Origin of the sequence: Desulfotomaculum sp. (assembly GCA_003513005.1) — a bacterium.
In the GTDB taxonomy this organism is placed as follows: domain Bacteria; phylum Bacillota; class Desulfotomaculia; order Desulfotomaculales; family Nap2-2B; genus 46-80.
The window spans coordinates 1-57,671 of the sequence record DOTD01000073.1 but is presented as its reverse complement, the minus strand read 5'-3'; the positions used below and the strand labels follow the sequence as shown (position 1 = coordinate 57,671).

General features: G+C 46.8%; 40 protein-coding genes (1 of these 40 running past the window's edge). 36 read left to right on the top strand and 4 right to left on the bottom strand.

Annotated features, from left to right (window positions below):
* The 13 genes from DEH07_09380 to DEH07_09320 form a co-directional block, all read left to right on the top strand.
* On the top strand, window positions 1-295 hold the 3' portion of the coding sequence (locus tag DEH07_09380; GenBank protein ID HBY04710.1) for a cell division protein FtsH. It extends 1,529 nt beyond the left edge of the window; only the last 295 of its 1,824 coding nucleotides appear in the window; the start codon falls outside the window, past its left edge; it ends in the stop codon at window positions 293-295.
* Between the two features lie 198 nt (window positions 296-493).
* Entirely contained in the window at window positions 494-955 is a 462-nt protein-coding gene (locus DEH07_09375; protein ID HBY04709.1) for a hypothetical protein, read from the top strand.
* Window positions 956-1,008: 53 nt separating this feature from the next.
* Complete coding sequence (locus DEH07_09370) at window positions 1,009-1,434, top strand: hypothetical protein (protein HBY04708.1); 426 nt, start codon at window positions 1,009-1,011, stop codon at window positions 1,432-1,434.
* Between the two features lie 708 nt (window positions 1,435-2,142).
* The gene (locus tag DEH07_09365; protein ID HBY04707.1) at window positions 2,143-5,190 is read left to right on the top strand and encodes a hypothetical protein; all 3,048 of its coding nucleotides are present in this window, start codon (window positions 2,143-2,145) and stop codon (window positions 5,188-5,190) included.
* Window positions 5,191-5,299: 109 nt separating this feature from the next.
* On the top strand, window positions 5,300-6,322 hold the full coding sequence (locus DEH07_09360; GenBank protein ID HBY04706.1) for a hypothetical protein: 1,023 nt from the start codon (window positions 5,300-5,302) through the stop codon (window positions 6,320-6,322).
* A gap of 116 nt (window positions 6,323-6,438) precedes the next feature.
* On the top strand, window positions 6,439-7,695 hold the full coding sequence (locus tag DEH07_09355; protein HBY04705.1) for a hypothetical protein: 1,257 nt from the start codon (window positions 6,439-6,441) through the stop codon (window positions 7,693-7,695).
* 13 nt (window positions 7,696-7,708) lie between these two features.
* Window positions 7,709-8,554: a hypothetical protein gene (locus tag DEH07_09350; GenBank protein ID HBY04704.1), complete on the top strand. Its 846-nt coding sequence runs from the start codon at window positions 7,709-7,711 to the stop codon at window positions 8,552-8,554.
* Window positions 8,555-8,605: 51 nt separating this feature from the next.
* A complete protein-coding gene (locus tag DEH07_09345; protein HBY04703.1) occupies window positions 8,606-9,802 on the top strand; it encodes a hypothetical protein in 1,197 nt (398 codons plus the stop codon).
* Window positions 9,803-9,950: 148 nt separating this feature from the next.
* The gene (locus DEH07_09340; GenBank protein ID HBY04702.1) at window positions 9,951-11,726 is read left to right on the top strand and encodes a hypothetical protein; all 1,776 of its coding nucleotides are present in this window, start codon (window positions 9,951-9,953) and stop codon (window positions 11,724-11,726) included.
* A 10-nt stretch (window positions 11,727-11,736) separates the two neighbouring features.
* Window positions 11,737-14,940 (top strand): hypothetical protein, encoded by a 3,204-nt coding sequence (locus DEH07_09335; protein ID HBY04701.1) that lies wholly within the window; start codon window positions 11,737-11,739, stop codon window positions 14,938-14,940.
* Window positions 14,941-15,094: 154 nt separating this feature from the next.
* Window positions 15,095-17,296, top strand: coding sequence for a hypothetical protein (locus DEH07_09330; protein ID HBY04700.1), 2,202 nt, complete (start codon window positions 15,095-15,097; stop codon window positions 17,294-17,296).
* Window positions 17,297-17,486: 190 nt separating this feature from the next.
* Window positions 17,487-18,065, top strand: coding sequence for a hypothetical protein (locus DEH07_09325; protein ID HBY04699.1), 579 nt, complete (start codon window positions 17,487-17,489; stop codon window positions 18,063-18,065).
* Between the two features lie 721 nt (window positions 18,066-18,786).
* The gene (locus DEH07_09320) at window positions 18,787-19,362 is read left to right on the top strand and encodes a restriction endonuclease (GenBank protein HBY04698.1); all 576 of its coding nucleotides are present in this window, start codon (window positions 18,787-18,789) and stop codon (window positions 19,360-19,362) included.
* A gap of 424 nt (window positions 19,363-19,786) precedes the next feature.
* Here the strand turns inward: DEH07_09320 and DEH07_09315 are convergent, their stop codons facing one another.
* A complete protein-coding gene (locus DEH07_09315) occupies window positions 19,787-20,374 on the bottom strand; it encodes a restriction endonuclease (GenBank protein ID HBY04697.1) in 588 nt (195 codons plus the stop codon).
* 470 nt (window positions 20,375-20,844) lie between these two features.
* On the opposite strand from DEH07_09315, the gene cdhC reads away from it, so the two are divergent.
* The 21 genes from cdhC to DEH07_09210 all read left to right on the top strand — a co-directional run bounded on the left by cdhC (window position 20,845) and on the right by DEH07_09210 (window position 51,890).
* Window positions 20,845-23,046 (top strand): CO dehydrogenase/CO-methylating acetyl-CoA synthase complex subunit beta, encoded by a 2,202-nt coding sequence (cdhC, locus tag DEH07_09310; protein HBY04696.1) that lies wholly within the window; start codon window positions 20,845-20,847, stop codon window positions 23,044-23,046.
* Between the two features lie 21 nt (window positions 23,047-23,067).
* Window positions 23,068-24,402 carry an acetyl-CoA decarbonylase/synthase complex subunit gamma gene (locus DEH07_09305; protein HBY04695.1) on the top strand — a complete coding sequence of 445 codons (1,335 nt, stop codon included), beginning with the start codon at window positions 23,068-23,070 and terminating at the stop codon, window positions 24,400-24,402.
* 43 nt (window positions 24,403-24,445) lie between these two features.
* Window positions 24,446-26,320, top strand: a complete 1,875-nt coding sequence (locus DEH07_09300; GenBank protein ID HBY04694.1) for a ferredoxin — start codon at window positions 24,446-24,448, stop codon at window positions 26,318-26,320.
* Window positions 26,321-26,377: 57 nt separating this feature from the next.
* Window positions 26,378-27,148 (top strand): carbon monoxide dehydrogenase, encoded by a 771-nt coding sequence (locus DEH07_09295; protein HBY04693.1) that lies wholly within the window; start codon window positions 26,378-26,380, stop codon window positions 27,146-27,148.
* A gap of 25 nt (window positions 27,149-27,173) precedes the next feature.
* Window positions 27,174-28,115, top strand: a complete 942-nt coding sequence (locus DEH07_09290; GenBank protein HBY04692.1) for an acetyl-CoA decarbonylase/synthase complex subunit delta — start codon at window positions 27,174-27,176, stop codon at window positions 28,113-28,115.
* A 47-nt stretch (window positions 28,116-28,162) separates the two neighbouring features.
* Window positions 28,163-28,960 (top strand): methyltetrahydrofolate--corrinoid methyltransferase, encoded by a 798-nt coding sequence (locus tag DEH07_09285; GenBank protein ID HBY04691.1) that lies wholly within the window; start codon window positions 28,163-28,165, stop codon window positions 28,958-28,960.
* 27 nt (window positions 28,961-28,987) lie between these two features.
* On the top strand, window positions 28,988-30,373 hold the full coding sequence (locus tag DEH07_09280) for a UDP-N-acetyl-D-glucosamine dehydrogenase (protein ID HBY04690.1): 1,386 nt from the start codon (window positions 28,988-28,990) through the stop codon (window positions 30,371-30,373).
* A gap of 23 nt (window positions 30,374-30,396) precedes the next feature.
* Window positions 30,397-31,932 (top strand): oxidoreductase, encoded by a 1,536-nt coding sequence (locus DEH07_09275; GenBank protein ID HBY04689.1) that lies wholly within the window; start codon window positions 30,397-30,399, stop codon window positions 31,930-31,932.
* Window positions 31,933-31,968: 36 nt separating this feature from the next.
* Entirely contained in the window at window positions 31,969-33,093 is a 1,125-nt protein-coding gene (locus DEH07_09270) for a transcriptional regulator (protein HBY04688.1), read from the top strand.
* A 12-nt stretch (window positions 33,094-33,105) separates the two neighbouring features.
* Window positions 33,106-34,212, top strand: coding sequence for a UDP-N-acetylglucosamine 2-epimerase (non-hydrolyzing) (locus tag DEH07_09265; GenBank protein ID HBY04687.1), 1,107 nt, complete (start codon window positions 33,106-33,108; stop codon window positions 34,210-34,212).
* Window positions 34,209-35,003 carry an ABC transporter gene (locus tag DEH07_09260; protein ID HBY04686.1) on the top strand — a complete coding sequence of 265 codons (795 nt, stop codon included), beginning with the start codon at window positions 34,209-34,211 and terminating at the stop codon, window positions 35,001-35,003. Before DEH07_09265 ends, DEH07_09260 begins: the two co-directional genes overlap by 4 nt.
* Window positions 34,996-36,849: an ABC transporter ATP-binding protein gene (locus DEH07_09255; protein ID HBY04685.1), complete on the top strand. Its 1,854-nt coding sequence runs from the start codon at window positions 34,996-34,998 to the stop codon at window positions 36,847-36,849. The genes DEH07_09260 and DEH07_09255 overlap by 8 nt, the downstream gene beginning before the upstream one ends.
* Window positions 36,839-39,874, top strand: coding sequence for a hypothetical protein (locus DEH07_09250; GenBank protein ID HBY04684.1), 3,036 nt, complete (start codon window positions 36,839-36,841; stop codon window positions 39,872-39,874). The genes DEH07_09255 and DEH07_09250 overlap by 11 nt, the downstream gene beginning before the upstream one ends.
* Complete coding sequence (locus tag DEH07_09245) at window positions 39,762-42,188, top strand: hypothetical protein (protein ID HBY04683.1); 2,427 nt, start codon at window positions 39,762-39,764, stop codon at window positions 42,186-42,188. The genes DEH07_09250 and DEH07_09245 overlap by 113 nt, the downstream gene beginning before the upstream one ends.
* A 34-nt stretch (window positions 42,189-42,222) precedes the next feature.
* A complete protein-coding gene (locus DEH07_09240; protein ID HBY04682.1) occupies window positions 42,223-43,443 on the top strand; it encodes a hypothetical protein in 1,221 nt (406 codons plus the stop codon).
* 32 nt (window positions 43,444-43,475) lie between these two features.
* Window positions 43,476-45,362, top strand: coding sequence for an asparagine synthase (glutamine-hydrolyzing) (gene asnB / locus DEH07_09235; protein ID HBY04681.1), 1,887 nt, complete (start codon window positions 43,476-43,478; stop codon window positions 45,360-45,362).
* A 3-nt stretch (window positions 45,363-45,365) separates the two neighbouring features.
* Window positions 45,366-47,348 (top strand): asparagine synthase (glutamine-hydrolyzing), encoded by a 1,983-nt coding sequence (asnB, locus tag DEH07_09230; GenBank protein ID HBY04680.1) that lies wholly within the window; start codon window positions 45,366-45,368, stop codon window positions 47,346-47,348.
* 12 nt (window positions 47,349-47,360) lie between these two features.
* Window positions 47,361-48,530 (top strand): hypothetical protein, encoded by a 1,170-nt coding sequence (locus DEH07_09225; GenBank protein ID HBY04679.1) that lies wholly within the window; start codon window positions 47,361-47,363, stop codon window positions 48,528-48,530.
* A 138-nt stretch (window positions 48,531-48,668) separates the two neighbouring features.
* On the top strand, window positions 48,669-50,324 hold the full coding sequence (locus DEH07_09220) for a hypothetical protein (protein HBY04678.1): 1,656 nt from the start codon (window positions 48,669-48,671) through the stop codon (window positions 50,322-50,324).
* A gap of 96 nt (window positions 50,325-50,420) precedes the next feature.
* The gene (locus tag DEH07_09215; protein HBY04677.1) at window positions 50,421-51,590 is read left to right on the top strand and encodes a hypothetical protein; all 1,170 of its coding nucleotides are present in this window, start codon (window positions 50,421-50,423) and stop codon (window positions 51,588-51,590) included.
* A 15-nt stretch (window positions 51,591-51,605) separates the two neighbouring features.
* Window positions 51,606-51,890: a hypothetical protein gene (locus DEH07_09210; protein ID HBY04676.1), complete on the top strand. Its 285-nt coding sequence runs from the start codon at window positions 51,606-51,608 to the stop codon at window positions 51,888-51,890.
* Between the two features lie 39 nt (window positions 51,891-51,929).
* On the opposite strand, the gene DEH07_09205 is transcribed toward DEH07_09210, so the two are convergent.
* Both DEH07_09205 and DEH07_09200 read right to left on the bottom strand, forming a co-directional pair.
* Window positions 51,930-52,619 (bottom strand): anaerobic ribonucleoside-triphosphate reductase activating protein, encoded by a 690-nt coding sequence (locus DEH07_09205; GenBank protein ID HBY04675.1) that lies wholly within the window; start codon window positions 52,617-52,619, stop codon window positions 51,930-51,932.
* Between the two features lie 3 nt (window positions 52,620-52,622).
* On the bottom strand, window positions 52,623-55,676 hold the full coding sequence (locus tag DEH07_09200; protein ID HBY04674.1) for a ribonucleoside triphosphate reductase: 3,054 nt from the start codon (window positions 55,674-55,676) through the stop codon (window positions 52,623-52,625).
* Between the two features lie 292 nt (window positions 55,677-55,968).
* Here DEH07_09200 and tsaA point away from each other — a divergent pair, with 292 nt between their 5' ends.
* Window positions 55,969-56,364 carry a tRNA (N6-threonylcarbamoyladenosine(37)-N6)-methyltransferase TrmO gene (gene tsaA / locus DEH07_09195; GenBank protein ID HBY04673.1) on the top strand — a complete coding sequence of 132 codons (396 nt, stop codon included), beginning with the start codon at window positions 55,969-55,971 and terminating at the stop codon, window positions 56,362-56,364.
* Window positions 56,365-56,493: 129 nt separating this feature from the next.
* Here the strand turns inward: tsaA and DEH07_09190 are convergent, their stop codons facing one another.
* Entirely contained in the window at window positions 56,494-57,039 is a 546-nt protein-coding gene (locus DEH07_09190) for a gamma carbonic anhydrase family protein (protein ID HBY04672.1), read from the bottom strand.
* A 157-nt stretch (window positions 57,040-57,196) separates the two neighbouring features.
* On the opposite strand from DEH07_09190, the gene DEH07_09185 reads away from it, so the two are divergent.
* On the top strand, window positions 57,197-57,397 hold the full coding sequence (locus DEH07_09185) for a hypothetical protein (protein HBY04671.1): 201 nt from the start codon (window positions 57,197-57,199) through the stop codon (window positions 57,395-57,397).
* The last annotated feature ends 274 nt before the right edge of the window (window positions 57,398-57,671 follow it).

The following is a 57,671-nucleotide window of genomic DNA, read 5'->3' as shown; positions in this document are numbered from 1 at the left end:
ATACGGAATGAGTGAAAACCTTGGCCCTCTGACTCTGGGCCGCAAGCAGGAAACAATATTCCTGGGCCGTGACCTGGCGCGGGACCGCAACTACGGAGAAGAAGTTGCGGCCGCAATCGACAAGGAAGTGCACAGGGTTGTGGAAATTAACTATAACCTGGCTAAGGAAATTTTGAAGAAGCATATCAATGCCCTGCATTTGACAGCCAATACTTTAATGGAAAAAGAGACGCTGGAAGCCGAAGAGTTTGACGCCCTGATGAAACAGGCCGGGGAGGAAGAAAACAAGGCTTAAATTAAAAGACCGCTGCCTGATTATTAAAGAAGCGGTTTTTTAGGCAGGGACCAGAGAGCGATCCCTGCAGATCAGGCCTTTCGCTAAAAGATAAAAACCAGTTCCGGGGGAGATGACAGTGATGTAAAGCAATTGCCGCACAAATAATAAAAAACCGATGAAGGGGACAATCAAAAGAAAAAAAGGAGTTATATAACTATGTATCGTTTAAAGATATTCCTGGTTTTTGCAGCAGTCATGGTTTTTTTCCAAAGCGTTTTCTTTCCGGCGCCTGGAATGGCCCGCCAGATTCATGTGAATGTCAATGGTCAGATTCTTAACAGCTCCGATATTCTCATCGAGAATGGACATACATTGGTTTCCTGCAGGGTGTTTTCAGAACAACTGGGGGCTGAAGTAAAATGGAACGCCGTTACCAGAACCGTAACTATAACAAGAAAGCAGGATATTATCCGCTTAACCCCCGGCAGCGCGACGGCATTTAAGAACGGCGCGAAAATCAATTTGGATGTCAGCGCAATAATCATCGGAGGACGGCTTTACGTGCCCCTGAAAGCGCTCGCGGAGTCTTTGGGCGCCAAAGTAGTCTGGGATGAAGCAAGGTCAACAGTCCTGGTCGACAACGGTTATTGTCCGGTCTGCGTTTCTTTAAAAAAATAAACACGCTAATTCAAAAATTATAGGGGGTACTTGAGATTTCAGAAAAAAAATTATTGCTTCCCTTGACCATGTGGGCTGCGCTGCTTTCTCTTTTGAATGCCGCTCTTTTGCTTTATCTGTATTTCAATGGTTTTTTCACTCCTTTGTCACAGTTGTTTTGCTACACAAGAAGCTGCAGCGAGCCGGTTCTGCTTGTTGCAAGAAAAGTTTCTTTCGCCCTTGCGGGCGCATCTGCCGCCGCCTTGCTGGTTATTTTCAGCTTCTTTGCCCGGCAAAGCAGGTGGTGTCAGGTTTTCGCCCTTCTTTTAGCCCTTTTTAGCGCATTCATCTGCTCCGCCCTGATCATTTATCAGTCACAGATATTAAAGAGTTTCTGTGTTTTTTGCCTGATTTCTTCCGGTCTTTTCTTCCTTACCCTGGTTATTCTGTACGTAGATTTAATAAACCATAGACCAGGCCGCCAGCTTGGCGGAGGTTAATTTTTTATAAATAAATTAAATGTGAGCGGCGGCGCTATATAAAAAAATGAGCTGAATAAACTGAAAGCAGGATTGTTTAATTGTTTAATTAATTAGCAATTCTTTTTAAAGTAAAAACAGCAATAAATTTTTTAAAAGAACTGGAACTTTTTTCTGACTGTCGGTGTCTAAATAAGTATGGATTAGTAGATCAATGGTAAAGGAGGAAAGTATCTCATAACTTTTCAGGTGATATTTCCTCCGGTCCAAACAATATAAAAAGTGTGGGAGATTGATTGAAAAAGATATCGATTATCAGCGAGCGGCGCCATTGATTTCCTCCGGGTGGGGGCTGGTTGAAATTACCTGCAAAATAATCATTTTTCCAGAAGGATTTCCAATTTATTTCTCGAAGTTATGATAGATATGTAAATTAAGGGATCTTGCCCAGCAGGCAGCCATAAGAAGAATTATTTGGGGTAATGTTTTCCAGATATAGGTGTTCTTGACCTATAAGAAAGAGCATAAGTATTTTAGGATCCGGAGATCTTGCTGATTGCCTTTGCTTAAGTGTAATTAAGCAAAGGTTTATCATAGTTTTTGAAGGAGGTGGTTACTCAGAGGCAGGGAATGGAGTTTGAAGAAAGAGCGGCAGTAGTTTAGCAGTAGTTTTTTAAAGAAAAGTTACCACGCGTGATGTTACTATTTCTTATAAGGAGGGATATCTTAGTGACAAAAAGGGTAACCAAGTGGGGCAGAATAGCCGTTATCCTGGCAATAATTGCCTTATCCTGTTTTATTTTTGCCGGCATAGCCCTTGCCGAGAGCATCAATATGGTAGCTGGCGACAACCCGATAACCGGCGGCCCGAGCTATGTGGTTAAGGCTGACCATACCTATGCTTACACCGTCACGGGCACAAATATGGATATTGATGTGAATCTCTTTGCCGAGGGCAATCTCCTTGGTAAACTGGCAACTGCACCGGACGGCTCGACTCTCAACAGCATAGTTCTTGATTTTCCATTTGGCCCGATGCGTTACAGCACTGCAGCAGATCCGGCGGTAAATGACGCTAATGAGGCTATTGACCCGGCTTACACTCCCACGACAATCGACCCGGAGGATCACAACCTGGACGGCCTTCAGGGCAAGTCCGTAGATGTCTGGGTTACAGTGAACGGCGTTGAATATCTGACAAAGGTAATACCGGACCTTCGTGAGAACATAACCCTGAGTGACGGTTCGGTAATCGACCGTGTATACCTGACTGTTGAGAGACAGTTAATCCCGGCAATCGGCAAGGTAACCGACTTTAGGATTGAAAGGCTGGTTGTTCACAACACGAAAGCCCCGAAAGAGGATTATTGCGTTAATATCAAACACAGCAAGAGCTGCTTTACGCCTAAATGCCTGAACCTGGATGTGGTTCTGACAGTTGGCAGGATATCTATTGATACCATTGATGATTGTAAAGTAGCGGGCGCCAGAGTAAACGTCACAGGTCATGTATTCAGGACGGAGGGTGGTTACCTCCTGGATGAATTTGGGCAGCAAACGGAAACATGGCTTGATTACCCGTGGCCGCTTACCACATGGCCGGTTATTATTGAATATGTCGTGCAAACTACCAATCCTGTATACCCGCCGTGCGCTCTTTGCCCGGCTGGCACACCGTACTTTGTACCGGCATGTGTAAGCGATCCCAACCTGGGCGATATTGTAGACAATGGCTGCCTTGGTGAACCGTATACGCATCAAGATCCCAGTTCAGGCGATTGCATTGCGCCTGTGATCACACACACGGTCAATGTAACCGATCCCATTACGCATCTAATTATTGACAGGGGTTTCTTCGAAGCTTCGATCGTGGTCCCGGGTGTCGCTGGCGTAAGTCATAGCATCGTGGCCAGGACCATCGAAGTTAAAGATACCCCACAGGATGCAAGCGTCCAATACTACTTTGACACCGCCGACTATCTGGTGCCGGTGGAGTCTCTGGAGGATATGGCCTATGTAAGAGAAACAGACGACAACCATTTCCTCCGCGGCTTTTTCAACGAGGATTTAGAAGCTCTTGAACATGCCTGGGTCTATTCCGATCCGGAAACTATTTTACCTGTGGCCGGCGATCCCAAGTACATCACCGTCACCCAGGTAGGTACTCAGGTGGACTGCAGCGCATATGTACCCGTGCGTATTATCCTGCGTGATAAATTTGGCAACGCAACGCCGAATAAAGTACCCTGCGGGGATAATTTAGCCGCTCTGAAGATTGATTTAAAGAGCATAGTATGTGACCCCGATGACCCAACCGGCACAATTAACCCCGAGGCGCCATTCGGCACAATTCTTGACGGCAATGACTCGGGAGCGCATGAAATTGACTACACGCAGATCGCGCCCGGCGCATCTGAAGTTACAGTCTATTTCAAGGCCGACGAGGGCGGTAATGTAAGAATTATAGCCGGCGCCATTATCAACGGTGTGAACCAGCTTGATGCAATCTGCTGCCTGGAAGTAAACTGCCTGATATGCATTCTTGAGGTTACACCGCTGGTTCCCTGCGATCAGATTCCAAGTCAGTACCTCAATGACCCCAATTACGAAGAACCCGCCAAGGCCGGTTGGCCGGTAAAGATATCTGTACATTACGATCCGAGGTTACTCGGAACGATTCTGGCAGATCCTAACCGCACTTCCGCCACCCTGCGTGTTGAGCTGTTAGATTCGTCTCTGCAAACTGTTATTAGCGAAGCTTCCTGGGATCTTGAGGCCTTTACGGATGGCAACAGGCTGGCCTTTAACATGGCCGGCAGCAAAGGAAATAATGACACCTACCTCCATCCCAATATAAATGAGACCAAGTCCGACTTCTTTGTCTACGTGCCGTGGAGTTACTGCGGTCCGTTAGCAGTGAAGGTTGTCGACCCCGAAAAGCACGTTTGGGGCACCAAACTAATTACTTACAACAGCCCCGTTGAACTGGTGCGTGTATTAAGGCCGAATACCTGGCAGCTTATTTCCACACCGAAGGAACTGGCCGGCGCCGGCACTATGAGCGCCCTGCTGGGCGGATCATACTTCTCCGACATGCTGATTTACGACAAGAACTTACCTGGCGGGCCGTGGGCGCAGATTACTGACCCGGCTTACCAGTTGAGGCCGCAGTACGGCTACGTGCTTAATATGACTCAGGACTGGACCAATGGCGGTTACTGCACATCCAATGATTGCGGTTCCGAAAGTTGTGTTCAGGCAAGATATGTCTTCGCCCGCTCCACAGGTGTGGAAATGCCCGGTTCGCGTCCGCTGAACCTTGGCTGGAACTTGGTGGGACCGTCCTTTAGTGAGGACATTCATTATCGGGCTGGCGAGCAGCTTACAACCGCATATGGCACGGTAACATACCCCTGCCCGCCGAATACTGAATGCGTCTGTGGTGACGCGCTGACCCAGGGAGATACACTTTCCCGGATGCTGGGATCAGCCTGCGCCGACTGCAAGACTCTGGTCAACTGGGGCGGCAAAGGTCTGAACAGCTTTACCTCGCCCGGTCCGTACGGTCCTGTGGCTATTACATTACAAGGCGCCCCGAATTCAATGGGCAACCTGGGGGCCTTCGAAGCAGCAAGCGTCAACGGCAACACATATGGCGGCTATTATGTAGACTCCTCGCTATACGGGTTCAACGGTGACGCATACTGGCTGTATATAACTTCGCCGCAGACCCTGACTTCAAACACAATTCTGAAATCGGCGGATGTCCAGCCTTAAAAAAACAGCACATCTGTTTTTAAAAAGATCGTTTCCAGTACCTTACTTGCGGGAGCTTGTCTCCCGCGAGTAAGGTACCGATTCTAAAAGGCAGGGAGTAAAAAAAGCAATGACTCTCAAGTTAAAGCAGCAGTGGTTTTTAACATCTTTGGCTCTTGTTGCGGTGGTTTTTTTTATCGGCACGGCAGCCCTGGCGGAAGAAGGTCAGAACCAGCAGCAGATGCAGTATCCTGCTATGTATTACGGTATGGTGAAGACGGAGACGGGGCAGCCGGTGGCTTCAGGAACGGTGAAGGCTTATGTCGACGGTGAGATATGCGGGCAGTTGCCTTTTCAGGAAGGAAAATTTGGTTTGCCCGCCGAAGATCCCTACATAGCCAGATTACTGGTTTACAAAGCAAACGAGGATCTAACTGGCAGGGAAGTTACTTTCAAAGTGGAATCTGCCGGCCGGGAATGCCCGGCCAAAACAGATCCGCCAAAAATTGTCTGGGAATCAAAAGCAAAGCAGGCAATCACCCTGATCGTTGACGAAAGTTGTCCGGGTGGACAAGATCCGTCGGTCAGCAAGCTAACCCCCTTTTCAGATCTTACCGGTCACTGGTCGGAAGGCTCAATTAGCCGGATGGTTAACCGGGGGCTGATTAGCGGTTATCCGGACGGGACTTTTTGTCCGGACAAGCCGGTTAGCCGGGCGGAATGCGCACTAATCCTGTCCCGCGCCCTGGACTTGCCTGCAGCCGGTCCGGAGGCGCTTTCTGTGTTCGGGGACAAAGGCGCAATTCCCGAGTGGGCGCAGGGAGCTGTCGCCCAGGCGGTAGCTGCCGGGCTGTTCTCCGGTTATCCGGTGTCCGACGGAAGCAAGGACTTTGGGCCGGACAAGAAAGTTACAAGGACGGAACTGGCGGTTATTTTAAGCCGGGCTGCTTCGCAAAAGGGATTGCAGAAAAACAGCGATCTGGCAAACTTTTCGGACCAGGACAAGATTCCGGAATGGGCCCGGGAGGAAGTTCGCTCCGCCGCTGAGTACGGGTTGGTAAAAGGATATTCAGACGGTACCTTCAGTCCGCAAAAAGAAGTGACCCGGTCGGAGGCCGCAGCAATGATTGACCGCTTGCTGGACAGCCTGTAAAGCGACACGTCATGGTTACCAGTTGTAGATCCGTGACCAGATTAAAAAAGCATCCGCAAACAACTTAAAAGGAGGAGTTAAAACTGAAAAAAGCAACAAACAAACTGACTGCTGTATTGCTGTGCTTCCTGCTCTTGTTCGGTATTGCTTATACGGCGCTGGCGGCGGAAATGCCCTTGATGCCAATGGTGATCTTGGGCAAAGTGGTTGACCAGAAAGGAAGCGCCGTAAACACGGGAAGCCTGGAAGTATTTATTGGAGACAAATATGTAACCGATGCGGCTGTTGCCGGCGGGCAGGTTGATATTTCGCTGGATCAGGCAAATAAGGCGAACATAACCCCTATTGACAGCAGCGACATTGGTAAAGCAATCAGTTTTAAAGCTGTAATTGACGGCAAAGAATATAATGCCGGCGCAGAAAAGGAAATCACTTTTAAGGATGGCGGCTTCGAAGGGTTGGATTCGCGGCTGCTGATCACTGTAAATTATACCTCAAGCGGTTCAGGTCAGCAGGGCGGAGGTTCCGGAGGACAGGGCTCAACGCAGGCGCCCGCCTCTCCGGCTGCCAGTCCGGCAGCGGGAACATACGCAGAAAACGTCAAAATTGAGCTGTCCTGTTCCACTGCCCAGACAGTAATCTACTTCACTTCCGACAGTACCGATCCTAAGACCAGCAGCGCCAGAAAAGAATACAAAGAGCCCATCAGCATTAGTCAAGACACTGTAATTAAGGCAGTTTCGTTAAAAGACAATCTCTTCAGCGCAGTTTCTGTATTTGATTATAAGATTAGTCATCCGGAACAACAAACAGTTGTCTTATCCGATATCCAGGGGCACTGGGCAGCGGCGGTAATTCAAAAAATGGCCGGACAGGGTGTAATCTCCGGTTATGAAGATAAGACCTTCCGGCCGAATAACCCAATCAGCCGGGCGGAATGCGCCGCCATTATCGACAGGGCTCTGGACCTGGAAAACGGAAGCAACCAGGATATATCCGGATTCAGTGACGCCGCCGGCATCCCGGAATGGGCAGGTTATCCTGTGGCTGCCGTGGTTCACGCCGGTTTGCTTAAAGGGTATCCTGGAAAAGAAGGAAAAACCGTTTTTATGCCGCAGAAGCAAATCACCCGTGTTGAGCTGGCCACAATCATGGCGCGTGTTTTAAACGAAAAATCAGCCCAGCAAACAGTGCAGAAAGCGCAGTTTAACGACAGCGGCGATATTCCCGGATGGGCTGCCGAAGCAGTTGATCAAACGGTGCAGAAAGGGGTTATCACAGGTTATCCGGATGGTTCCTTCAAGCCTGGGAAAAATGTGACCCGCGCCGAAGCTGCGGCAATGATCGACAGGCTCCTTGGCTCAATTAAGTAGGGTGGTGGAAATGATGGGATCGGTTTGGGTGAAAAAAGTTCTTTTTGTTTATTTGTTATTAGTTTTCATACTGGGTTTTGCCGGCGCCGTCTATGCGGATGAGCTAGTCGGTACTTTTGATCGCTTCTATGGGCAAGTTAAAGACGATCTGAATAATCCAGTTCCAAGCGGGACTATAGAGGCCTATATAGACGGCGAAAAAAGAGGGGAGTTAGCCTTCCAAAACGGGCAGTACGGCATTCCGGTAGGCGATCCTTTTGTAGAAAAGCTGATAGTCAATGGTACAGCCAATGACATCGGTAAGCAGATCCAGTTCAAAGTGAAAATCGGCGCCGTTATCTATACAGCGCAGACCAGCCCAGTAACAACAGTACTTTACCAGGGCTCAATGTTCACTATAAGGCAGGCAAACCTGACTATCCCCAACATCTCAATAAACGGCTTTGCCGTTTTACAAAGAATCAGTACGTCAGTGCCGGCGGACGACTCGGGTACGCAAGTGAAGGCTACACAGGGAGGATCGGTTGTCGGCACATTTGTCACGGCCGCCGACGGGTCATATACGGTTACAGGTGTGTCAGCCGGTAGTTGCACGCTGGAATTCAGCCACACAGGCGGGAGCTGGAAAACGACCACCAAGACTGTAACAGTGGAAGAAAGCGGGTCTACCGGCGCCGGGACAGTAACCTTGTATCTGGGTGATATGAACGGCGACAGCGGTATAAATATCCTGGACCTGCTCTGGATGGCCTCGGTAATGGGACCTGCGTCTGGAGATGCGGCAAAAGCGGATGTAAACGGTGACGGTCAGGTAAATATTCTCGACTTGCTCAAGGTAGCAGCGAACATAGGAAAATGATAATTGCAAGTTAAGTCGTTATAAAAGGTTTGAGAGGAAGGAGGTACATTTATGGTAAAAAAAGCAGGGACAGTCATTTTAAGCGCTGTTTTATTAATCGTGCTTCTGATGGCTTCAAGTCAGCAGAAGGCCATGGCCGGCGGTGCCGGAGGTATAAATGAATTAGACAGCACTGACTGTGTGGAAGCAATGAGCGATGTCTGGGACGGGCTGGCTCTTTTAAACGCCAGTGAAATGGAAGAGCTGGTGAATATCGGCAAGAAGCTCAACGAGGCGGTTTTTTACGGTATCAACGGGAACCAGCCCGTCCTGACGGCGCAGCGGCAGCAAGCCCTGATGAACAAGTTTCACCTGGATTTTGGCGGTACGAGATGGCCCTGGACTATTGAAGAATACGTCAATAGCCACCAGAGCGGCGGCCAAGCCGGGTACGATGGTTTTGTCAACAGTGTTCAGCCGGTAAACCGTGACCTGGATTATTTGGCCGGTTTATACGAGCAACTGAGGTTGACTCTTCCCAACGACTACCGGGTTGAGATGAATGACACCTGGCGGTGGGGAGAAATAGAACAGTTGGAATTTTTTATACAGATGTTTAAGCAGCTAAAAATAGATGCCGCCGGCAACATAATATGCGCTAATTTTGATGCGCTGGTTGATCAGTATATTATAGCGGTCAGCAAGATAACAAGGCAGGATCTGGAAGAAGTGGGTTTTAGCTGCGCCATGTTTCAGGCGGCCATCGGCCAGTTAACTGATCAACAGCGGAATGACCTGATTGAAATTCTCAAAAAGCTGGGCACGGTAGAAGGCGCAGGCATTTATGGCTATGTTTATCTGGAGAAGGTTTCTCAGGCCGATCCGGAACCAAACCACGCCGGTTCGGAGATAAAAGCGGAAATCAATAACCAGGTGGTTGCTTCCGCCATATCAGCAAGCAACGGCTACTACACCCTGAGCGGGCTGCCTGCAGGCGCATGCCAGATATCCTTTGACAAAGCCGACTGGAGTTGGAAAGAAGTAGATACGCCGGTCAGCCTTGGCCAGGATGAGGTCAAACAAATGGCGCCGGTCACTCTGAGACTGGGAGACATGAACTCAGACAAGGCAATTAATATCCTGGATCTGCTCTGGATGGCTTCAAAAATGGGTCCTGTCAGCGGCGAATCACTATGGGCCGACGTGAATAAAGACAGCCAGGTAAATATTCTCGACCTGTTGAGGGTAGCCCAGAATATTGGAATGTGACAATAAGTTTTAAAAAATAGATTACTAAAAATTTTATGACTGGGGGAGTGCAGAAAAAAACTTAACTGGCGGTTTACTAATAAAAGGTTTTGGAAGGAAATTATCTTAGTTTTTTTAGAAGGAAATAAACTTTGTAAAGGAGGATAACATGCTTAACAGGAAGATCTCCATTTTGTTTATCGCCCTGTTGCTGGGAATGCTTTGTGTTGCAATTCCTGCCTGGGCTGCTGTCCCTTCCATCGGCCCTCAGGCGCCTGCTGCGGTGAATGTGGGTGACCAGTTCACCGTAGACATAGTCTTGAATAATGCGACCGCTGTAATGGGCACGCAGTTCAACCTGCAGTTTAACCCATCATTGCTGCGGGCTGATCAGGTGACCGATGGAAATATTTTTACAAGTCCTTTTCCTGTTCAAAATGAAATTAATAATACAACCGGCAATATTAACTATGCTTCGATAGCGCTGGTACCTGCAAATGCATATACGGGAAGTGGCGGCACGGCGGCAGTAATTACATTTACAGCATTAGCCGCCGGCACGGCAAACCTTTCTTTTGTGCCTGGTTCAACTCTCCTGGGAGGAGAAGGCGGAGCCAGCATTAGTCATACGACGACAGAGGACACAATCACTATAAACGGCGCGGTAGTGCCAAAGCCTGTTATCACGCCGGTTCAGCCCTTAAATGGAGCGACGAACGTAGCTCTTAACGCTCCAGTGCAGGCAATTTCTAATATGGATGTAACAGTAGTCAACCTTGCCGGAGTCACAATCAAGGACGCGGGTAACAACCCGGTGGCAGGCGTGAGCGCCACCCTGGGTGTGGACAACAAGACTCTGACCATTGCTCATAACGCGTTTAATTACAGCACGACATATACTGTAACCATTCCTGCCGGAGCGGTCATTAATGGCGGCCAGACAAATGATCAGACCACCTGGTCTTTTACCACCTTAGCGGCGCCTCCGCCGGAAAAGCCTGTTCTCACGCCGGTTCAGCCCCTTAATGGAGCGACGAACGTAGCTCTTAACGCTCCAGTGCAGGCAACTTCTAATATGGATGTAACAGTCGGCAATCTTGACGGAGTCACAATCAAGGATGCGGGTAGCAACCCGGTGGCAGGCGTGAACGCCACCCTTGGGGGAGACAGCAGGACACTGACCATTGCGCATAACGCGTTTGCCTATAGCACGACATATACTGTCACCATTCCTGCCGGAGCGGTCATTAATGGCGGCCAGACAAATGATCAGACCACCTGGTCTTTTACCACCTTAGCGGCGCCTCCGCCGCAGCAGCTGAATGTAACAGTCAACCTGACCGGCGCCTATATCAGCCCGGACCGGCCCCTGATGATTGACGGATCAGCCGACAGGGGAGGAACACCAGAAGCCGTCAACTGGTCGGTAGTCATCAAAAATTCAGGAGGCAATACTGTAGCCACATATACTCCTGAAAGCGACTCCAGCTTTATTCAGTTATACACACCTGCGATTGACCTGCCGGTAGTGGCTGATTACACTGTGCAGGTAACAGCTACGCCCGGTGTAGGAGATCCGGTAATAGTGGAAGGAACTTTCCATATCTATAATTTCCCGTTAAAATTTTCCGCCCCTCAGATTACCGGCAGCGGTAGCACTAGGACGGTGACGGCAATACTAACCAACCTCACAAACATCAATTACGACTCGATGGTGGTAGGCTGTCAGGTCACAAAAACAAGACCAGATGGGGTTATCGAAGTAAAGAGCTTTACTAGCAAAACAGAGAATATTGCTGCAGGCGGGGTTGCGAATATCAGTTTTGATATTAATGCTCCCACGGAGACAGGAACCTATAAGGTTGAGCTATTTGTCTTAAAACAAGATCCTAATGCCACGTATTCAACATTTGCTGAGCAGGTTGTAGCGGACCTGGTAATTTAAAAAAAGTGAGGTGAGCATAAAAACGATGAGAGGATCCTTCAAAAAAATAATCTTGGCACTATGCCTTGCGGCAATTTTGCTGATTACCGGCGCTGGTATGTCTCTGGCGAGTGATGATTATGGGCAATTAATAAGTGATCTCGGCCCCTTCTTCGGGCAATTGCATAATCTAACCCCGGAACAGTTGGAACAGGCGGTAGAAATCAGCGATGCAATGGCGCAGAATTTCTTTAATTGCTTGAGTGATGAAGAAGAAGCAGCGTTAAAAGACACCTTGGATATAGATGAAAATACTTATTTAAATATTAAAATCGGTTTGGTTGACGATGTATCGGGCTATCTACCCAATAATCCCAGCGGCGGCGCTACTGGGTATCAAGGTTTCCTAAACGCCATTGATCCAGTCAGCCCCGACGAGGTATCCGACGAGGAATATTTGAACGGGCTTATCAATTGGCTTCACGATAATTCAATAAACCCGGAAACCTTAGCCCAGCTCAATTCAAAGGGGATCTCCTTTGATGAGTTTGTGATGTTTATGGTTAAGCTGTCTCAGATCCAGTTCGGACCCGGACTGGTAGTTACAGACGGTGTAAGAGATCAGTTTGATACCATTTTGGATTGGCTCGTTAGTGTAAGTGACGGCAACTTAACACGGGATGACCTGACAGCCTGCGGGCTGACGGTGGATTGCCTTTCCGCAATGTACGACCAGTTAACTCAGGATCAAAAGGATCAGCTGGAAGCTATTCTGAACACCATGGGGCTGATTGTCCAGCAACAAACAGAACCCGAAGTAGGAACTGATAATGGAGCTACCGATATCACCTGCAACAGCGCTACCTTAAACGGAAATATCATCAACGGGGCAGATTGCAACGAGCGCAAGTTCCAGTACCGCCAGCAAGGCGACCCGGATTGGATTGACGCGGGTGATGAGACAGGTACATTCGGGACGGGAGCTTTCAGCTTCGGACTGACCGGGCTTGATCCAGATACTACTTATGAATACAAGGCTATGGCGCACAACTCCGCCGGCTGGGGAGAAAGTCAAGTAGTAGACTTCACTACTCCACTCTGTATAGAACCGGAACCCCCCCTGGTGGAAAGTAACCAGCCTGCTGACGGCGCAACGGGTGTTGATGTAGACGCAGACACTGAGATAAGCGCTACTTTTGACAGGGATGTTACACTAAACGGCGGCGGCGTAGTGATTCGTGACGGGAGCGACATCCTGCAGGGTGTGACAGCGGCTCTGAACGGCCGGACCCTGAATATCAGCCATCCTGCCCTCCAGTTCGAGACTACTTACACGGTGACAATTCCTGATAATTGTGTACAGTCCGGCGGTGTGGGCAACGATGAGCATGAGTGGAGTTTCACAACCAAGCAGTCATCTGATGTCTATTGTTTGACCCTGGATCTTCAATATAATGATGGCAACGACACAGTAACTGCATCCGGAACCCTGACAAGAAGATACGGCGATGTTCCGGAAAGAGATGTGTCTGTTGCAATAGTGATAGAAAAAGGCGGAGATATCTTTGCCCTGGGGCAGATGTTAACAAACCAGAATGGAGAATATGAATTCGTTTTCTCCACAGCCGGCTTCGGGGCGGGAACATATACTGTGATGGTCACTGCAAATGCGGTCCAAGCACAGGGAAGCTTTACCATACCCGGCGGAGAAATAACCGCTCCTACCGTGACAACTGAGAACGCTGCCGATATCACCTGCAGCGGCGCAACCTTAAAAGGGAACATCACCAGCAACGGCGGCGCCGATTGCGACCAGCGCAAGTTTGTTTACCGCAGGCAAGGCGTAACAGAGTGGACGGACGCAGGCGTTGAGACAGGTACATTCGGGATAGGCGCATTCAGCTTTAACCTGACGGGGCTTGATTTAAACACTTCTTATGAATATAGTGCAATGGCTCACAACTCTGCAGGCTGGAGTGTAGTAACAAAAACATACTTTACCACTCTGGCAACCTGTCAGGTGATACCGCCGACTGTAACAACCAGCAGCGCCACCAATATCACCACTGGCGGCGCGACATTAAACGGTAATATCACCAATGTCGGCGGCGCCGATTGCGACCAGCGCAAGTTCGTTTACCGCAAGCAAGGCGTAACAGAGTGGACGGACGCGGGTGTTGAGACACCAGGTCCATACGGATCTGGCGCTTTCAGTTTCGCTCTCACCGGTCTTACGTCAAACACTCCTTATGAATACAAGGCAATGGCACATAACTCCGCCGGCTGGGGCGAAGGACAGGTCGTAGCCTTTACCACTACCAAATCAGGCGGTGGTGGTGGTGGTGGCGGCGGCGGAAGCTCGTGCGAACTGAATGTCGATACATACGTGCCTGCGGCAAACGCTGAAAACGTTGCCATCGACGCTGTTGTGAAGGTTACCTTCAAACAAAATATCGCGGCCGTAGATCTGACCAAGTTAAGCGTTAAAGATGCTCAGAACAATGTTGTGAGCGGAGTAAAGGCAACTGTTGATGGAAAGGTCTTAACCATTGCTCACGACAACTTTAACTTTAATACCAAATATACCATTAGCATTCCGTATGGAACTGTAAAACGGGCAGACTGCTCAGCTCAAAACGCCAGCCTCAACTGGAGCTTTACAACTGCGGCAGAAGAAAAGAAAGGCTGTGCATATACCGATGTTCCGGAAAGCTACTGGGCATCAGGAGTAATCAAGGAACTGTGCGAAAAAGGCATTCTTAACGGATATCCGGACGGCACGTTCAGGCCTAGAAATGATATCACGAGAGCTGAGTTCACCAAGATAATCGCTGTTGCGCTCGGACTTGCCGAAGAGAATCCTGCCACGCCAACATTCAAAGACGTATCTCCGAACGATTGGTACTATGGCGTGATTGAAGCGGCAGCCAAGGCAAATCTGGTGAAAGGCTATGGAAAGGGACTATTCAAACCAAACGCGAAAATCACCAGAGAAGAAATTGCGGCCATTTTAATAAGGGCTTTGGGCAAGGCAGACGAAGCCGCTGCAAACGCCAGTGCAGTAACAGCCTTTAAAGACGATCATAACATTTCTGCCTGGGCGAGAGGTTCGGTTGCTGTGGCCGTTAAAGAAGGGATTATCAAAGGTTATCCCAACGGTACTTTCGGCCCCGGGAAAAACGCTATCAGGGCTGAAGTATGCGCCATGGTCTCCCGTATGCTGGCAAAGCTCTAGTCTAACGAAAGTTAGCAGGTAAAATGTCTGATAACCAGGCAATTTGAAAGTTGGAAAGGTGTCCCGTCTTAAAAGGCGGGGCGCCTCTTTTATAATAGGCCAACTTTTAATTGTTAAGGCAGGTGTCCTATTTTAAAAAAGCGGGGTGTAAAAAATGACACGCAAAATAAAACTAAACAACTACAATATTTTCGTTTTGCTGGTGTTTTTCTTTATGTCTTTTTTTGTTTTATTCAGCTCGGAAAAGGCGCAGGCCACGATCATAAAAAAAGACCTGGGGACTTTGGCCGCGGAAGCACAGATTATTATGACCGGTGAAGTTACAGCTATTCAATCCGGATGGGAAGACAAGAAAATTTATACTTATGTCACTGTTTCAAAAGAGGAACTATTTAAAGGGGCAGGGGATGAGAAAGTTATTATAAAAGTTCCAGGGGGAACAGTAGGGGAAATAACCTGCCGGGTATCTGATACGCCTGTATTTCAAAAAGGAGAAGAAATATTAGCCTTTTTAAAAGCCAGTGGTAAATATTACGAGCTTGCCGGCGCCAGACAAGGGAAATACACAGTACAAAAAGATAAAATAGTGGGTTTAAATGTGACAGTCAAAGACATTTCTGCTTTGATCTCAGACAAAATAGAGGAAAAACAGAAGGTTAAAAAAGAAGAAACAGTAACGGAACAGGTATATACTACGCGGCAATCTTTTCCTCTATCTCAAAACGGGAGGTCTTTTATTTCAAACAATGTTCAGCCTGAAAAGCAGGATTCTGCCTTGTCCGGAAGCAGCAGCGCCAGCCAGCCCTACTGGACAACAATACTGGATGAAGGCTTTGAATCAGACTGGCCTGCGGATCCGAAATGGGATCTTTATGGGGCGCCTGATTGCTCTTATACCTGGGGTAAAGAAAGCTATCAACCATATACCGGCAGCTACAGCGCCTGGTGCGCAGGAACATGCCAGGACGTTTGCGGTGACCTTAACCCGGCCGTTGACAATTACCAGAATAATATGGATGCCTGGATGGTTTACGGGCCGTTTGATTTAAGCGACGCCACCAGCGCCAGGATGACCTTTGATAACTGGACAAAATCTGCAGAAGAAGGCTACGATCAAGACGGAAATCCTTACGAAAGTTTTTATTATGGCTACTCAGTAGACAATGTAGATTTTTACGGTTATTACCGTCCTGGAGACTGGACTCCCTGGCGCCAGGAATATTTACCCCTGGACGAAGTATGCGGGCAGTCCCAGGTATGGGTTGGTTTCTGTTTTTACAGTGACGAAACTAATAATGACAAAGGTACTTTCGTTGATAATGTATTAGTTGAAAAATATAGTGGGCCGCTTCCGGAAATAACCGGTGTTTCACCTGATTCCGGGCGGGCCGTGGCTAAAGACTTAACTACTTATGAAGCTGCCGAAGACAGCACAGAGGTAACCATCAGCGGCAGCAGCTTCGGTTCCTCCCAGGGAGATGTGGCGTTCTGGGCCGGCCAGGGAAACATTATATTTACTTATGCCACTATAAAATCGTGGAGCGATGACCAGATTAGCTGCCTTGTGCCCGGAGGGGCAAGCAGCTATAATGCAGATGATGGAGCAGGAAATCTCTATGTTATTACAAGTGACAATCTCGTAAGTAACCCGTCTTTGTTCAGGGTTACATTCTCCTGCATGGGAGGAACAGTGCCCGGGAATAAACTGACCTATAAAGTTAACGCAAACACGGCGGACTGCGCGGGAGAAGAAAATTCGATTAAGGCAGCCGCAAACACCTGGAATAGCGCAGGGTCGAAATTTCTATTCAAGTACGGCGGAGCTACGAATAAAACAACTACAGGCATAGATTCGGAAAATTCTGTTATATGGGTAAATATAGGATATACAGATTGGCTGGCCCAAACCTGGACTCACTTTAATACCGCCCATCCGAATAATATTCTGGAGAGTGATACGGAATTAAGCGATTATTACAACTGGAGCACAGCTGTTAACCCACCCGGGCAGTATGACACACAGGAAATCACCACACATGAGTTTGGTCATGCTTTTGGATTGCTTGACCTTTACGGAACTGAAGACAGAGAAAAAACAATGTACGGATATTGCGCCACCGGCGAGTCAAGAGCAAGAACATTGGAACCTGACGATATTGCCGGGATAAGATATCTTTATGGACTGGTCGGGGATATGAACCAGGACGGTTCTATAAATATTTTGGACCTTTTATGGATGGCAAGTGTGATGGGTCCGGTGACTCCTCAATCCCAAATTGCAGATGTAAATTATGACGGGGTTGTTAACATTCTGGATCTGCTCCGGGTGGCCTCCAACATTGGTGTACAGCAATAGGGGAAGCAAGGGGGAAGCAAGGGGACGTACTTTTTGCTTCCTCGTTAGCGAAGCTGACTATGGGATAGGAAAAAAATACACAAGATTCGTTCCCCTGTATTTATAGAAGGCGATTATTAAGCACGTAGGCAGTTGACCTCCCTAAAGCAAGATTAATTTCAGGATAGTTAATCATTAAGTTAATTATTGTATTGTACTAAACATTTTTATAACAAACAGAGGAAAAAACTTGTTTTACAGAAAGATAAGCAGCAGTTTGCCGATCAGGGTATTTTTGTGCCTGACATTAGTTTTACTAACCTGTTTTCCAATAAGAGCTGAGTACGGTACGTTTGCTGACGCGTACCCGGGCTTGAAAAATTCATATGTGTTGTTTTTTAACCAGCTTAAAGATGAAATAGTTACACAAGGTACTCCCGAGGAGGAATTGCCGGCAGATTTTAAGCCGCTGTACGAATCGATAAAACAATTATACTTCGGCACGGATAATAATTCCGGCACAGTGACTGACGAAAACGGCAACCCCCTAGCCAACGCCTACGTCCGGGCAGAATACGGGGCCGGCGGCGGTGGTGTCGGGACGAGGACGGATGAGAACGGCAGCTATATCATTAGAGGTTTGCCAACCCAGAGATACAGGGTAGGCATAGGTTGCACAGAGGGCTGGTACACCCATCATTACACAGCAGAAACCCCTAAACCGGCCAAATTCGGGATGATAAAGAGGGCTCTTGTTTTTAAGCCGGTAGTGATAACAGCCTTGCGATGAATTTACGGATCATCTTGTTCTGAAAACCCCGGATGTTAAACTCTCCCCTGGCCAGGACATAGAGACTGTAAATGTTCTTTTTCATCGGTGCGACCTTGTTATCCCTGCTCACGTCAAGATGTTGAACTTTACGCATACGCCTGAACACCGGAGACATCATTGGTGGTTGTTTCGATCCGGAGCACGATTCCGAATTTGTCGTACATCTTGATGGAGACCTTGCCCATCATATTTGAGGGATGTCTTGCCGGTGGTCTTATCGTGCCAGGGTTTGTAGCTCGTGCATTTCTCCATTGCCGAGAAGATGTGAACCAGGCCGGGCTCAGTCCCCCGTTTTGACAGGCGGGCGGACTTTAATGCGGACGGCGTAATTGACATAGACGACCTGGCCTTTTTAAGGTGGAACTACGATCAGGAAGGCTGCGGGGGAAGAATAGTAAGACAGGCGCTGGCTGGGGAGAGCCCGGATGTCTCTTTGAGGTTGCCCCCGCCGCTGCCTTTGAAGCGCCCGCCTGTGCCGTTGTTTCGCTCAACCCCGGCAAACCAGGGCAGATTAACAAAAACAGATGTTCCCCCTGGATTTGAGGACTACAGCTTATGAGGGGACGCCGGAAGAGGCAGTGCTGACGCATGAATCGAAGACATGGAGGCAAAAACCTTGCCTTAAAGCAAACAACCTGTTAAAATATGAGCACCAACACAAAAACAGGAGGCGGTACTGATGAGCCTGCCGGTAAGAGAAATTGAAATTCCTCCCAAAGAAGTTTATACCTATGCGGATTATGCCCTGCTGCCTGAAGGCGCTCCTTATCAACTGATCGGAGGTAAACTGGTAATGACCCCTGCTCCAACCACTTACCATCAAATCATTTCGATGCGCTTAGAATTAAAGTTTGCTAACTTTGTGAACGAGAAGAATTTAGGCTTGGTCCTTGATGCTCCTGTAGATGTATACTTTGGAGAAAAAGAAACCTACCAGCCGGATATTATTTTTATTGCTCGAGACAGGTTCCATATCATAGAGCCGGCCAGGATAAATGGCGCTCCTGATCTGGTAGTTGAGATTTTATCTCCCTCCACCGGCTATTACGATTTGAAGAAAAAGGCCAGGACCTACGCCAGGCACGGGGTGAAAGAATACTGGGTTGCAGATCCGGAAGACAAGAGCATCGAAGTATACAAGGGTCAGGAGGAAAAATTCGTACTCGACCAGCGGGTTGAGGAAAAGGGCAAGGTTAAATCGCTTGTTCTGGACGGGCTGGAGGTAGAAATAAGGGATATTTTTGCTCCGGTATAAAACTCATTTTAGATTTTGGTTTTAATGAGCGAATTAAGGGAAGCCATCATATTTTTACAAAATTAATTTGTTTTTATGGTGATGTGTAGTTTTCAGTAAAGTCATGGCGACAAGGGAAACGATTGGAGGTAGATGTTTCAAATATAAATCGGGAGATCGTGAAAGCTATCCGCCGCTGTGATTTCGTAGGCGGTATACCCGAAAACCCATCTCTCCCGGTAGCTGTCTTAAGCCCCAATTGGCTTTTAGGATCGGAAAAACGGCGCTGGCAGCCGCAAGTTCCCTCGCACCGGCAGAGCTTTTTCCCGTAAGGCCGGCCTCCGGTGGCGTAAAGGGAACCGTCTCCTTTTTTTCGTAAATTTATTTTTCGCAGGCCAACGCCTTCCTATAAGGGCGCGGCCGCTGGTTATGCCGGATTTTACCTTTACAGCGATAGCCCCTGCGGCCGGCGGAAAATTTCTGTTCCCGGAGCGTTGAATCCGGGCAGCAGGGGCGAGGCGAGGGAATCCTCCGGCCCGTATACCCCGGCCAGCAGCCAGCCTTTTTCGCCGGCGCTGAACACCTCCACCGTTTCGGCTACGGGATCCGCCACCCAGTACTCCCTGACCCCGTAGCGCAGGTACAGCCTGCTTTTCCGCAGCCGGTCGCGTCGCCCCGAGGTGGGCGAGAGCACTTCCGCCACCAGGTCCGGCATCCCTTTTAAGCAGTTTTCCGTAAGCAGGGGAAAACGCTCCCGCGAAAGGTAGAGCACGTCCGGCTGCAAAACTACGTCGTCGGCCGGCACAACGTCAAAAGGCGCAAATAATACGAGACCCAGGTCGTTCTTTTCCACGTAAGCGCGCAAAAGCGCTTCGATATTGGCCGCCATGTACTGATGCGAAAATCCCGGCGAAGGCGTCAAGGCCAGTTCTCCCTCCAGCAGTTCGTAACGCTGCCCGTCGTCGATTTTTAAATAATCAGCGTAAGTTAAATTCTTCCGGGCGGACGGTTCGCGGGTAACTGCCGTTTCCAGCACCGCAAATCACCCTTTCTTTAAAATTTACCATTTGTCTTGACTATGTTTATTATAAATGCCCCAAGAAAAAATTGCAATTCGGCCGTTAGTTATTTACGCCCATACTTCTCCTAAATCCAGGGTTAAGCCCGGGAAAAGGGCTGGCTGCGCCATTACCCGTCCCTGGCAGCGTTCTGCGAGCTGAAAGATCTGCCCCTCACGGCGGTATTCCTCCATGACTTCTGCTTCCGAAGAGAAGCAAGGGGACGTTCTTTTTGCTTCCTGCTTTAAGAACGGGTTGTACTTCAAGAAACATTGACAACTTAAGGGGGGTATAATAAAATTTCATTAATGCAAAAATAGCGGAAGCTATAATCCACACAGGCTTTTGGTTGTGGAGAAAGGGCGACGGTGAAGAAATCAAAGGCCGGTGTCAAGTGACCGGCTTTTTCATATAAAAGAATTTTTTAATGGCAAGGGGTGAAAAAATGCCTGATATTTCTGGCTTTGATCAGATTTATAACGGAGCTGTCAGCGCGGGCAGGTTTCCTGAAAAGTTATTTCTGGAGGCCCGTCAAGGGGCAGTTGCCGCCCTGGATCTGGCTGAAGAAGTTCTTGGGCAGGCCATTGGCGAATATGGCATTGATCATCCGGTAGGTTTTCCCGATACCGCCTATTTCCTGCCTGTTATCCACAGCTTAAGCGGCGAGAATATCGGCACACTTGGCGGCTGTCTGCCCCTGCTCGGCCGTGAGCGGCTTGTCCTGCGCGGTGATCTGACTTTTGTCAACGCAAGGCGGTGGGGAGAGACAACCTGGTATGCCGCGGAGATTATTGAGGCGGTAAGGTATCTGAGACAAATACCGGAAACCCCGCTGCATACCCCTCCATGGACGGGCTTTATAGGCGACCCAGTGGTTCGCGCCTGCGGAGTTAAAATGGTTGACTGGACCATTCCCGGTGAGGCCATAATCTTCGGCCGGGCCAGGGACAGCCGGGCGGTCGCCGGGGTTGTCCGGAAGCTGAGGGAAGCCGGTTTAATGATTTTTTTGTGCGACGAAGTGTGCGATCAGCTTCTTTCTGAGGGAGTCAAGCTGGGCGCGGAATTCATGGCTTACCCGCTGGGCAGTTTTACGCAGCTTGTACACGCGGCTAACTTTGCTCTTCGGGCGGGGATGATGTTCGGCAGGGTCCCGGCCGGGCAAAAAGACGCCCAGCGTGATTATCAGCGCAGGAGGATCAGGGCTTTCGCACTATACCTGGGCGCGCATGACCCGGTAAAAACCGCCGCAGCCATGGGCGCAATCAACATAGGCATTCCGGTTGTTACAGATCAGGCTTTGCCGGAGGACGGGCAGATACCGGAATGGTTTATTTCGGCGCCCGATTATGATAAAATGTTACAAACCTGCCTGGAACTGCGCGGCATTAAAATCGCTACGGTTGGTGTGGATGCCCCGATTTTGGTCGGGCACACCTTCGAGGGTGAAAGTATCCGCCGTAAAGACGCTCAGGTAGAGTTCGGCGGAGGCAGGACACCTGGTTTTGAGCTGGTCAGGATGGTTGGGGAAGCAGGAGGTTTTATTGACGGCCGGGTTGAGCTTACCGGGCCGGATATTGACGGTATAAAACCGGGAAGCGCGCTGCCTCTTGGCATTGTGGTTGATGTATTCGGCAGAAAAATGCAGGAGGACTTCGAGCCTGTCCTGGAACGGCGTATTCACTACTACATTAATTACGGCGAAGGTTTATGGCATGTAGCTCAGCGCGACCTGAACTGGGTCCGCATCAGCTCTGATGCTTATAAAAAAGGATTTCGCTTAAAACACCTGGGCAATATCCTGATCGCCAGGCTGAAGGCCGAATTTCCCGCCATAGTTGACCGCGTTAAAGTGTCTATCTATACCGAAGAGAAAAAAGTCCTTGAACTGCGTGAAACCGCACGGGATTATTATAAAAAGAGGGACGAGCGCCTGAGGATACTCAGTGACGATACAGTCGACACATTTTTTTCGTGCCTGCTCTGCCAGTCATTCGCCCCGACCCATGTTTGCATTATCTCGCCCGAACGGGCGGGGCTGTGCGGGGCTGTTAGCTGGCTGGACGCCAGGGCGGCTTGTGAGATCAATCCTTTCGGAGTCAACCAGCCTGTCCGGAAAGATGGTTTAATTGACGAAAAGAAGGGGCAATGGGAATCATTTAATGATTTTGTCTATAAAAACTCCCAGCACACCATTAAAAATGTAAACCTCTATACAGTTATGGAGTACCCGCACACTTCCTGCGGCTGTTTTGAATGCATTTTAGGTATTGTTCCGGAATGCAACGGTCTGATGGTTGTCAACCGGGAGCATACCGGCCCGACACCGACAGGAATGAGCTTTTCCACTTTAGCCGGCTTGATCGGCGGCGGAGTTCAGGCGCCGGGTTTTATGGGGATCAGCAAGTCGTACCTGTTCTCAAGAAAGTTCGTATCCGGCGACGGCGGGTTGGCCAGGCTGGTCTGGATGCCCCTGGCTCTAAAAGAACAGCTGCTGCCGGCTCTAACGGAGGCTGCCCTGAACGCCGGACTTTCAGAAGGGTTTCTTGATCAAATAGCGGACGAGACGATCAGCACAGAGAGCATGGAAATTCTAAAATTCATGGAAGAAAAAAAACACCCCGCCCTGAACATGGAATCTTTAATCTGATTTAACATCTTTAAAGGAGACATACCCTTGACTGGTTTGGATATTTTTAAACTGCTGCCCAAGACAAACTGTAAAAAATGCGGCCAGGCGACGTGCCTTGCCTTTGCCATGGCGCTGGCCAACGCCAAGGCTGATCTCGGGCAGTGCCCGGACTTAAGCGATAGGGCAAGGGAGACACTGGAAGCGGCCTCGGCGCCGCAAATAGCCCTTGTCAAAATCGGAGTTGGGAATGGTGAGGTCCAGGCCGGTAATGAAACCGTCCTTTTCCGTCATGATAAGTGTTTTGTCAATCCCGCGCCTCTTGCTGTTGTGGTTTCAGACAAGAGCGAAGATCCGGCTATCGAAACTTTGAAGGCAAATAAACTGGTTTTCGATCGTCTTGGACAGATGCACGGAATAAACATGGTGGCGGTCCAAAATGATTCCGGGGATCCTGAGGTCTTTTCCTGGGCAGTAAAGATTATATCGCAAGGAACCAATTTTCCTTTAATTCTGATCAGCGAGGATCCTTTGGCGATAGAAAAAGCGCTTGAGATAACCGGCGCAAAAAAACCGCTTGTCTATGCGGCGACAGAGGAAAACTATCCGGCTATGACAGAACTGGCCGGGAAATATAACGTCCCCCTGGCCGTGAAAGGAAGAAGTTTGGATCATTTGGCCGGTTTGGCCGAAAAGGTGGCTGCGCTTGGGCACAGGCAGCTGGTTCTTGATTCGGGGGCTCGAAGCGTCAGGCAGGTTCTCGCCGATCAGACACAAATCAGGCGCCAGGCTTTGAGGAGGTTCCGGCCTTTCGGATACCCCACCATTGCCTTTGCCGTCAACAGCCGGGACCCTTTGCAGGCAGTTGTTGAAGCGGGTGTTTACATAGCGAAATACGCGGGAATAGTTGTTCTTCCCAGCGCTGATCCGGAGGTTGTTCTTCCCCTGGTTACCCTTCGCTTGAACATATTTGCCGACCCGCAAAAACCTGCCGCTGTTGACTCCAGGATTTATGAAATCGGTTCCCCGGGAAATTCGGCGCCGGTTCTGGTAACATCAAATTTTTCACTTACCTATTTCTGCGTCGCCTCGGATGTGGAGGCGTCCCGCGTGCCTGCGTATATCCTGCCTGTTGATACCGACGGCGTTTCCGTTCTTACGGGCTGGGCCGCAGGCAAGTTTACACCCGAGAAAATTACTGCAATGCTTAAGGAATCAGGAATTGAGGATAAAGTTACCCACCGCAGGGTGATTATACCCGGCGGTGTCGCCGTTTTAAGCGGTAAATTACAGGATCTTTCCGGCTGGGAAGTGATAGTTGGTCCTGTAGAGTCGTCCGGCATACCGGCTTTTCTAAAACGGCGCTGGATAGCTTAAAAAGGCGTAGGCGAAAAAGGTGACCTGTGAATTGGGAGATCCTTTGGTTAGAAATGTAAAAATCATCCCCTGGGGAAAGACAGTGGCCATACCTAACGGCGAGAACCTTCTTCAGGCGATAGCGGAAGCGGAAATACCTGTACGCGCCGCCTGCGGGGGAGAAGGCGCCTGCGGAAGGTGCAAGGTTTTACTTAGGGAAGGAAGGGTCAGGCCGGGATTGCCGGGCGGACTTACCGGGGAAGAGTTAGCCTGTGGGTTTGTTCTGGCCTGTCAGAGCGTTCCGGTAGAAGACGTGGTCATCGAAATACCGGAAAGTTCTCTGGTGGACCTGCGCCGGATCGTTTTGTCGGAGCCCGGCCGGGGCATCGATCCCTCCGGGCCGCTCTACAGGAAAATAAAATTAAAACTTCGGCAGCCGTCGCTGGATGATCCCAAAGACGACCTGGGGAGGCTGCTTGATGAATTGCGTTTTCATCTGGGAGATAGCCGGATAAACGCAGGCCTGGGCGTTGTTCGTACTTTGCCGGGCATATTGCGGGAATCAGGTTGGATTGTAAACGTTTCCCTGGCCGAGGCCGGCGGGGAAATATATATAGAACAGGTTGAACCAGTGTCTGATTCAAAATATTACGGCCTGGCCGTTGATATAGGCACGACTACTATCGCAGCCTGCCTGGCAGATCTCGAAAACGGCCGGCAGGTGGCCGCAAGAGGCGCTTATAATAAGCAATCTGTTTATGGCGAAGATGTTATTTCAAGGATAATTTATGCCGGAGAGCATAAAGACGGCCTGGGAGAACTTCAGGGCGCCGTGACGGGGACTATCAACGGGTTGGTTTCCGGCATGCTAAATGATTATAAGATCGACCCCGGTGACGTCAGGGCAGCGGTTTGCGCCGGCAATACCACCATGACCCACCTGTTTCTGGGCCTTGATCCAGCATATATCCGCCTGGAGCCGTATGTGCCGGCTGCCAATAATCCGCCTCCGGGCCGGGCCGGGGAAATCGGCCTTAAAATAAACCCCAACGCGCGGGTGCATTGTCTTCCCGGGGTTTCCAGCTACATCGGGGGCGACATCACGGCGGGTGTGCTTGTTACGGGCATGGCCGAGGCGGAGGAGACCGCTCTTTTTATAGATGTGGGAACTAATGGGGAGATGGTTTTGGGAAACAGGGAGTGGCTGGTTGCCTGCTCCTGTTCCGCAGGGCCGGCTTTTGAGGGCAACGGAATAAGATACGGCATGCCGGCTGCCGAAGGCGCTATTGAGCGTGTTTTTATATCAGAAAAAGGTTCCCGGGCGGAGTGCCGGACAGTCGGCAATGCGCCGCCCGCGGGGATTTGCGGTTCCGGCCTGATTGACTGCCTGGCCTGTTTTTACAGGGAAGGCGTTATTGACCGGGCAGGCAAATTTATTTTAAAAACTGAAAACCACCGGTTCAGGGAAGGGGACGAAGGCCTGGAGTTTATTTTAGCCAGCGGGTTGAATAACCGGGAAATAACTATTTCAGAAACAGAAGTCAAAAACCTGATCAGGTCAAAAGCGGCAATATTTGCCGGAATACGGTCAATGCTGAAAACAGTCGGCCTGCCGGTTGAAGCAATCGAAAGGATCTACCTTGCCGGAGGCTTCGGGCGATTCTTAAATATCAGGCAGGCGGTTGCAATAGGAATGCTGCCCGACCTGCCGGAAGACAGATATGCCTACCTTGGCAACAGTTCCCTTAAAGGGGCTGTCCAGGTATTGCTTTCAAAATCAGCCCGGAGGAAGCTTGAGGAACTCTCGGGAAAAATAACATATTTGGAACTGGCCGCGGAAAAAACTTTTTATGATGAGTTTATTTCAGCCCTTTTTCTTCCGCACACGGATTTAAACTTGTTTCCGTCTGTAAATTTCAAGGATAAGAGGCGAACATGAGCACGCTCAGCAGCTGACCTTCTAATGTAAGTTAATTTTCGGGATAGGAGCAAGGATATGTCATTTACGATAGCTGTCGCAGGAAAGGGAGGAACGGGCAAAACAACGCTTGCCGCGCTCTTGATCAGGCAATTAATCAAATCCGGCAGGAAACCTGTCCTGGCGGCGGATGCTGACGCCAATGCAAATCTGAATGAGGCTCTAGGCATCAAGGTTAGCGATCAGACAATTTCTTCGAAAATACCCAGGATCAACAGCAGTCTCGAACCGCTGCCGGCAGGCATGACCAGGGAGCGTTATCTTGCCTACTGTGTCCACCAATCCCTGGCCGAGGGGGATGACTTTGACCTGCTGGTTATGGGCGGGCCACAGGGACAGGGATGCTACTGCTATGTCAATAACCTCCTGCGGAACTTTATACAGCAGCTAAGCTCAAATTATCCTTATATAGTTATGGATAACGAGGCCGGTATGGAGCATTTAAGCAGGCAGACCACGGACAATGTGGATATTCTGTTCATTACAAGCGATGCGACAGTCAGGGGCATCCGGTCGGCGAAAAGGATCAAAGAGCTTGTGGTGAACTTGAACCTCGCCGTCAGGAATATGTACCTTATAATCAACAGAGTCGCCGGGGATTTTGGGGAACTGCTGAAAGAAGAGATTGCCAAAACCGGCCTGAAGCTGATCGGAACGATTCCCGAAGATGAACAGGTTATTGATTTTGATCTTGTAGGCAGACCGATCTTTGAGCTGCCTGACGAATCGCCTGTCGTCAGGGCTGTATCAGAGATTATGTCCAAAACTAAAATTATTGAAGAACCCTGATAATTTGTAAAACAGGAGAATGAATGTGGCTGTAAATATTATAAAAGAAAAATACAGTAACAGGATCAACGAAGTGGTTATCGGCACAGGCCTGAACGCGGTAAAAGCTGGCGGTGACTATACGCTGCCTTTCCTTCTTTTTGAAGGTGAGATGCCGAACAGGCCGCTGGCTGCCCTGGAGGTTTGGGACATTGAGCCAAAACAATGGCCTGAAATACTGACTTCTGAATTTGAGGGTGTTATGAACGATCCGGCGGCCTGGGCAGGGAAGTGCGAGGAACACGGCGCGGATTTAATCTGCCTTACTCTGGCTGGCTCTCACCCCGATAACCTGGACAGCAGTCCTGCCCAATGCGCTGAAACGGCCAGGGCCGTTGCCGATGCTGTGAAAGTTCCGCTGATTATCATGGGCTGCGGAGTGGAAGAAAAGGATGTTCAGGTTATTGGCGAAGTCTGCAAGGTTTTGGAGGGAAGAAACTGCCTGGTCGGGTGCGCCAAGCAGGATAATTACAAAACAATAACCGCCTCCTGTATAGTTCACGGACATAGCCTGATTGCTTCAAACCCCCTGGATATAAACATCGCTAAACAGCTTAATATCCTGGTTACCGAGATGGGCCTGCCTTCAAACCGTATTGTCATAGACCCTCTTGTGGGATCATTGGGCTACGGGCTGGAGTACGCCTACTCAATCATGGAAAGAATCAGGATCAGCGGGTTGTCCGGGGATAAAATGCTGGCCATGCCCATGTTCTGCCAGATCGGGCAGGAAGTCTGGAAGACCAAAGAGGCCAACAGTCCGTTTGAAGAAACGCCTGAATGGGGTGATCAAGCCAGGCGTGCGGTCATGTGGGAAGTTGTCACGGCGGCAACGATGGCTCAGGCAGGGGGTTCTATTATGGTCATGAGGCACCCCGGGTCTTTAAAACAGTTTCTTGTTCACATGAAAAACCTGATGGAAGAATAGATTATGGCTGTGATAATCTGATAAGCATAGGGAAGGGGGCTGCGTTCTTGATTTTAATTGGCGAGCGCATTAACGGTATGTTTGGAGATATTCGGGAGGCTGTTCTAAGCAGAGACCCGGAGCCGGTTAGACATTGGGCCTTGCGCCAGTACCGGCGGCGGGCTGATTACCTTGATATCAGCACGGGCCCTTTACTGGAAGCCAAGGATCAGCCTGAGGCAATGGCATGGCTGGTCAGGACTGCTCAGGATACTGCCGATCTTCCCTGCTGCCTCGATTCCACCAACCCGGAAGCGATTGAGGCAGGGCTAGAGGCTCACAGGGGGAAAGCGCTGATCAACTCTACGACAGCCGACCAGTGGAAGATAGATATCTTTTTACCCATGGCTTTAAAGTATAAAGCGGCGCTAATCGGTCTGGCCATGAACGAGAAAGGCGTTCCAAAAAGCGCCGGAGACAGGGCTGCCCTGGCCATGGAAATAATCGTCAACGCCGATGCCAGCGGTTTCCCCATGGAAGACCTGTATCTCGATCCGCTTGTCCTGCCCTGCAATGTCGGGCAGGAACACTGTCCCGAGGTAATCGAGGCAATCCGCTGGATCAAAACGCTTGCTGATCCGCCGCCGCGTACGGCATTGGGTTTGAGCAATGTATCCCAGAGATGCGCCGAACGAGGCCTGCTCAACCGCACATTTATGGTTATGTGTATGGCGGCGGGGCTGGATGCGGCTATCGTTAATCTTGACGATGATGAACTGCTCAAGGCAGTTGCCGCCTCCAAGGTCATTTTAAATAAGGAAATCTACTGTGACTCTTTTCTCGCAGCGTTTGGGAACCGGGACTAAATTAACATGAAAGTAGTGAGGGATGAAATGGAAACTCCAGGTGCAGCTAAGCTTAATAAAAAGATAGAAGACAGATCGGCCAGGGTGGGTATAATTGGACTTGGCTATGTGGGTTTACCGCTGGCGGCGACAATAGCCGAAGCCGGTTTTCATGTGCAGGGGTTTGATGTTCAAAGAAACCGCGTCGAGCTTGTCAACCAAGGGATTAACTACATAGGAGATGTTGTCGGCAGTAAAATGAAAAAACTGGTTGCCGGAGGATTCTTACAAGCCACGAGCGATCTCGGCGAACTCCGGAATGTAGAAATAATTGTCATTTGTGTGCCGACCCCGTTAGATAAGCACCTGCAGCCGGATTTACGCTACATAATCAATTCTACAAAGCAGGCCGCCAATAATATAGCCGAAGGTACACTTGTTATATTGGAAAGCACAACCTATCCGGGTACCACTGAGGAAGTTCTGCTGCCTATCCTGGAGGGGCGCTGGCAGGATGTGCCGGAGCTGCTGCGGGAGTTTCAGGAAACAGGGCCCTTGCCCAGAGAAATGAGTTGCGGCAGGGATTTTTTTCTTGCTTATTCACCGGAAAGAGTTGATCCCGGCAACCGGGAGTTTAAAACTGAAAATACTCCCAAGGTGGTGGGCGGCATAACTGAAGATTGCGCCAGGCTTGCTGCGCAATTTTATCTGGCTGTCTTAAAAGCTGCCGTATGGAGAGTTACTTCACCCAGGGTGGCGGAGATGGAAAAGCTCATGGAAAACATCTTCCGCCTGGTAAATATAGGACTGGTTAACGAGATGGCTATCCTTTGCAAAAAGATGAATATAGATATTTGGGAAGTAATCGAGGCTGCGAAAACAAAACCATATGGCTTCATGCCTTTTTATCCCGGACCCGGTTTGGGGGGGCACTGTATTCCTATCGATCCTTTTTATTTAACTTATAAAGCAAAAGAATTTGGCCTGGAGACCAGGCTTATTGAGGTTGCCGGGGAGATAAACCGGCAGATGCCGAAATATGTTGTCGACCAGTGCATGCATATTTTAAACTTTTCACAAATAGCCGTCAAAGGCGCCAGGGTGCTTTTAACAGGGATCGCCTACAAAGCGGACATTGACGACTGGCGGGAGTCGCCAGCCCTGGAAATCATGGAAAGGCTGATCAACCTGGGAGCAATTGTGGATTATCACGATCCGTACATCCCTTCAATCAAAATAAAAAGTATTTCCCATAAATCGCTGGAGCTGACGCCGGAGCGCGTTGAGCAGGCTGATCTCATTCTTATTACTACAGACCACAGTAATATTGATTACAAAGTCATTTGTGAACGAGCGAAAAGGATACTGGATACGCGCAATATCATTTTCCGGATGGACATGTTGCCGGTAAACGGAGAGTATTACAAAATCTAACCTGTGCCCGGGAGGAAAACTAGGTGACTTTTAAGGCGGCTGTAATAGGCGCTGGTTATTGGGGAAAAAATCTCGTACGCAATTTTTATAACCTGGGTGTGTTAAAAGTAATCTGCGACACGTCGGAAAAGACACTTGGGGAATTAAAACAGCAGTATAATAACGTGGAAACAACCCCGGATGTTGATCTGGTTTTTAAGGATCCGGATATTAACGCGGTAGTCATCGCCGCGCCGGCGGCGAATCACTATGCGCTGGCCCTTCGTGCCTTGCGTGAAAACAAGGATGTCTTTGTTGAAAAGCCGCTTTGTCTTTCCGTGCAGGAGGGAAAAGAATTGTGCCTGCTTGCCGGTGAAAAAAAGCGGATCCTTATGGTGGGACATATACTTCACTACCATCCTGCGGGTATCGTCCTAAAACAGGCTGTGGCATCGGGTCTGGCAGGCTCAATCCACCATATTTATTCATACCGCTTGAACCTGGGAAAGTTCCGGAGTGAAGAAAATGTAATGTGGAGTTTTGCCCCCCACGATATTTCGCTGATCTTATCTTTAGCCGGGGACATGCCGTCTAAAATATCCGCTGCGGGAACAGCCGGCTTAAGGCCGGAAATTTATGATACGGTATGCCTGCAGCTTGAATTTGATAATAATCTGCGCGCCAGCGTACTGGCCAGCTGGCTGTATCCTATAAAAGAACAGAAGGTTGTGGTGGTGGGAAGTGAAGGCATGCTCGTTTTTGACGACACCGCCGCCAGGGAACAAAAACTGTTATATTTCAAGGAGCCTGTTCAGTGGAAAAACGGGATTCCGGAGCCGGTCCGCAATAATCCCGAAATGCTGGAAGTCGCCGGCGATGAACCGTTGAGACAGGAATGTCTTGCTTTTATAGAAGCGGTAAACAGCCGCCAGGCGCCGGAAACAGACGGGTGGGAGGGCTTGCGTGTGCTGGAAATACTGTCTGCCGGGCAGAAATCGCTTCTGGATAAGGGAAACTGGGTAAAAGTCGGCGGGCCAAAGGAAGAGGTCTCCTATTTCGCCCATCCCACAGCAGTTATAGACGAAGGCTGCAGCATCGGCGCAGGGGTCAAGATATGGCATTTCAGCCACGTCATGGCTGGCGCTGTGATTGGCCCACGCTGCAACATAGGGCAGAATGTGGTTGTGGCGCCCGGCGTTGCGCTCGGCAGCAATGTTAAAATACAGAACAATGTTTCAGTATATACGGGGGTTACCTGTGAGGACGACGTTTTTTTAGGGCCGTCCATGGTGTTTACAAATGTTAAAATTCCCAGAAGTCATGTTTCACGCCGTGATCAGTACATTAAGACAATTATTCACCGGGGCGCTTCTATTGGCGCTAACGCTACCATAGTCTGCGGAATTGAAATTGGAAAATACGCCATGATTGGCGCAGGCGCAGTCGTAACTAAAGATATACAGGATCATGCGCTGGTTATGGGCAATCCCGCGCGCCAGGTTGGCTGGGTTTGTGTTTGCGGCGAGAGACTGGAACCCGGAGAGCAATGCCGCAGCTGCGGGTTTAAGCTGGATATTTGATATTCTTTCCATCAATAAGAGTAAAGGAGTCAGACCATGAAGGTTCCTCAGTTTAGTTTGGCCAGTCAGACTACGAGAATAAAAGAAGAATTGGAGGAAGTTATCGGGCAGGTTGTTACAAAAGGCTCGTTCATTCTCGGGGAAAATGTTCAGAAGCTGGAACGTGAAGCCGCCCGGTACCTGGATGTAGAGTACGGTATTGGCGTCGGCAGCGGGAGCGACGCGCTTTATCTGGCTTTACTTGCCTGCGGTGTGGGTTTTGAGGATGAAGTGATCACCACACCGTTCACGTTTTTTGCTACTGCAGGATCGATAATAAGGGCAGGGGCGGTTCCGGTCTTTGTGGATATCGACCCGGATACGTTCAACCTTGATGTAAATCTGCTTGAGGAAAAAATTACTGAAAAAACGAGGGCGATAATGCCTGTGCATCTGTATGGACAGGCTGCGGATATGGCGCCCTTAATGGAAATCGCCGTTAAACACAACTTAAAAGTTGTCGAGGATACTGCCCAGGCTATGGGTTCTTTGTACGGCGGGAAAAAATCCTGCTCTTTCGGCGACGCCGGATGCTTGAGTTTCTTCCCCACAAAAAATCTCGGCGGATTCGGCGACGGGGGAATGGTTGTAACCGGCAATCCGGAAGTGGCTGAAAAAGTAAAAATGCTCAGGGTTCATGGAAGCAGGAAGAAGTATTTTCACGAGGTTGTAGGGATAAACAGCCGCCTTGACGAGATTCAGGCGGCAGTGCTGGCTGTTAAAATGAAATACCTTGATCAGTGGATAGCAGCCAGAAACAGTCTGGCTGCAAATTACATGAAGCTGTTCAAACAACACGGACTGGATGAGATAGTGAAGTTGCCGCGTACAATTGATAACGCGTACCATACTTACAACCAGTATACAATTAGAGTTCCCGACAGGGATAAACTTCAGGCCTTTTTAAATGAAAGAGGAGTAGGGACAGCTATATACTACCCGCTGCCGCTTCACCTGCAGCCGTCATTCTCCTCCTTAAACTATAGAATCGGTGATTTCCCCCAGGCCGAGAAAGCCTGCGGCGAGGTCATATCCCTGCCGGTATTCCCTGAACTTGCTTCCGAACAGCAAGAGTATGTTGTCGAGACGATGAAACAATTTTACCGTGAAAAAGGATTTTAACAGGATTTGCATATGAAATTAGTAACAATAGTAGGCGCCCGCCCGCAGTTTATTAAAGCAGCGGCGGTTTCCCGGGCAATTAGGAAGCACAACTCTGGGAACCGGGCAAATCAAATAGAAGAAATAATTGTCCATACCGGACAGCATTATGATCACAACATGAGCCAGGTGTTTTTTGAAGAGTTGGACATTCCCGCGCCAAACTACAATTTGGAAATCGGGTCGGATTCCCACGGCCGGCAAACAGGCAGGATGCTTGAAGCTATTGAGGATGTTCTCGAAGATGAAAAGCCGGATTGGGCGCTGGTATACGGAGACACCAACTCTACCCTGGCGGGGGCTCTGGCGGCGGTAAAAATGCATATACCTGTGGCCCATGTTGAAGCGGGCTTAAGGAGTTTCAACCGAAGGATGCCGGAGGAGATTAACCGGGTACTGACGGATCATGTTTCAAAAATGCTCTTCTGCCCCACGGTAACAGCAGTGGAGAACCTCCAACGCGAGGGTATTTTGGAAGGGGTATACCAGGTCGGTGATGTTATGTTTGACTGTATGCTGTATTACCGGTCGAAAATAGGAAGCGGTTGCCCCGCTTTAACCGCTTTGGGGCTGGACACAAAGGGCTTTGTTCTGGCCACTGTACACCGCGCTGAGAATACCGACTCTCCTGATGCCCTTCGGGAAATATTCGGGGCTTTCGGTGAAATTGCACGACAGTCACCAGTTTTAGTGGCGCTGCATCCCAGGACGCGCAGGTATCTCGACAGCTACGGAATAAGGGTGGCTGAAGGTGTCAAATTGCTTGAACCGGCGCCTTATTTGCAAATGATTGAACTGGAATGCAACGCCGGGGTGATCCTGACAGACAGCGGCGGCGTTCAGAAAGAAGCTTTTTTTGTAGGCACACCCTGCATAACGCTCCGGGAAGAGACCGAGTGGGTGGAAACTGTAGAATGCGGAGCAAATGTTATCTGCGGAGCGTCAAAAAAGAGGATTATAGATGCCTTTACGGACCTTGGGAAAAGCAGACATGAAATTATCTGCGGCACGGGTATATACGGAAACGGCGATGCCTCAGAAAAGATAGTCGATAGATTAGTTGGTGCTCGGGAATTATGAAAATATTAGCGCCGTTTGCTTTGCTTTATAAATATAGAAAATTGCTTTGGCAAACCACTGTCAATGATGTAAGAGCCCGCTTTGCCGGTTCTGTGTTTGGTTTGCTGTGGTTGTTTTTTTATCCGTTATTGCTGTTGGGGGCTTACGCGGCAGTTTATATATTTATTTTTAAAGTTAAGTTTCAATTATTTAATTCAAATGAATATGTTGCTCTTATATTTTGCGGATTAATACCATTTCTTGGATTTGCAGATGCACTTGGTATGGGTGTCGGTTCGGTAGTTTCTAATGCTAACCTTATTAAAAATACTCTTTTCCCAATTGAACTGGTTCCTGTAAAATCCGTGCTTGCTTCACAATGTACTCAAATAGCCGGTTTATTAATATTACTTGTAGTTCTGGGATTTCTCGGCAAGTGGTCAATCTGGCTGCCATTTTTTTTAATTGTTTGGGGGCTGCAAATTTTATTTTCGATAGGACTAATCTGGATTATGTCAAGTATAAATGTCTATGTCAGAGACCTTCAAAATATTGTTGCAGTGATAATTCTGATTCTTATGCTTGTTAGCCCTATAGCTTATACAGAAGATATGATTCCTCCAAACATGAGACCGTTTTTGGCTGCTAATCCTATATACTATCTAATTGTTTCTTACCAAGACGTGTTAATGTTGGGCCATTTCCCGAGGGGCTACATTTTCTGGATACTGTTGGTCTTTTCGTTATTCATATTTATTTTTGGACACTGGTTTTTTATGAAGATGAAGCGGGTGTTTGCAGATAATGTCTAATCAGGCAATTAAAATTGATGATTTGGGTAAAATGTATCGTCTGTATAAACGCCGTACTGATAAAATATTAGACGCTTTTGGCGTTAAATTTTGGAAAAAGAACTATTATCAGGAATTCTGGGCATTGAGAGATCTGAATCTGGAAGTAAACAAAGGCGAACGTCTTGGAATTATTGGACGTAATGGCGCGGGTAAAAGTACCTTATTGAAAATTATCACTGGTAATATTATGCCTACTGAAGGAAACATTAAAGTACATGGTTACATACAGGCTTTAATGGAATTGGGGACAGGCTTTCATCCTGAATTTACAGGAAGGCAAAACATTCATGTTTCTCTATCGTATCAAGGATTTACAGAAAAACAAATATTCGAGAAAGAAGAGGAAATCATAGATTTTGCTGAATTGGAGGAATTCATAGATCAGCCAATAAAAACGTACTCAGCCGGGATGTATGCGCGTTTGGCTTTCTCTACCGCAACAGCTATTGAACCGGAGATTTTAATTATTGATGAGGTATTGGGGGCAGGAGATGCATATTTTGCAGGGAAATGTGTGGAGAGAATGCGTAAACTAACGGATGATTACGGGGCTACTGTTCTATTCGTAAGTCATGAATTAAGCAGCGTAATGCAGTTATGTGACCGGGTAATATGGATAGAAAGAGGAAAGATAAAGGATGACGGAAATCCTTTAAGCGTGATTAAGAAATATTCGGCCATGGTTCGGAAAGATGAGGAAATTCGCCTTCGTGCAAGAGATCAAAAGGTATTAAAAAAACAGGCGATATTGCTCGATCAATATGAAGATATCTATCAATCCCTCCTTTTTCATTTTATCTGTCAAAATGGCAGACCTCCAACCGGTAAAAATCGTTTTTATACGATAAGGCTGAAAACGAACACGGAAGAAATAGGTATAATTGACGTTGGCGGGCCGATGGATAATTCCTCAGAACAGCTTCATTACCTGATGGATACCAAAGGCTTCATGGATTGGGGGCCCCCTATTAGAGAGGGCAATAACATGTATCGCGAATATACCAACCTGAAGGGAAAATATGGACATGCGCCTTTTGAATTTGCGGTTCCAAAACCATTTTTGTCCAATCCAGAAAACTTCATGTTGGAAATTGAAGCAAAAGTTGAGGAAGATATTTTCGTAGAAGTCTACGATGGTAATAGCTATAGGTTTATTGGATCGTTAAGACCGGGTATCTCTTCAATCTATAAAATAGAATTGCCTTATGATTTAATAAATGATAAAAAATCAACCAATATTATTTTGGAGGATGACAAAATTAGGTTAAATCCCATAGAACTGAACCAAAAAGAAGGCTGCATAGGTGATCCTGATGACAAAACCAAGGGAAATATTTTTGAAATCACGGACTATGGAAGCAAAGAGGCAAAGATCACATCCGTGCAGATGCTTGATTATAGGGGGCGGGATACAAGGGTTTTTGAAGCAGGCAGGTCGGTGAAAGTAATTCTGAATTACGAAGCCGCCTTTGATCTTATTCGCCCCGTGTTTGTTTTTTGTGTATACCTGACTGATGGTAGATGTGCGACCCAGTGGGTCGCGGATGAAAGCATGTATGAACTTGTGAAAATGCCTGCGAAAGGATCATTTGTTTTTTCTCTTAAAACATTGCTGCTTGGCAGGGGCTCTTATGTAGCCAGCGCAGCCATTTTTAAAAAACTTCCAGTAAACGGGCTTGAAGTAGAGAGCTATCATGTGCTGGATCGCTGTATTCATTTTGAGGTATTGCAGAGTGTTGGTGATGATATTGAAAAAGGTTTATGTTTGCAACCTTTCGAGGTAGAACTTAGAGATGGAAGATAAAATGAACAATGAATATTATAAGCAATCTTCAATTTGGGGTAATAAGCCAGATGCTTACCAATTGCAAGTGCTTTTTGATATCTTGGATGTGCTTCCTGGAGATGTTGAAAGCATTCTGGACATTGGATGCGGGGATGGCTATATTACAAACTCCTTGCCTGAAAGTCTGCAAATAGTAGGGATGGATATCAGTGAGCAAGCATTGAAGTATGTCCGGCGAGAACATAAAGTTGGTTCGATAACGAATATTCCGTATCAAGACACCTCTTTTGATTTGGTTATGGCCAACGATATAATTGAGCATCTTCATGATACTGATTTTCAAAAGGCTGTAAGCGAGCTGCAAAGAGTAGCCAAGAAATATATTTTGATTACAGTGCCGCATAACGAACAGCTTGAAACAAATCAAACAAAATGCGCTAATTGTGGTATGACTTACCATATACACTGGCACCAGCGGTCCTGTAATGAAAAAAATCTTATATCCTTAATGGATTCAGGTAAATGGAGAGTACGTGAAATACGCTACACTGGCACTACAACTTTACCGCCTTATGATCCAACAATAAAAATACGGCAGGACGCTGGTTATTATCATTATTGGAACGGAGCGGTCTGTCCAAGATGTAGATCTGGAAAACAAGTTGAACAAACTGGACAAGAACATACAACATTGAGATTAATTGAGGCATTGAGACATAATAAATGGTTTAATAAGAGTATTTTTCATATTAACCGTAGTGAAATAATGGTACTCTATGAAACTCTTAATATTGAATCTTTTCCTTTAAAAACAATCACTCCGATTTATGAAGTCCAGGGAAGTTTGTATGAAATTGACTTTCTAAACAAATTACAGGCTGTAGAAAGCGATTTTACTGCCGGTTCAAAATGGGCCAGGTTTAGGCTATCGGATGATGCTTCTTCTGATAAGAATGGGATATTTAAAGACAATTCAGCATTACACTGTGTCGAGATACCTGTTAGGTTTCCTGTTCTTCCCGATATAGGGGACTCCATATTAATTGAGGCTTCGGGGTCTAATTTAAATGACCGAATAGCTCTATACGCTATAGACGGTGTGTCAAACCAGTCAGAATTAATATATGAATCTGCTGTTGCCGAACAAAATTATCTTATAGAAAAGTCGTTAAACTGGACATGGAACGCAGACAGATTCGGTTTGTCTTTGTCTGTTTATCTCTATGGTAATGTGAGATTGCGTAGACTGGACTATTTGCCTAAAAATAAAGTCAAAAAGGATATTCCTTTTTTGCAACTGAAAAGAGGCTATAATGTTAGTGCCCTCGATAAAGATGGCTTTCGCCGATCTTGGGGATTATGCGTCGACAAAGAAGGTAAATTGCCAAAACCTCTTTGGCTTTCCATAAAACAGGCTGAAAATAATACGGAAGTGTCAACATTTGATATAGTCGATTTAATAAAAGATGTCACCAGCTTTTTAAATAATAAGATCTTTAATTTAAATAATCTGTTGGAAAGTAAAGAAATTGAAAGAGTACAGGCAGAGAAGTCATATACAGATGTACAAAAAGCATATTCTGAATTGCAAAAATCACTTTTAAAAGTGCAGGAATTGCTTGAGGAAAAAGAAGATCAAAGAGCACAGGCGGAGAAGTCATATACAGATGTACAAGAAGCATATTCTGAACTGCAAAAATCACTTTTGAGTACACAAGAATTACTTGAGGAAAAGGAGAAACAGAGAGAATATGCAGAATCAGCTTATAAAGAGGCTTCAAAATATGCTACTTACTGGCATAAAAGTTTATCTCGCAAAGTACAAAGAGTTCTTGTTCTTTCCCATATGTTTCCGCACCCCGACCAAAAAATAAGCGGGCCGTTTGTACACGAACTAGTAAAAGCCCTTAGGGATTATGAAGGTATTGATGCCAGGGTAATATCATGCCGTCCTTTTTGGCTAAACGGTTTTAACCTCTACCGCATCTGGAAAGCGAACCTGGTGTACCCGCAATGGCTCGATCAAGCAAAGTGGACAAGTTATGATGAAGTTCCTGTTCTATATCCACCGTACCGGACAGGATTTCCATTTTATCATTTCTATTTCAACGGTTTAACATATAGGGCTGCTGTATTATCCGTAATAGATCGCGCATGGAAGGATTTTAAATTTGATCTAGTACATGCTCATACCGCATATTTAGATGGCACAGCAGGACTTGATGTTTCAAACTATTACAAAGTACCTCTTGTTATTACCGAGCATACAAACCCATTTAGTTATTTAACAGGCAAGCCCATAGTTAAACAATTTACTCTTAAGGCTATTAGGAAGGCTCATCGGGTTTGGTGCGTGAGCGACGCACTGGCAAAAGAAGTAAAAAGTAATTATTCAAATCAAGAAACTGTCGATCATATAAAGGTTTTATATAATGGAGTGCCCATTGATGATTTTTATTATAATCCGGCTAAAAAAACTGAAAAAGAGAACATACGATTGCTTTATGTGGGATTTCTAGAAGATTATAAAAATCCTCTAAATCTGCTTGATGCATTTGTTAAAGTTAAGTCCACGATCCCTTCAGCTATATTAAAAATTGTTGGGGATGGTTCACTGTACGAGATAATAAAATCCGATATCGAACAGAAAGAACTGCAAGATTCTTGTTATCTGCTTGGTTCAAAACCCAGAAATGAAGTGGCCAGAATTATGAGGGAAGAATGTGATATCTTTGTCCTTCCAAGCCGGAGCGAAACCTTCGGTGTAGTGTTGATTGAGGCCATGGCCTGCGGCAAACCCGTAGTATCAACGAGATGTGGCGGCCCGGAAAGTATAATAACCGAGCCGTTTATTGGTGAATTGTGCAGCAATGATAATCCAGACGCTCTTGGAGAGGCAATAATCAAAGTCGCAAAGAACTTAAATTATTATGATCCAGTCAAAATCAGGAATTATACCCTGCAAAACTTCGATTACAGGGTTATTGCCGCTAGCCTTGCGTCACAATATCAGGAGGTGGCCGGTAATGAGCAGGATAAATAAGCATAAACCATTTAAGTTAGTTGCTTATTTTGCTGTCTTAATCATTGCCATAGTTTTATTGGCAGATAAAGCTCATTCAAATATAGAACTAGGTTTGATAGAATTTTACGGACATTATAATGGCAGAAATGTATACAGTCAGATATTTAAAGAAGATGCAAGTGTGAAAAACACAAAGGTAAATCCTTACGTTGAACCACAGATGGGTTGGAAAATAGGAGGCAAGTCCGTCCCAAGTCCAACCAAGGTGGCTTCAGAGGGGTTGACTAAGGTAATCAAGGGTGACGTTACAGCCGCTCAAAAATATGCTTCATGGTTAGTTGATAATTCAATAAATAAAGACGGGGCAATGTTTTTCCCTTTTACATTTGATTACGCCCCTTACTGGTCCTATTCCTTGAAAGCACCCTGGAACTCCGGGCTAACCCAAGGATTGGCTTTGGGTTTATTTTCGCTTTTATATAAATATACCGGGCAAGATGAGTACAGGCATTTTGCTGATATGGTTTACCGTTCTTATAAAATTCCTCTTGAAAAAGGCGGTTTTACCAGATTCGAAAAAGACGGTCCGTTTTTTGAAGAGTACCCGACAGAAACTCCTACAAGGGTGCTTAATGGCGCCGCTGTCACCATGCTTGCCTTGCACGATTATGCAACAATAGTTAATAATAAAGAAGCTGAAAGAATGTTCGAATCCAGCGTCCACAGATTTGATGAACTACTGGGAGAATACGATATAAAGGAACCCGTTTCGGGAATTATTACGAGTTCTTACAGCCTTGCGCCAGTCAGGCCTGAGATCCTCGGCCGTTTTGTAGGTGAAGGAAATATCTTTGTTTCTAAAATGAAACTAATTGGCATAAAAAAAGATTCAGAGAAGGATATAGCATCCGGCCAAATAGGGGTGCCCTCAGACGATGATGTTATGCGTGAGTTTTATGTCTGGCCGGATAAAAAATTAATGAACTGGGGTGACTACGGAATTATTGATGATGTACCCGGAAGAGAGACAAATGGAAAAAAAGGAGAATATGGCCATGCTCCTTTTAAATTTTCAATGCCACAAGCAGAAACATTTGATACATATGCTGTTGAAGTAACCTGGATGCCATTAAAGAATTGGAATAACAAACCTGTTAGTGTTCAGCTGTATGACGGAGTTGAATGGTGGCAGTTGGGTATGATTATTCCTGAAAATGAAAAAGGATTGCAGAAGCAGAGGTTCTCTTTAAGCAGCGATTTCTATGAAACATGGAATAAATTAACAAATACCAGTTTCAAAATTGACAATAAATATATTGATGATAATCAGATACTGGTTAGTATTATCGGGCAAATTTCCGGTTCCGAAACGTGTAATTACTTTGCTAAGAGGTGGAAGCAATCGATAGATTTGGTGCCGGCCAGATGGCTGAACAGGTACCCGCCTGCTTTTTTACATTCTGAAAGTCTGCAACCGGTTCTAAATATTTTGCCAAAGACTGATCAGTCCAGGCATGTAGAGTACCCGTCCGTGATTAAAATAAGAGACCAATATTTCATGTATTACTGCGCATACGGAGATGATGAAAGGTGGCGGCTGTTCACGGCAACGAGTTCCGACGGTTTAAACTGGACAAGACAAGGCCGTTTAAAAGCCCTTCCAAGTTATCTGAATGGAAATCTAGCTTTTCCATATGTTGTTGCGGACAGAAAAAAAGGTGGCTACTTAATGTATTTTTCCGCTTCGGAACGAACAGGAAAACCCTATAATAAAATTTGCTGGGCTCGTTCCAGCGATGGTTTGAACTGGAAATATGGCGGCGTGGCAGTTAATGATTCGGGTCTTAAACCTTTAGTGCTTTTTAAACCCAGGGGCGGTTATGAGATGTTTTTCGTAAAATCTGAAAATGGCAAGTTTGAATTGATTTACACTACCTCGCCGGATGGAATACATTGGGATAATGAAACAGTAATCTTGGAATTTTTATCAAAACAAAGGGGGATGTATACTGTTTCCGGAATGTATTTTGAAGACAGGTTGATGATATTTTTAGAAAGTACTACCCCGTGCCGAAGGCATGATATGTTGCTTTATGTCGGAAAAGACGGAAAAGATTTAAAGCCTGTCAAGGAAAATCCGGTCATTGTCGGCAGAGATTGGGAAAATCGTTGGGACAATATCCGTTATGGATATAATTTCGTTAAGGACGGAGATAAGTATGTGACTTATTATAACGGAATTCCAAAAAAAGGGGACGAATCAGGAGGGCAGATAGGACGGGCGGAGATAGATGTCAGACTCTTAAAAAAATATGTCAGTGAAGCCAAGTAATACTTGAGGAAGGTATCCCGTTATGCATATTGTTATGCTTGCTCCAGATTGTTATATGATCGACAGACGTATTCTGCTTGAGGCAAGAGCTTTTATAGATGCCGGAAACAAGGTTACGTTGCTTTCCGGATTTGAATGCCAGAAAGAAGAGCAGTACATTCAAGAAGGTATTGATATTCACCGTTACAAGTATGATTGGGATGACGAACGACTTAAAAAAATTCGCACAATGCTGCCGAAAAACGATTATTTTCGTACTTTTATAAATAAATCATATATGTATTTAGCCAGGCGTTTTTTTGAAGTAAGTCCGTTCGATCAATTTATGATTAATAAAGCGCTGGATTTTGATGCAGACATCTATCATGTTCACGATTTACCCTGTCTTAAAGCCGGATATTATGCGGCACGATTTCGAAGTGTTCCTTTGGTCTATGATGCGCATGAGCTTTATTACGCTCAAAGCGTACTGCCTCTGAATCTTCAGAAGTTATATTTCCGTATGGAAAAAAAATATATTAAGTACCCGGATGTTACAATTACCGTAAACCCATTTATTGCAGGTTTGATGGCAGAGCGATATAAGGTAAAACAGCCGGAAGTGATAATGAATTGTACCGAATCTTTGATAGAGATAGATTCAGAAGAAGCGAAAAAGAAGCTTAGAAAGAAAGGCAATATTCCAGAAAGTTATAAGATAGTCTTATACCAGGGCTGGATTTCTCAGGAAAGAAATATTGAAACACTAATTCAAGGAGTTAAATATTTTCCAAATGAAGCATGTCTGGCTATAATTGGTTACGGTGAACATGAAAACGTTCTTCGTATTCTCGCGAAAAAAGAAAATGTCGGTGAGAAGGTGTTTTTCCTGGGCGCTGTTCCCAGCGATGAGATACTTTCTTTAACTGCCGGCGCTGATCTTGGTGTAATTCCATATTTGCCAATTGATGATAATCATAAATATTGCTCACCGAATAAATTTTTTGAGTTCATATTGGCCGGAGTTCCTGTAATAACTGGTGATTTGCCTTTTTTTAGATTAATGAATGAAAAGTATGACATTATTAAGTTTGTTGACATCAGTAACAGTGAAATGTTCGGCAAACTGGTAACTAAACTCTTCTCAGAACCATTATTGCTGGATAATTTGAAAACCAACTGTTACAAAGCAGGAAAGGAATTAAATTGGGAAGTAGAAAGAAAAAAGTTATTAAATATATATAATCAAAGTGTCTTAAATATCGCCAGACAATAAAATAATCTAAAAAGTAAGAGGTAATGTTATTTATGTGCGGCATTTCAGGATATGTAAAGACTGGCAATGATTACATTAAATCAAATTTAAAAGAGTTGTCACACCGCGGTCCGGATGGTGAAGGGGAATGGTTTTCACCCGACATGTCAGTATGGCTCGGACACCGTCGTCTTGCCATTATTGATCCGGAGGGCGGCAAACAACCATTGTCTAACGAAGATGGCACAGTATGGATAACTTTTAACGGCTGCATATATAACTACCTCGAACTGGCGCAGACTCTCCGGCAAAAGGGACACCGCTTCCGCAGTTATACCGATACGGAAGTAATTGTTCACGCTTACGAAGAATATGGTGTGGAATGCCTGAAGTATTTTATAGGTATGTTTGCTTTCACAATTTGGGATGAGAAAAGGGGCATTGCTTTTTGCGCCAGGGATCGGCTGGGTGTTAAACCATTCTACTATTCTGATCAAGAAAGCGCTTTTATTTTTGCATCAGAAATTAAGGCGCTTTTAGCAACAGATCTTATCCAAAAGGAAGTAAACCACAAAGCGCTCCAGGAGTACCTTGTGTTTCAGACAGTGCTGGGGGAGAAGACCCTGTTTAATCAGGTAAATAAACTGCTGCCGGGGCATTATATGTTAGTTGATAAAAAAGGCAGGATTGTTGAGAATAAAAAATACTGGGATGTTGCTTTCGATATTGACTATGATCATACGGAAGAATATTTCGTTGACCGCCTGCGTGTACTTCTAGAAGATGCTGTAAAAATCCGCCTGCGTTCGGACGTCCCCCTGGGGGCTCACCTTTCCGGGGGCCTGGACTCCAGCGCTGTTGTCTGCCTGACGTCGATGCTTAATGTTACCGGAGACAGGCTGAAAACTTTTACCGGCGCTTTTAACGAAGGTGAAAAGTTTGATGAGACCCGGTACGCACGTCTAGTTGCCGAAAAAGCCGGCGCCGATTGCCTTGAAATATACCCAACGGCGGATGATTTTATTGATACCCTTCAAAAGATCATCTATTACATGGACGAACCTTCCGCCGGGCCGGGTGTCTTCCCCCAATACATGGTTTCGCGCCTGGCTTCGGAACACGTTAAAGTGGTGCTTGGCGGGCAGGGGGGCGACGAGATTTTTGCAGGGTATGCACGTTATTTGGTTGGCTATCTGGAAGAATGTCTCAAAGGCGCCATTGAAGAAACTGAAAGCCGCGCTCAGTATGCGGCTACCCTTTCTTCAATTATCTCCAGCCTCCCAATGCTTCAGCAGTATATACCGATGCTTCGCTATTTCTGGGCGGAAGGTCTTTTTGAACCGCAAGCCCAGCGTTATTTCAGACTGATGGACCGTTCCGCCGGGGTCAGGCAGATTTATAAAGAAGATGTTTTTGAAAATAGTGTGGATTTTATCGAGACATTCCAAAAAATATTTTACGGCTCAAATGCCGAATCATTTTTAAACCGGATGCTTTTTTTTGACTTGAAAGTACACCTCCCGGCTTTGTTACATGTCGAGGACAGGACCAGTATGGCCTGGGGGCTGGAATCGCGGGTACCCTTACTAGACCACAGGATAGCCGATCTGATGGCCAGTGTGCCGCCGAATATAAAGTTCAAAGGCGGCCAGCCAAAGTATCTCTTCCGTAAAGCGATTAAAAATATAGTTCCTGAAGAAATACACAAGCGCAAAGATAAAATGGGCTTTCCGGTCCCACTGCATCTATGGTTTAAGGGGAAGTTAAGGGATTATACCCGCGAAGTGCTTCTTGATGATACAGCAAGGCAAAGGGGTATATTTAATCCGGAAATTTTGGAAACCGCAATCGAAAAGGAACAGGACTTTGGCCGGGTGATTTGGGGCGCCCTTTGTTTGGAACTCTGGTTTAAAACATTTATTGATCAGGCGGGAGAATAAAGAGTGTGTGGAATAGCCGGCATTGTTAGCTTTGGCGCTCCTATAAACGCTAATTTGCTTTTAAAAATGACGGAACTGATCAGCTACCGGGGACCGGATGGAGAGGGCTTTCTATTATGTGAAAACGATAGGAAGCTTTCCAGTTTATATACTGAAGAAGAAAAAGAAGAATGGCGGAATAAAGAAATCAGCTTTGGTCTCGGGCACAGGCGGTTGGCTATACTCGATCTATCACAGGCCGGCTTACAGCCGATGGGCACACCTGACGGCCAGCTCTGGATCGTCCATAATGGTGAGATATATAATTATATAGAGATACGAAGCGAACTGGAGAAGAAAGGATACCGCTTTTCTACTCATACAGACACAGAAATAATTCTTTACGCCTACCGGGAATGGGGAACCGGCTGCCTCAGCAGGTTTAACGGGATGTGGGCTTTCGCAATCCTGGATCTGGGAAAAAGTATTTTATTCTGTTCGCGGGACCGCGCCGGCATTAAACCGTTCTATTATTTTGTTAACGGGAAAGTTTTTGCATTTTCATCAGAAATAAAACAGCTTCTCCTGCTTCCCTGGGTAAAGACGGAAGTGAATCCGGGTGTTCTTTACGATTACCTTCTTTACGGATTACAGGAACATTCCGAACAGACTTTTTTTGAGAATGTCAACTCGCTGCCAGGAGGCCATTTTATCCAGATACCATTGGAGGGAACTTCTATTGATCCGGAAAAGAAGATTTATTGGGACCCGGAGCTGGAACAGCGGGAGATGGGGAATGACGAAGAATATGCCGGTAAATTGCTCGACTTGTTAAAAGACAGTATCCGCTTGCGCCTCCGCAGCGATGTGAGGGTAGGTTCCTGTTTGTCGGGAGGTTTGGATTCTTCGGGAATAGTATGTCTTCTTAACAGTGAGAGGCAGGAATCGGGCTCCTCTAATAATCAGCTGACATTTTCATCCTGTTTCGAGGATCCCCGCTGGGACGAGAGAAAGTATATCTTTGACGTAATAAAAAAGACAGGCGTCGAAGCCAGGTATGTTTTCCCTTCTGCGGAGGAGTTGACCGGTATCCTGGACAGGCTTACTTATCATCAGGACGGTCCGTTTGGCTCGACCAGTATATTTGCCCAGTGGAAAGTATTTGAAAGCGCACGGGAGAACGGAGTTACGGTCATGCTGGACGGTCAGGGCGCTGATGAACTTCTCGCCGGCTATTACCCTTATTTGCCCTCATTTTGGTGGGGTTTGCTCAGAGAAGGAAAGTGGTTGAGTCTGCTAAGTGAGCTTATCTGGATTACCCGCCGCAATCCTGTGCAGGTAAAAGAAACGCTCATTGAAGCGGCCAAAGCGTTTGTTTATCAGCGCATGAAGAAGAATTCCGCTGGTAATGACCAGATAAGTTGGGCTAAACTAGATTTTTTACAGACAGGCGCAGAGAAGTCGCCCTACAAAAAACACCTCAATAAAAGGGGCTTGCTGAGAAAACAAAAGGGGGGCGGTGAGCTAAACTGGAAGCTATACGAAAGTTTTCGGTTTACCAGTCTGCCGGCTCTCCTGCGCTACGAGGACCGAAATTCGATGGCCTTTTCAGTTGAAGCCCGACTGCCCTTTCTCGATTACCGGATAGTCGAGTTTCTGTTAGGTCTTCCTCCCGAACAGAAAATCCAGCGAGGTATGACCAAGGCAGTATACCGCCGGGCGATGAAAAGTATTCTTCCGGCTTCTGTGCTGTCCAGAACAGATAAAATGGGCTTTGTCACGCCTGAAGAGATCTGGATAAAGGATGCTTTAAGAGGCATAATGGATGAAGCTTTTGAATTTATACCCGAAGATCATCAATATATTTCCCGTAAAGGGGCGCTTGAATTATTTCATTCTGTTTTAAGAGGCGAAAAAGGATTCAGTTTTTTACCCTGGCGGTTATTCAATTCAATTATCTGGCTGAATAACCTGTCAGCTAAGGGGATGTCTTTAAAACCGCTGTAAGGTTGTGTTGAATTGAAGCCTAAAAAAGTCTGTATTCTGGTGCGCAACTACGTAGACCGTGATCCGCGTGTGGCAAGGCAAATGCGCTGGCTGACTGAGTGCGGCGGCTATCAGGTAACTGTCGTCGGATACGGGGAAAGCGGTCTGAATATACAAGAGATTTATAAAACTGTTACCTTTGAGTCCCGTGCGCGTTCAACATTGGACAAGTTATTTAGCGCGCCGAAGCTGCTGTTAAATAATTTTACTCCCGCTCTGGCCGGTAGTATATACTGGAGCATGCCCTTAATTAAAGATATGTATGAAGCTGCCATAGCGGAAGATTACGATATTTTTCACGCCAATGATTGGGATACGCTGCCTATAGCGGCAGCGGCGGCTGATAAACTAAAAACTTCCAAAGTAATTTACGACAGCCATGAATTTGCCACACTTGAGTTTGAAGAAAGCCCGAGATTCAAACTTTTTTATAAAAGGTTCAGGTCAACTCTGGAAAGAGAAAATATTCACAAGGCATCGGTTGTAATCGCAGTTTCCGGGATGATTTCGGAAGAGTTAAATAAAACCTACGGGGTGCGGCCGGAAGTAATTATGAATTGCCCTGAATGGGAAGAAATGCTTTACCATGAGACTGATCCCGGCGATATAAAACTGTGTCATCACGGGGGTTACCATACAAGCAGGGGAATTGAAGAACTGATTAAAAGTTTAAACCTTCTTGATAATAATTATTCTTTGCATTTCAGGCTGCTTTGTGACACAAGGACTATGGAAAAGCTCAAAGGAATAGCACAGAAAGCGGCGCCGGGACGTGTTTTTTTCCATCCTCCGGTTAAACCGGCAGAAATCGTGAGCGTTATTAACCAGTATGATCTGGGTGTTTATTTGCTCAAGCCTGTTAATTTTAATAGCAGGGCGGCGCTCCCTAATAAATTTTATGAATATTTAATGGCCGGTTTGGGTGTTTGTATCGGACCGCTTCCAGAGATGCGGCGAGTAGTGGAAAAGTGGGGATGCGGCGCAGTTTGCGGCGGTTTTGACGCTAAAAGCCTGGCGACTGCGATTTCTTCACTTTCCCTGAAGGACATATCTGTTTATAAAATGCGTGCGCTGGAGGCTGCCAAAGAGTTAAACGCTGTGGTAGAAGGTAATAAATTTAAGAACATCTATAGAAATTTGTAATTTTATGTTATCGTTTAAAGAAAATATATGAGAATTATTTACATGTCTTGTAAGGACATGCTTAAAAAGGCGCCGGCAAAACACATTTTATGGGAGTAGCAATAGGTTATTATATTTCATGAAAATGGAGGTGGCGACATGAGAAGAACTAATTCTATTTTACTGGTGCTGGCGTTAATGTGCGGTTTGCTCTTAATTTCCGCCCAGGCTGTTTCGGGGGAAGTATCGGCGGGTGTTAACCCACCCACAGCCCTGAAGGCAGACGCAGTTTCTTCCTCGCAGATTAATTTGACCTGGACGGATAATGCATCAAATGAGTCTGGATTTATAATTGAACGCAAGACGGGTAATGATGCTTACAATCGAATCAATATCGTTCCGGAAAACTCCACGATATTTGCGGATACCGGCCTTGCAGCCAACACGACCTATAAATACAGGGTCAAGGCTTATAACAACACAGTGGGATCTTTCGTATATTCCGATTACTCCAATGAAGTTAACGCCACTACCAACGATACTAAACCGGCGGCGCCTTCAAGCCTTTCAGCCAGCGTGCAGTCGTCTACCAGCATTAAATTAACCTGGACCGACAACTCCGGCAATGAGACCGGCTTTAAAATCGAACGTAAACTTTCCGGAGGCAGCTACAGTCAGCTAAAAACGGTAAGCGCCAATACAACCAGTTATACTGATACGGGGCTATCCAGCAGTACCAAGTACTATTACAAAGTGCGGGCATATAACGATGCCGGAGACTCGGATTACTCCAATGAAGTTAACGCCACTACCAACACTGCTACTACTAATGATACTACATTGACGGCGCCTTCAAAACTTTCAGCCAGCGTGCAATCGGCTACCAGCATTAAACTAACCTGGACCGATAACTCCAGCAACGAGACCGGCTTTAAAATCGAACGCAAACTTTCCGGAGGCAGCTACAGCCAGCTGAATAAGGTAAGCGCCAATACAACCAGCTATACCGATACGGGGCTATCCAGCAGTACCAAATACTCTTACCGGGTTTACGCTTACAATTCTAGCTCGAATTCAAAATACTCCAATGAAGTCAACGCTACCACTACTAACGATACTACATTGGCGGCGCCTTCAAAACTTTCAGCCAGCGTGCAATCGGCTACCAGCATTAAACTAACCTGGACCGACAACTCCAGCAACGAGACCGGCTTTAAAATCGAACGTAAACTCTCCGGAGGCAGCTACAGCCAGCTGAATATGGTAAGCGCCAATACAACCAGCTATACCGATACGGGGCTATCCGGCGGGACCAAGTACTATTACCGGGTTTACGCTTACAATTCTAGCTCGAATTCAAAATACTCCAACGAAGTTAACGCCACTACCAACGCTGCCGCCACAGTTATTGCGAAGGCAACCGTGATTAAGCTAGCCATTGATAAATCAACTTTTTCTGTAAATGATCAGTTAAAAACAATGGATACAGCCCCTGTGATCCGGGAAAATCGAACGCTTCTGCCTATCCGGTATATTGCTGAATCAATTGGGGCCTCGGTAACCTGGGGGGCTAGCGATAAAAAAGCGACAGTATCTCTTAATAATAAAGTGATTGAGCTCTGGATCGGAAAGAACTCAGCCTTGGTCAACGGCCAGTATATGCTCATCGACGCTGGTAATCCAGATGTAACACCTATTATCATCCAGCCGGGGAGAACCATGTTGCCATTGCGGTTCATTTCTGAATGCCTGGGCTGTAAGGTGGACTGGGATCATAACAAGAAAGAGATTACGGTGACATATCCGGCGCCTTAATTAAAAAGCTATCCGGCTGCTTCTAGAAATGCAACGAGCGGCGGAAAAGTGACATATCCGGCGCCGGTCTTACTATCATTGCTCAAAGGAAAACCTATGAGAATTATTTACATGTCTTGTGAGGACATGCGTAAAAAAGGCGCCGGCAAGACACATTTTATTGAGGTAGCAATTAACCTGGCGAATGCAGGCAATGAACTGCTTATACTATTGCCGGGCTACCAGCCGCGCCAGAAAAATGAAGACCTTCAAACAGTCCGTTACATACCGACATTTAAAAAGAATTTCCTGTCGTATATCTTCTACGAAATTTTGCACCCCTTTTTTTTATTTGCTTTTATAATAAAGTTCAAACCGCACATTATCTACTTCCGTCAGGATCTATTGAACGTAACTTCGCCGATCCTTGCTGCTTTGTTTAGAATACCGTATATAATTGAGAAAAATGGACTTGTCGGTGAAGATTACCGGTACCGCGGTTTTAGCGATCTCCTTATAAAAATTCTGACATTGGCGGAATATGTTAACATTCACCTGGCTGCAGGAATTATTTGCGTTACGGAAGGTATAAAACGCGAAATTGCCCGTAAGTATGCGGTTGACGAGGCGAAACTAACGGTGATCCCCAACGGGGCTAATACTGGTCTCTTTTACGCTATGGAGCAAGCGGTATGCCGGCAATCCTTAAAGGTGGACGAAAATAGTTTTTACGTGGGTTTTGTCGGAACTTTTGCTCCCTGGCAGGGATTGGATCTGTTGATTGACGCCGCTTATCAGATAAAAGAAGCAGGTTTTGCGGATATTAAATACCTACTGGTAGGGGACGGAGAGTTGGAAGAAAAGATAAAAGAGAAAGCAGCCGGCCTGGGTTTGCATGATATTGTACATTTTACCGGCCGGGTAGATTATGAAAAAGTTCCGGAATGGATAAACACGTTTGATCTCGCTGTAGCCCCGTTTACGAGAGAAAGAAACAATATCTGCGGGCTGTCGCCGATTAAAATATATGAATACCTGGCTTGCGGAAAGCCCGTACTCGCGGCTGACGTGGAAGGGGTCAGAGAAATAATTGAAGAAAATAAATGTGGTTTTCTCTTTAAGCCAGACGACAAATCCCAGTTGGCCGACAAGATTATTTGGTGTTATCAAAACCGGCAGGAGCTGGAAAATGCCGGTTCCCGCGGGGCCAGAATTGTGCGTGAGCGATTTACCTGGCGGAATACAGCCGAAATGGTGGCCCGTGTATTGGAAAGCGCATCCGGGTAATGTCTCATTTCTTGAATGATTGTTGAAGGTGAAGTATGCCTGTCCTATTACGGGGAAGACGGTGAAAGAAAAATAGTTTTTTATGCTGAGAAAGGCAGCATCTTCGGAGGAGTAATTTCCCTGGTTTTAAACAGGAAGGTTTACGGAGTTTCGGCCATGACACTTACAAAATATTTGATTACTAATGTGCTTAAGGAGCTGGAAAAAGAAAAAATAATCCGTAAAGGCTCAAAAACAATTATGATCCCGGCGGGCGGGAAACAAAAACTCAAGCGCTATATTAAAAACATCTGGGTTTGATAAGGAGCTTGAAAAAGGGCTTTCCTTGTTGCTTCAGCTTTAGCGCACCATGCACTTTTCTACAAACTCTTCAAGCTGCTTCGCTATATTAATAAGTTCTTCATCGTTGTATGTTTCTTCCTTGAGGAATTTCGGATCCAATAGTTTTGAAGGAACAAATTTTTGCAGGATATAAAGCTTTGCTCCTTTAATTGTCTTCGATATTTCCAAAATATCTTCCGGGGTAAGTAAAGATTTTACAAGAGTTGTCCGGAATTCGTAATCCAACCTCGAATTGATGATTAGACTGATGCTCTGCAGGATTTTTTTCAGGTCGACCAGAGAATTTGTGACGCTGCAGTATTTATCAAAAGGCGCTTTAATATCCATTGCCACATAATCCACCAGTTCAAGGCTGATGATATTTTTTAAAACAGAAGGCAGGCTTCCGTTGGTGTTTAGTTTGACCGGATAGCCGATTTTTTTTATCTTTTCCAGGAAAGGTATAAGATTTGCCTGAATTGTGGGCTCGCCGCCGGTAACGACAACCCCGTCGAGTTTCCCCTGCCGCCTTTTAAGGAAATCCAATACTTCAAGTTCCAAAGCAGGGGTCTGGCGGGGATCGGATTTGACAAGTTCCGGATTGTGGCAGTAGGGGCATTTAAAGTTACACCCCTTTGTGAAAATCACGGCACAGATCCGGCCGGGATATTCAATCAGGGAAAACCTTGTATAGCCTCCGATTAACATATATTACACCTTGAAAGTCTTTCGCAGGGCGAATTCCTCCTGCTTCCCCTTGTTCCACTGTTTTAAAGGCCGCAGGTAGCCGACAACGCGGGAGTAAATTTCACACTGCGTACCGCATTCCGGGCAATTTTCCTGTTCCCCGGAAAGGTAACCGTGTGAGGGGCAGACGCTGAAGACAGGTGTAAATGTAAAATAGGGAACATGATAATTTTCGCATATTTTGCGGATTAATTTTTTTACAACAGCAGGGTCTTCGACACGTTCGCCGGCAAAAATATGCAGGACGGTTCCTCCTGTATACTTCGACTGAATTTCATCCTGAAGGTCAAGGGCTTCAAATACATCGTCGGTATAATTAACCGGCAGTTGGGTCGAGTTGGTATAGAAGGGCTCGCCGCCGTTGATGAAGCTGTCCTCATTTGCGCACATTAGCTGAGGGAATTTATCCTTGTCTTTTCTGGCCAGGCGGTAGCTGGTCCCCTCGGCGGGTGTTGCTTCCAGGTTGTAGTTGTTTTGCGTTTCCTGCTGAAATTCAATAAGCTTGCTTCTCATAAAGTCAAGCACCAGACAAGAAAATTTTTGCCCGGCGGGGCTGGCGATGCTCTTTCCCAGCAGGTTCAGGCAGGCCTCGTTCATGCCAATCAGACCGATAGTCGAGAAATGGTTTTTCCAGTAGGATCCAAGGTGTTCTTTGATATTTCTGAGGTAATACTTTGCGTAGGGGTAAAGGTTGCCCTCGGTCAGTCTTTCCAGGACCTTTCTTTTCATTTCCAGCGCCTGCTTGGCCATGACCATCAGGGGTTCGAGCCTTTCGAAGAATTCATGCTCGTCTTTGGACAGGAAAGCCAGCCTGGGCATGTTTAATGTTACAACTCCGATGGAACCGGTAAGCGGGTTGGAGCCGAAAAGGCCGCCGCCCTTTTTCTCCAGGGACCTGTTGTCTATGCGCAGCCGGCAGCACATGCTTCTTGCGTCTTCCGGATTCATATCGGAATTTATAAAATTGGAAAAGTAGGGAACACCATACTTGGCAGTAACTTCCCAGAGAATATCTAAATCCGTGTTGTCCCAGTTAAAATCCTTGCTGATATTATAGGTGGGGATCGGGAAAGTAAACACCCTTCCCCTGGCGTCACCTTCAAGCATTACCCCCATGAAGGCTTTGTTGAACATGTCCATTTCCTTCTGGAAGTCTTTGTAGGTGTCATCCTGCATTTTTCCGCCGATGATTACCGGCTGGTTCAAGAAATATTCTGGTACTGTGAGATCAAGGGTTACATTGGTAAAAGGCGTGTTTCCGGTTATAAAAACCTTACCGTTCCTTCTGGCAATTACGGTCTCATTCACTGTGCTGGGGCACCAGATCACCCCGGAGTAATCAATCTTTTCTATAGTTTGGATATAGGTATCCTGATGGTCAATTAGCCTCAGGATATACAGCGTCCTCTTACCGATGGTCGGATTCCGCGTTCCTACGGTGAAGCCGTACTCAGCATCGACGGTTAACTGCTGTAACCCATTCAGTATTTCTATATTAGTAGTGGTGATCTTTGAACCTTCATGGCCGTCTGCCTTCAGGTATGTATCCAGAAACAGCCTGGCCTGCCTACAGCTCATGTTTTTAAGAATGTTCGGAATGAACTTTACAGTTTGCCGGGTCTTAAAAAGGCTGTCCAGAAGTTTCTGGGAGGATTCGGCGTTTAGCCGGATCATTTGAGATGACGTCCCTAGGGCTGGAACGGATTCTCTGTTGCTGTAGGTGAGTTCCATCCGATCAAGTAAGCCTGTAATTTCATTATAATTTTGGGGGCTTTTGGTTCTTGACTGGTAGATCGTGATCCGATGAGAATGCCGGCGCCTGGTATAGCTTTCCTTCGACCCCTCGGCTATTATCCAGGCAAGCAGGCGGATTTCATCGTCTGATATGTCTTTATCCGGGTTGGTATTTTTGCCAGTAATCGGGATAATCACCGGCGATTTATAAGTGACAACCTTTTCAATTTCTTCAAGGACAAAAGCTTCGTTTGTGTTGAATTTTCTTCTGACTACCCGGTGTCCCGGCGAAATTAGTTGATCTTGAATCCTGTTCTTGAGGTTATACATCTTTCCGGTATACGGTTTTGAAAACATATTTTTAACCGGCTGGTCTTCAAGGGAGCCGGTTTGTATATTGAATGTCTTAATCAGTTGTCCGACCTTGATGTCCTCGTATCCCGCCCATCCGTCAGGTGTAAGAATTTCGGTATCCTCGGAAAGGCATTGAAAACCCACCCTGGTAGGCACATTTATATTGAAGATGAACTCCTGCAGCGCCTGTTTGACCTCAGTATAGCTCAATCCGTCATACCTGATGAAAGGGCTTAAAAGTGTGTCCAGGTTTGAGAATGCTTGGGCGCCGGCGGCTTCCCCCTGGAGGGTATAGAAAAAGTTGACGATTTGGCCAAGAGCGCTCCGGAAGTGCTTGGCGGGTTTGCTCTCCACTTTGCCGGGAACCCCCTTGAATCCCTCAGCCAGCAGGTCGAAAAGATCCCATCCCACGCAGTAAACGCTGAGTATGTTTAAATCATGAACGTGAAAATCGCCGCTTATATGGGCTTCTCTTATTTCCGTGGGGTAAATTTTATTGAGCCAGTATATTTGGCTGATTTCTGACGAGATGTAGTTATTTAAACCCTGCAGGGAAAAGGCCATGTTGGAGTTTTCATTAATCTGCCAGTCCAGTTTCTGGAGATACTGGTCGACCAGGTCCACATTGGATTTGCCAACGATATCCCTTATCCTGGCATGCTGCTCGCGGTAAATAATGTACGCTTTGGCCGTTTTCCGGTAAGGGGAGGAGAGCAGGACCTCTTCCACTATATCCTGGATCTCTTCAACGGTCGGTGTCTTTCTGGGGATAAGCTGTTCTGCGAGGCTGAGGACCTTTAAAGTTATCATTCTGGCTATTTTTTCATCAAATTCTCCAGTCGCTTTGCCAGCCTTGGCTATCGCGCCGGTGATTTTCTGGGCGTCAAATTTGACAATCCGGTTATCCCTTTTCCTTATTCTCTTAAACATCTGCATCCATCCTTTGTCAGATAATGCCAAAATACTGTCCGATTAATCTTACCTTCGTCAAGTTAGAGATGAATTCCTTCTTGACGCGAAGCTTTATTAAGAGTACTTCAGCAAGCCAAAATGAATAATTCAAATAATTGAAAATCCTTGACATGCACAATAATATACTAAATAATGTTTTGTTGTAAACGAGAGCTGTTACGTGTTTTCGAAGGGTTTCTTAAATGACATTGCCGGAGTGTCCCGGGAAAGCTTTAAAACCCGGGGTTAAGGCTTTTATGAAGGTGCAAATTTGAATCTGAAACCGATCGGAATAATTCAATCCCCTTATAAAAATTCCAGCGAAGCTCCTTTTCAAGGCCGGTATTCCAGCGAAGTGTCGGTTGTGGAGATTTACGGGGAGTTCGCCGACGGATTAAAGGACGTTGAGCAGTTCAGCCATCTTTTTATGCTTTATTGGTGCGGCCGGGCGGACCGCGAAAAACTGCAGACCTACACGCCTCACGGGACAGAAATTAGAGGCGTATTTGCCTGCCGCTCGCCATCCAGACCCAACCCGATTGCCATCTGTATTGTAAAACTGCTGAAGAGAGAGGGAAACTGCCTGCACGTGCAGGGGCTTGATGCGATTGACGGAAGTTATCTTCTGGACATCAAGCCCTTCTATCCGGATCTCGACTGCATCTGACAAATACACGGGGACGGCTGACCGTATTTTAGAAGTAGGATCGGTTCTTGACTTGCATTGCATATACTCAGGGACGGTCCTCGCATATTTGCCTGACCAACCGTATTTCACCCACATAAGCGTTCTTTTTTAGGGTTCGTGTTTCTGTTCGGGCTTTACCTCGTGCATACCTTCCGCAAGATATTTTTTCGCCAGATCAACATAGAGCTGTTTTCCCCATGTCCAGTGCTCGATATCCTTTTCTGCCAATTTCCGTGCTACTCTGGCCGGATTCCCGGCTACCACAACCCCGTCGGGGATTGCCTGCTCCATCTTGACTATCGCTCCCTCGGCAACAATAGTCCACCTGCCTATTTTGGACCTGATGCTTGTTATCGCGCCCATTCCGATTACGGCGTAATCGTCCACCAGTTGGGAATGAACCACTGCGCCGTGGCCTAAAGTCACGTGTGCACCAATCTTGCAAGACTGTTTTGGGGGAGCGTGGATAATTACCCCTTCCTCAACCGCCGTTCCTGACCCTATTTCAATACTCCCGTAGTCACCCCGGATAATTACTCCATGTCCAATGTAGCAGTTATCCCCAATCTTCACGTTGCCGATTACCAGGGCATGCTCGCTTACATATGTATCTTTGCCTATTTCCGGTTTCCTGCCGTCAAAACTGTAGAACATCCAATCCCTCCCTAAAAATGGCTATCCACGAACCTATCCTTTAAAAACAATAAAACAGGTCCTTTTTTATGTCAACAGGCAGCCGGATAATAAGAAAAAAAGTCCATAAGAACAGCGGAGATTACTCTTTAGATTATCCGAATTCGAGTTTCCGCCCATGCAGGATGTATTGCTAATCGGCAGGAGGGCTCCTATAGGGTCGGAGAGCGCAGACAAGAGTAGTGGGGACGCTACTTCTCCTTACCCGCCAATAAAACATCGGCCAGAGCAAAGTCCAGCGGGGTGTCAATATCTACCGAGCGATCTTTCGGCATTATGTAAGCATATGTCTGCGGTCCGTAGAAGGAATCATTTTTAAGAAAATAGTCCCATTGGATCAGGTAGATGGCGCCGTTTAACTGGTAAAAAGCAGGAAGCTGCTGGCGGGGCCGGGTTGGTTCGGGGCGGGGGAAAAATTCCCAGCAGGGGGTGTCCGGGGGGGGATTGGTCCACCAGGGGGGGGGGGGAGGTTCGCCGACGGGGACTATACCCTTTGCGCGGGGGTCAAACATCACCTTTCCCGGATTAACGAAATCTTCAGGGGAGTGCCAGGGGGCGGGGTGCCGGAGGGAGGCCCCCCCGCCGGACTTTTC

What these genes read in the sequence shown, in the direction of transcription:
- DEH07_09190 (HBY04672.1), bottom strand. Translation starts at nt 57,039, where the DNA reads ATGTTCTACAGTTTTGACGGCAGGAAACCGGAAATAGGCAAAGATACA.
- DEH07_09255 (HBY04685.1), top strand. Translation starts at nt 34,996, where the DNA reads ATGTCTAATCAGGCAATTAAAATTGATGATTTGGGTAAAATGTATCGT.
- DEH07_09200 (HBY04674.1), bottom strand. Translation starts at nt 55,676, where the DNA reads ATGTTTAAGAGAATAAGGAAAAGGGATAACCGGATTGTCAAATTTGAC.
- DEH07_09360 (HBY04706.1), top strand. Translation starts at nt 5,300, where the DNA reads ATGACTCTCAAGTTAAAGCAGCAGTGGTTTTTAACATCTTTGGCTCTT.
- DEH07_09220 (HBY04678.1), top strand. Translation starts at nt 48,669, where the DNA reads ATGAGAAGAACTAATTCTATTTTACTGGTGCTGGCGTTAATGTGCGGT.
- DEH07_09295 (HBY04693.1), top strand. Translation starts at nt 26,378, where the DNA reads ATGTCATTTACGATAGCTGTCGCAGGAAAGGGAGGAACGGGCAAAACA.
- DEH07_09265 (HBY04687.1), top strand. Translation starts at nt 33,106, where the DNA reads ATGAAATTAGTAACAATAGTAGGCGCCCGCCCGCAGTTTATTAAAGCA.
- DEH07_09205 (HBY04675.1), bottom strand. Translation starts at nt 52,619, where the DNA reads ATGTTAATCGGAGGCTATACAAGGTTTTCCCTGATTGAATATCCCGGC.
- asnB (HBY04681.1), top strand. Translation starts at nt 43,476, where the DNA reads ATGTGCGGCATTTCAGGATATGTAAAGACTGGCAATGATTACATTAAA.
- DEH07_09280 (HBY04690.1), top strand. Translation starts at nt 28,988, where the DNA reads ATGGAAACTCCAGGTGCAGCTAAGCTTAATAAAAAGATAGAAGACAGA.
- DEH07_09245 (HBY04683.1), top strand. Translation starts at nt 39,762, where the DNA reads ATGATCCAGTCAAAATCAGGAATTATACCCTGCAAAACTTCGATTACA.
- DEH07_09345 (HBY04703.1), top strand. Translation starts at nt 8,606, where the DNA reads ATGGTAAAAAAAGCAGGGACAGTCATTTTAAGCGCTGTTTTATTAATC.
- DEH07_09330 (HBY04700.1), top strand. Translation starts at nt 15,095, where the DNA reads ATGACACGCAAAATAAAACTAAACAACTACAATATTTTCGTTTTGCTG.
- DEH07_09320 (HBY04698.1), top strand. Translation starts at nt 18,787, where the DNA reads ATGAGCCTGCCGGTAAGAGAAATTGAAATTCCTCCCAAAGAAGTTTAT.
- DEH07_09375 (HBY04709.1), top strand. Translation starts at nt 494, where the DNA reads ATGTATCGTTTAAAGATATTCCTGGTTTTTGCAGCAGTCATGGTTTTT.
- DEH07_09260 (HBY04686.1), top strand. Translation starts at nt 34,209, where the DNA reads ATGAAAATATTAGCGCCGTTTGCTTTGCTTTATAAATATAGAAAATTG.
- DEH07_09250 (HBY04684.1), top strand. Translation starts at nt 36,839, where the DNA reads ATGGAAGATAAAATGAACAATGAATATTATAAGCAATCTTCAATTTGG.
- cdhC (HBY04696.1), top strand. Translation starts at nt 20,845, where the DNA reads ATGCCTGATATTTCTGGCTTTGATCAGATTTATAACGGAGCTGTCAGC.
- DEH07_09340 (HBY04702.1), top strand. Translation starts at nt 9,951, where the DNA reads ATGCTTAACAGGAAGATCTCCATTTTGTTTATCGCCCTGTTGCTGGGA.
- DEH07_09210 (HBY04676.1), top strand. Translation starts at nt 51,606, where the DNA reads ATGATTGTTGAAGGTGAAGTATGCCTGTCCTATTACGGGGAAGACGGT.
- DEH07_09240 (HBY04682.1), top strand. Translation starts at nt 42,223, where the DNA reads ATGCTTGCTCCAGATTGTTATATGATCGACAGACGTATTCTGCTTGAG.
- DEH07_09350 (HBY04704.1), top strand. Translation starts at nt 7,709, where the DNA reads ATGGGATCGGTTTGGGTGAAAAAAGTTCTTTTTGTTTATTTGTTATTA.
- DEH07_09270 (HBY04688.1), top strand. Translation starts at nt 31,969, where the DNA reads ATGAAGGTTCCTCAGTTTAGTTTGGCCAGTCAGACTACGAGAATAAAA.
- DEH07_09185 (HBY04671.1), top strand. Translation starts at nt 57,197, where the DNA reads ATGCAGGATGTATTGCTAATCGGCAGGAGGGCTCCTATAGGGTCGGAG.
- DEH07_09215 (HBY04677.1), top strand. Translation starts at nt 50,421, where the DNA reads ATGAGAATTATTTACATGTCTTGTGAGGACATGCGTAAAAAAGGCGCC.